General features: G+C 69.7%; 54 protein-coding genes. 31 read left to right on the forward strand and 23 right to left on the reverse strand.

The window, feature by feature from the left end; translation table 11 throughout:
- Window positions 1-285: 285 nt before the first annotated feature.
- From ABD798_RS00165 to ABD798_RS00180, 4 genes are read left to right on the forward strand one after another with little or no spacing between them, the layout of a single operon-like run.
- Window positions 286-1614, forward strand: a complete 1329-nt coding sequence (locus ABD798_RS00165) for an ABC transporter substrate-binding protein (RefSeq protein WP_344870325.1) — start codon at window positions 286-288, stop codon at window positions 1612-1614.
- On the forward strand, window positions 1592-2473 hold the full coding sequence (locus tag ABD798_RS00170) for a carbohydrate ABC transporter permease (RefSeq protein WP_344870326.1): 882 nt from the start codon (window positions 1592-1594) through the stop codon (window positions 2471-2473). Before ABD798_RS00165 ends, ABD798_RS00170 begins: the two co-directional genes overlap by 23 nt.
- Window positions 2470-3339 carry a carbohydrate ABC transporter permease gene (locus ABD798_RS00175; RefSeq protein ID WP_344870327.1) on the forward strand — a complete coding sequence of 290 codons (870 nt, stop codon included), beginning with the start codon at window positions 2470-2472 and terminating at the stop codon, window positions 3337-3339. Before ABD798_RS00170 ends, ABD798_RS00175 begins: the two co-directional genes overlap by 4 nt.
- Window positions 3340-3343: 4 nt before the next feature.
- A complete protein-coding gene (locus tag ABD798_RS00180; protein WP_425549147.1) occupies window positions 3344-4894 on the forward strand; it encodes a glycoside hydrolase family 13 protein in 1551 nt (516 codons plus the stop codon).
- Here ABD798_RS00180 and ABD798_RS00185 read toward each other — a convergent pair.
- The 5 genes from ABD798_RS00185 to ABD798_RS00205 all read right to left on the reverse strand — a co-directional run bounded on the left by ABD798_RS00185 (window position 4850) and on the right by ABD798_RS00205 (window position 9827).
- Window positions 4850-5920: a serine hydrolase domain-containing protein gene (locus ABD798_RS00185; protein WP_344870329.1), complete on the reverse strand. Its 1071-nt coding sequence runs from the start codon at window positions 5918-5920 to the stop codon at window positions 4850-4852. The genes ABD798_RS00180 and ABD798_RS00185 overlap by 45 nt on opposite strands.
- On the reverse strand, window positions 5917-6546 hold the full coding sequence (locus ABD798_RS00190) for a winged helix-turn-helix transcriptional regulator (RefSeq protein WP_344870330.1): 630 nt from the start codon (window positions 6544-6546) through the stop codon (window positions 5917-5919). Before ABD798_RS00190 ends, ABD798_RS00185 begins: the two co-directional genes overlap by 4 nt.
- Window positions 6547-6559: 13 nt before the next feature.
- Window positions 6560-7120 (reverse strand): phosphatase PAP2 family protein, encoded by a 561-nt coding sequence (locus ABD798_RS00195; protein ID WP_344870331.1) that lies wholly within the window; start codon window positions 7118-7120, stop codon window positions 6560-6562.
- A gap of 131 nt (window positions 7121-7251) precedes the next feature.
- Window positions 7252-8418 (reverse strand): pyridoxal phosphate-dependent aminotransferase, encoded by a 1167-nt coding sequence (locus tag ABD798_RS00200; protein WP_344870332.1) that lies wholly within the window; start codon window positions 8416-8418, stop codon window positions 7252-7254.
- Entirely contained in the window at window positions 8415-9827 is a 1413-nt protein-coding gene (locus ABD798_RS00205; protein WP_344870333.1) for a sodium:solute symporter family protein, read from the reverse strand. The genes ABD798_RS00200 and ABD798_RS00205 overlap by 4 nt, the downstream gene beginning before the upstream one ends.
- Before the next feature lie 385 nt (window positions 9828-10212).
- Between ABD798_RS00205 and ABD798_RS00210 the strand changes: the two genes are divergently transcribed.
- Complete coding sequence (locus ABD798_RS00210; protein WP_344870334.1) at window positions 10213-11637, forward strand: PucR family transcriptional regulator ligand-binding domain-containing protein; 1425 nt, start codon at window positions 10213-10215, stop codon at window positions 11635-11637.
- Between the two features lie 89 nt (window positions 11638-11726).
- Entirely contained in the window at window positions 11727-13646 is a 1920-nt protein-coding gene (locus tag ABD798_RS00215) for an AAA family ATPase (protein WP_344870335.1), read from the forward strand.
- On the opposite strand, the gene ABD798_RS00220 is transcribed toward ABD798_RS00215, so the two are convergent.
- Entirely contained in the window at window positions 13643-14755 is a 1113-nt protein-coding gene (locus ABD798_RS00220; RefSeq protein ID WP_344870336.1) for an HNH endonuclease signature motif containing protein, read from the reverse strand. The genes ABD798_RS00215 and ABD798_RS00220 overlap by 4 nt on opposite strands.
- Before the next feature lie 333 nt (window positions 14756-15088).
- Window positions 15089-18082 (reverse strand): AfsR/SARP family transcriptional regulator, encoded by a 2994-nt coding sequence (locus ABD798_RS00225; RefSeq protein WP_344870337.1) that lies wholly within the window; start codon window positions 18080-18082, stop codon window positions 15089-15091.
- Between the two features lie 109 nt (window positions 18083-18191).
- Between ABD798_RS00225 and ABD798_RS00230 the strand changes: the two genes are divergently transcribed.
- Window positions 18192-19058: an NAD(P)-dependent oxidoreductase gene (locus tag ABD798_RS00230; RefSeq protein WP_344870338.1), complete on the forward strand. Its 867-nt coding sequence runs from the start codon at window positions 18192-18194 to the stop codon at window positions 19056-19058.
- 19 nt (window positions 19059-19077) lie between these two features.
- On the opposite strand, the gene ABD798_RS00235 is transcribed toward ABD798_RS00230, so the two are convergent.
- The 4 genes from ABD798_RS00235 to ABD798_RS00250 form a co-directional block, all read right to left on the reverse strand.
- A complete protein-coding gene (locus ABD798_RS00235; RefSeq protein WP_344870339.1) occupies window positions 19078-19350 on the reverse strand; it encodes a hypothetical protein in 273 nt (90 codons plus the stop codon).
- 67 nt (window positions 19351-19417) lie between these two features.
- Window positions 19418-20038, reverse strand: coding sequence for a YigZ family protein (locus ABD798_RS00240; RefSeq protein ID WP_344870340.1), 621 nt, complete (start codon window positions 20036-20038; stop codon window positions 19418-19420).
- A gap of 12 nt (window positions 20039-20050) precedes the next feature.
- Complete coding sequence (locus ABD798_RS00245; RefSeq protein ID WP_344870341.1) at window positions 20051-21625, reverse strand: hypothetical protein; 1575 nt, start codon at window positions 21623-21625, stop codon at window positions 20051-20053.
- 117 nt (window positions 21626-21742) lie between these two features.
- On the reverse strand, window positions 21743-23290 hold the full coding sequence (locus tag ABD798_RS00250) for a diguanylate cyclase domain-containing protein (RefSeq protein ID WP_344870342.1): 1548 nt from the start codon (window positions 23288-23290) through the stop codon (window positions 21743-21745).
- Window positions 23291-23459: 169 nt separating this feature from the next.
- On the opposite strand from ABD798_RS00250, the gene ABD798_RS00255 reads away from it, so the two are divergent.
- Together ABD798_RS00255 and ABD798_RS00260 are read left to right on the forward strand one after the other, a co-directional pair.
- Window positions 23460-23759: a hypothetical protein gene (locus ABD798_RS00255; RefSeq protein WP_344870343.1), complete on the forward strand. Its 300-nt coding sequence runs from the start codon at window positions 23460-23462 to the stop codon at window positions 23757-23759.
- Window positions 23760-23836: 77 nt separating this feature from the next.
- A complete protein-coding gene (locus ABD798_RS00260) occupies window positions 23837-25105 on the forward strand; it encodes a pyridoxal phosphate-dependent aminotransferase (protein ID WP_344870344.1) in 1269 nt (422 codons plus the stop codon).
- Between the two features lie 19 nt (window positions 25106-25124).
- On the opposite strand, the gene ABD798_RS00265 is transcribed toward ABD798_RS00260, so the two are convergent.
- On the reverse strand, window positions 25125-25772 hold the full coding sequence (locus ABD798_RS00265; protein ID WP_344870345.1) for a GOLPH3/VPS74 family protein: 648 nt from the start codon (window positions 25770-25772) through the stop codon (window positions 25125-25127).
- Between the two features lie 90 nt (window positions 25773-25862).
- On the opposite strand from ABD798_RS00265, the gene ABD798_RS00270 reads away from it, so the two are divergent.
- From ABD798_RS00270 to ABD798_RS00285, 4 genes are read left to right on the forward strand one after another with little or no spacing between them, the layout of a single operon-like run.
- The gene (locus ABD798_RS00270; protein WP_344870346.1) at window positions 25863-26588 is read left to right on the forward strand and encodes a response regulator transcription factor; all 726 of its coding nucleotides are present in this window, start codon (window positions 25863-25865) and stop codon (window positions 26586-26588) included.
- Window positions 26585-28021 carry a sensor histidine kinase gene (locus tag ABD798_RS00275; protein ID WP_344870347.1) on the forward strand — a complete coding sequence of 479 codons (1437 nt, stop codon included), beginning with the start codon at window positions 26585-26587 and terminating at the stop codon, window positions 28019-28021. The genes ABD798_RS00270 and ABD798_RS00275 overlap by 4 nt, the downstream gene beginning before the upstream one ends.
- 54 nt (window positions 28022-28075) lie before the next feature.
- Window positions 28076-28540 carry an excisionase family DNA-binding protein gene (locus ABD798_RS00280; RefSeq protein ID WP_344870348.1) on the forward strand — a complete coding sequence of 155 codons (465 nt, stop codon included), beginning with the start codon at window positions 28076-28078 and terminating at the stop codon, window positions 28538-28540.
- Window positions 28541-28569: 29 nt separating this feature from the next.
- Complete coding sequence (locus ABD798_RS00285) at window positions 28570-29094, forward strand: PIN domain-containing protein (RefSeq protein ID WP_344870349.1); 525 nt, start codon at window positions 28570-28572, stop codon at window positions 29092-29094.
- A 3-nt stretch (window positions 29095-29097) separates the two neighbouring features.
- Here the strand turns inward: ABD798_RS00285 and ABD798_RS00290 are convergent, their stop codons facing one another.
- From ABD798_RS00290 to ABD798_RS00310, 5 genes are read right to left on the reverse strand one after another with little or no spacing between them, the layout of a single operon-like run.
- The gene (locus tag ABD798_RS00290) at window positions 29098-29922 is read right to left on the reverse strand and encodes a carbohydrate ABC transporter permease (protein ID WP_344870350.1); all 825 of its coding nucleotides are present in this window, start codon (window positions 29920-29922) and stop codon (window positions 29098-29100) included.
- Window positions 29919-30836, reverse strand: coding sequence for a carbohydrate ABC transporter permease (locus ABD798_RS00295; RefSeq protein WP_344870351.1), 918 nt, complete (start codon window positions 30834-30836; stop codon window positions 29919-29921). The genes ABD798_RS00290 and ABD798_RS00295 overlap by 4 nt, the downstream gene beginning before the upstream one ends.
- A 1-nt stretch (window position 30837) precedes the next feature.
- Window positions 30838-32232, reverse strand: a complete 1395-nt coding sequence (gene ngcE / locus ABD798_RS00300) for an N-acetylglucosamine/diacetylchitobiose ABC transporter substrate-binding protein (RefSeq protein ID WP_344870352.1) — start codon at window positions 32230-32232, stop codon at window positions 30838-30840.
- 52 nt (window positions 32233-32284) lie between these two features.
- Window positions 32285-33034: a sugar isomerase domain-containing protein gene (locus ABD798_RS00305; RefSeq protein WP_344870353.1), complete on the reverse strand. Its 750-nt coding sequence runs from the start codon at window positions 33032-33034 to the stop codon at window positions 32285-32287.
- Window positions 33031-33945, reverse strand: coding sequence for a MurR/RpiR family transcriptional regulator (locus ABD798_RS00310; protein ID WP_344870355.1), 915 nt, complete (start codon window positions 33943-33945; stop codon window positions 33031-33033). The genes ABD798_RS00305 and ABD798_RS00310 overlap by 4 nt, the downstream gene beginning before the upstream one ends.
- Before the next feature lie 86 nt (window positions 33946-34031).
- Between ABD798_RS00310 and ABD798_RS00315 the strand changes: the two genes are divergently transcribed.
- Window positions 34032-34973, forward strand: coding sequence for an N-acetylglucosamine kinase (locus ABD798_RS00315; RefSeq protein WP_344870356.1), 942 nt, complete (start codon window positions 34032-34034; stop codon window positions 34971-34973).
- Here the strand turns inward: ABD798_RS00315 and ABD798_RS00320 are convergent.
- The 4 genes from ABD798_RS00320 to ABD798_RS00335 form a co-directional block, all read right to left on the reverse strand.
- The gene (locus ABD798_RS00320; RefSeq protein ID WP_344870357.1) at window positions 34957-35532 is read right to left on the reverse strand and encodes a Uma2 family endonuclease; all 576 of its coding nucleotides are present in this window, start codon (window positions 35530-35532) and stop codon (window positions 34957-34959) included. The genes ABD798_RS00315 and ABD798_RS00320 overlap by 17 nt on opposite strands.
- Before the next feature lie 525 nt (window positions 35533-36057).
- Complete coding sequence (locus ABD798_RS00325; RefSeq protein ID WP_344870358.1) at window positions 36058-36381, reverse strand: hypothetical protein; 324 nt, start codon at window positions 36379-36381, stop codon at window positions 36058-36060.
- A 41-nt stretch (window positions 36382-36422) separates the two neighbouring features.
- Window positions 36423-37076, reverse strand: a complete 654-nt coding sequence (locus tag ABD798_RS00330) for a response regulator (RefSeq protein ID WP_344870359.1) — start codon at window positions 37074-37076, stop codon at window positions 36423-36425.
- Window positions 37073-38281 carry a sensor histidine kinase gene (locus ABD798_RS00335; protein WP_344870360.1) on the reverse strand — a complete coding sequence of 403 codons (1209 nt, stop codon included), beginning with the start codon at window positions 38279-38281 and terminating at the stop codon, window positions 37073-37075. The genes ABD798_RS00330 and ABD798_RS00335 overlap by 4 nt, the downstream gene beginning before the upstream one ends.
- Window positions 38282-38399: 118 nt before the next feature.
- Between ABD798_RS00335 and ABD798_RS00340 the strand changes: the two genes are divergently transcribed.
- From ABD798_RS00340 to abc-f, 7 genes are all read left to right on the forward strand, one after another.
- On the forward strand, window positions 38400-39011 hold the full coding sequence (locus tag ABD798_RS00340; protein WP_344870361.1) for a class I SAM-dependent methyltransferase: 612 nt from the start codon (window positions 38400-38402) through the stop codon (window positions 39009-39011).
- On the forward strand, window positions 38995-39612 hold the full coding sequence (locus ABD798_RS00345; protein ID WP_344870362.1) for a DedA family protein: 618 nt from the start codon (window positions 38995-38997) through the stop codon (window positions 39610-39612). The genes ABD798_RS00340 and ABD798_RS00345 overlap by 17 nt, the downstream gene beginning before the upstream one ends.
- A 305-nt stretch (window positions 39613-39917) precedes the next feature.
- On the forward strand, window positions 39918-40187 hold the full coding sequence (locus ABD798_RS00350) for a hypothetical protein (protein ID WP_344870363.1): 270 nt from the start codon (window positions 39918-39920) through the stop codon (window positions 40185-40187).
- Window positions 40180-40794 carry a DUF6879 family protein gene (locus ABD798_RS00355; protein ID WP_344870364.1) on the forward strand — a complete coding sequence of 205 codons (615 nt, stop codon included), beginning with the start codon at window positions 40180-40182 and terminating at the stop codon, window positions 40792-40794. Before ABD798_RS00350 ends, ABD798_RS00355 begins: the two co-directional genes overlap by 8 nt.
- A gap of 20 nt (window positions 40795-40814) precedes the next feature.
- On the forward strand, window positions 40815-43253 hold the full coding sequence (locus ABD798_RS00360; RefSeq protein ID WP_344870365.1) for an ATP-binding protein: 2439 nt from the start codon (window positions 40815-40817) through the stop codon (window positions 43251-43253).
- 6 nt (window positions 43254-43259) lie between these two features.
- Entirely contained in the window at window positions 43260-44099 is an 840-nt protein-coding gene (locus ABD798_RS00365) for a methionyl-tRNA formyltransferase (protein ID WP_344870366.1), read from the forward strand.
- Between the two features lie 209 nt (window positions 44100-44308).
- Window positions 44309-45940 (forward strand): ribosomal protection-like ABC-F family protein, encoded by a 1632-nt coding sequence (abc-f, locus tag ABD798_RS00370; protein ID WP_344870367.1) that lies wholly within the window; start codon window positions 44309-44311, stop codon window positions 45938-45940.
- On the opposite strand, the gene ABD798_RS00375 is transcribed toward abc-f, so the two are convergent.
- On the reverse strand, window positions 45864-47054 hold the full coding sequence (locus tag ABD798_RS00375; protein ID WP_344870368.1) for an MFS transporter: 1191 nt from the start codon (window positions 47052-47054) through the stop codon (window positions 45864-45866). The two genes, abc-f and ABD798_RS00375, sit on opposite strands and share 77 nt — an antisense overlap.
- A gap of 81 nt (window positions 47055-47135) precedes the next feature.
- On the opposite strand from ABD798_RS00375, the gene ABD798_RS00380 reads away from it, so the two are divergent.
- The 3 genes from ABD798_RS00380 to ABD798_RS00390 are packed head-to-tail and all read left to right on the forward strand — an operon-like array spanning window position 47136 to window position 48850.
- Window positions 47136-47489, forward strand: coding sequence for a MerR family transcriptional regulator (locus tag ABD798_RS00380; protein ID WP_344870369.1), 354 nt, complete (start codon window positions 47136-47138; stop codon window positions 47487-47489).
- A gap of 11 nt (window positions 47490-47500) precedes the next feature.
- On the forward strand, window positions 47501-48361 hold the full coding sequence (locus tag ABD798_RS00385; protein ID WP_344870370.1) for a metallophosphoesterase family protein: 861 nt from the start codon (window positions 47501-47503) through the stop codon (window positions 48359-48361).
- A 24-nt stretch (window positions 48362-48385) separates the two neighbouring features.
- The gene (locus tag ABD798_RS00390) at window positions 48386-48850 is read left to right on the forward strand and encodes a glutathione peroxidase (protein WP_344870371.1); all 465 of its coding nucleotides are present in this window, start codon (window positions 48386-48388) and stop codon (window positions 48848-48850) included.
- A 66-nt stretch (window positions 48851-48916) separates the two neighbouring features.
- Here ABD798_RS00390 and ABD798_RS00395 read toward each other — a convergent pair whose 3' ends face one another.
- Complete coding sequence (locus ABD798_RS00395; protein ID WP_344870373.1) at window positions 48917-49597, reverse strand: GntR family transcriptional regulator; 681 nt, start codon at window positions 49595-49597, stop codon at window positions 48917-48919.
- A 107-nt stretch (window positions 49598-49704) separates the two neighbouring features.
- Between ABD798_RS00395 and ABD798_RS00400 the strand changes: the two genes are divergently transcribed.
- The 7 genes from ABD798_RS00400 (at window position 49705) to ABD798_RS00430 (ending at window position 56025) form a co-directional block, all read left to right on the forward strand.
- Window positions 49705-50958, forward strand: coding sequence for an MFS transporter (locus tag ABD798_RS00400; protein ID WP_344870374.1), 1254 nt, complete (start codon window positions 49705-49707; stop codon window positions 50956-50958).
- Window positions 50959-50970: 12 nt separating this feature from the next.
- Window positions 50971-51771 carry a putative hydro-lyase gene (locus ABD798_RS00405; RefSeq protein ID WP_344870390.1) on the forward strand — a complete coding sequence of 267 codons (801 nt, stop codon included), beginning with the start codon at window positions 50971-50973 and terminating at the stop codon, window positions 51769-51771.
- Window positions 51772-51782: 11 nt separating this feature from the next.
- Window positions 51783-52538 carry a LamB/YcsF family protein gene (locus ABD798_RS00410; protein ID WP_425549148.1) on the forward strand — a complete coding sequence of 252 codons (756 nt, stop codon included), beginning with the start codon at window positions 51783-51785 and terminating at the stop codon, window positions 52536-52538.
- A gap of 2 nt (window positions 52539-52540) precedes the next feature.
- Window positions 52541-53152: a 5-oxoprolinase subunit B family protein gene (locus tag ABD798_RS00415; protein WP_344870376.1), complete on the forward strand. Its 612-nt coding sequence runs from the start codon at window positions 52541-52543 to the stop codon at window positions 53150-53152.
- Complete coding sequence (locus tag ABD798_RS00420) at window positions 53149-54006, forward strand: 5-oxoprolinase subunit C family protein (protein ID WP_344870377.1); 858 nt, start codon at window positions 53149-53151, stop codon at window positions 54004-54006. Before ABD798_RS00415 ends, ABD798_RS00420 begins: the two co-directional genes overlap by 4 nt.
- A gap of 4 nt (window positions 54007-54010) precedes the next feature.
- Window positions 54011-54790 (forward strand): GNAT family N-acetyltransferase, encoded by a 780-nt coding sequence (locus ABD798_RS00425; protein WP_344870378.1) that lies wholly within the window; start codon window positions 54011-54013, stop codon window positions 54788-54790.
- A 206-nt stretch (window positions 54791-54996) separates the two neighbouring features.
- Window positions 54997-56025 (forward strand): ABC transporter substrate-binding protein, encoded by a 1029-nt coding sequence (locus tag ABD798_RS00430; RefSeq protein ID WP_344870379.1) that lies wholly within the window; start codon window positions 54997-54999, stop codon window positions 56023-56025.
- Window positions 56026-56145 lie beyond the last annotated feature (120 nt).

Genomic DNA, 56145 nt, shown 5'->3' on the forward strand with positions numbered 1-56145 from the left:
GCCCGCGCCCGCGCCGCTCCCGCACCCGCTCCCGTGCCCGCGCGCCCGCGCCGCGCTCGTTTGCCCCGGGGGTCGGCTGGTCAGGGGTGGGGTCGAACGGACTGAATGAGTCATTCAGCACGCTCAAGTACCTGAATGAGTCATTCAGGGCGAAAGCGGAGTGGGGCTGTGCGGATATTGCGGTGAGATGTCGAGATCTTGCGCTGATGTGTGCGGGAACCTATGGTGGGCGAGCCACAGCTTGGACCGCGCCGCCACAGCACCGACGCTGAGGAGGGCTCCCCCATGGCCAGAGGTTGGCGCGTCACGCTCGGCCTGTTGTGCTGCCTGAGCGCTGTCGCCTGCGGTGCGACGGCGCCCGCGCAAGGCGGCAAGGTCGTGATCACGGTGAACGGGCAGGCGCCGCAGACGCAGGCGTTCGAGCGGCGGATCTTCGACGAGGACGTGGCCGCGTTCGAGGCGGCCCACCCGGACATCGACATCCAGCCCCGCGAGGGGTTCATGGACCCGAAGGTGTTCTCCGCGAAGCTCGCGAGCGGTCAGCTGGAGGACGTCTTCTACGTCTACTTCACCGACCCGGCGCAGATCATCGCGCGCCGCCAGGCCAAGGACATCACCGACCAGCTCACAGACCTCCCGGAGATCCAGCCGGGACTGCTGGAGGTGTTCAAGGACGGCAAGGGGCGCGCGTACGGCGTGCCGACGGCGAACTACTCGATGGGCCTGCTGTACAACCGCGCGCTCTTCACGAAGGCGGGGCTCGACCCGGACCGCCCGCCGACGACGTGGGAGCAGGTGCGCGAAGCGGCGAAGAAGATCAGTGCGCTGGGCAACGGCACGGTCGGGTTCGCGGACCTGAGCAAGAACAACCAGGGCGGCTGGCACCTGACGAGCTGGTTGTACTCGGTCGGCGGGCAGGTGGCGCGCAAGGACGGCGACGGCTGGAAGGCCGACTTCAACAACGAGAAGGGCCGCGAGGTGCTGCGCCACCTCAGGGAGATGCGCTGGACCGACAACAGCATGGGCGACAAGCAGTTGCTGGAGGTCGGTGACGTGCAGCGGATGATGGGCGCGGGCCAGCTCGGCATGTACCTCGCGGCGCCGGACAACATTCCCACGCTGGTCAACCAGTTCAGCGGGTCCTACACGGACTACGGGATGGCGCCGATGCCGGGCGGCGGGGGCACGCTCATCGGCGGCGAGGGTTACATGATCAACCCGAAGGCCAGCCCGGAGAAGGTCAAGGCGGGGCTGGTGTGGTTGCGCTGGAAGTACCTCAACCCGGACCGCATCGAGAGCAACCTCAAGCGCTACGTGGACCTCAAGCAGCCGGTGGGCCTGCCGGTCTCGCCGTTCTCCGACCTCTACGCCGGAGCGGTGCGCGAGAAGCAGGAGACGCTGAAAGCCAAGTACGCCACCGTTCCCGTGCGCAACTACAAGTCCTTTGTGGACGCCAACGTGAAGGGCAGCATCGAGCCGCCGAACGCGCAGCGGGTCTACGCGGCGCTGGACGGGCTGATGCAGGCCGTGCTGACCGATCGCGGAGCGGACCTGGACCGGCTCCTCGCCGAGGCGGAGACGAAGGTCAACAGTGCTCTCGCCCAGGCTGGGTGAGGCGGCGCGGCGGAACCTGACGGCGTACGGGCTGCTCTCCGCCGCACTGCTGTGCTTCGCGCTGTTCTCGTGGTGGCCGATCATTCGCGGCGTGCTGCTGAGCTTCCAGCAGGTGGACTTCGTCAACGAGCCGACGTGGGTGGGCTTCGCGAACTTCGAGCGCCTGTTCGCAGACCCGCTGTTCGGCATCGCGTGGCGGAACACGCTGCTGTTCACCGCACTGGCGCTGCTGCTGGGGTTCGTCGTCCCGTTCATCACCGCCGTGGTGCTCAACGAGATGCGGCACGCACGCGCCTACTTCAGGCTGCTGGTGTACCTGCCGGTGATGTTGCCGCCGGTGGTGACCTCGTTGCTGTGGAAGTGGTTCTACAACCCAGGACCCGGCCTGTTCAACGACGGACTGCGAGCGGTCGGAGTGCCGCCGCTGCACTGGTTGGACTCCGGCGACACGGCGATGATCTCGCTGGTGATCGTCTCGACGTGGGCGAACATGGGCAGCGCCACGCTGATCTACCTCGCCGCGTTGCAAACGATCCCGGGCGAGCTGTACGAGGCGGCGGAGCTCGACGGCGCGAGCCTGTGGAAACGCCTGTGGCACGTCACGGTGCCGCAGACGAAGTTCGTGCTGGTCGTGCTGATGCTGATGCAGGTCATCGCCACGATGCAGGTCTTCACCGAGCCCTACGTGATGACGGGCGGCGGACCTGAGGACTCCACGCTCACGGTGCTGCTCCTGCTGTACCGGTATGCGTTTGTGTACAACGACTTCGGCACGGCGAGCGCGATGAGCCTGCTGCTGTTCGTCGTGCTCGGCGTCTTCTCGGCCACCTACGTCCGCCTGACGAAGGGGAGAGCATGAGAACGCTCGTGTCTCCGGCGAGGTTGCGCAGCCCCAAGGGAAAGGCTGCATACTGGACCGTTTTCTCCTTGGTGCTGCTGGTTTTCACGGCCGCGTTCCTGTTCCCGCTCTTCTGGGCGGTGACCGGCGCGATGAAGTCAGCTCCCGAGCTGGCGCGGGTGCCGTCGCCGATCGTGCCGGAGATCTGGCACCCGGAGAGCTACGCGCAGGCGTGGCAGGAGATGGACCTCGCGCGCTACTTCCTCAACACGGTGGTCGTCGCGGGCGGCGCGTGGTTCTTCCAGTTGGCCGTCGACGTGCCAGCCGCCTACGCGTTGTCGAAGCTGCGGCCGGTCCTGGGCAACGCGATCATGGGCCTGATGCTGGCGACCTTGATGTTGCCGGCCTCCGCGCTGCTCGTGCCCACGTATCTGACCATTGTGGACGTTCCGCTCATCCACGCGAACCTGATCAACTCACCGGCCGCGATCTGGTTGCCAGCAGCGGCGAACGCGTTCAACATCTACCTGCTCAAGCGGTTCTTCGACCAGATCCCCGGAGAGCTGATCGAGGCCGCGACGCTCGACGGAGCCGGGCCCGTGCGCGTCCTCACGCGCATCGTGCTGCCGATGTCGAGACCGGTCCTCGCGGTGGTCTCGATCTTCGCGATCGTGGCCGCCTGGAAGGACTTCATCTGGCCGCTGCTGGTGTTCCCGGACCCCGGGGCGCAGACGCTCAGCGTCGCGCTGCAACGGGTGGAGCCGGACATGCCGCTGAACCTGCTGCTGGCCGGGCTCGTGCTGGCCAGCCTGCCCATGGTGGCGATCTTCCTGGTCTTCCAGCGACAGATCCTCGCCGGTCTGACCGCCGGAAGCATCAAGGGATAGGGGAGTGACTGTGACCGACACGTGGTGGCGCGGAGCGGCCATCTACCAGGTGTACCCGCGCAGCTTCGCGGACGGGAACGGGGACGGGATCGGTGATCTGGCCGGAGTTCGTGCGCGGCTTCCGTACCTGGCGGAACTGGGTATCGATGCGATCTGGTTCAGCCCGTGGTACCCGTCGCCGATGGCCGACGGCGGCTACGACGTGGCCGACTACCGCGACATCGACCCCGCCTTCGGCACGCTCGCCGATGCCGAGGCACTGATCGCCGAGGCGCACGCGCTCGGCATCCGGATCATCATCGACATCGTGCCCAACCACTGCTCCGACCAGCACCCCTGGTTCGCCGAGGCACTGCGTTCCCCCTCAGCGCGCAAGCGGTTCTGGTTCCGCGAAGGACGCGGTGACCTGCCGCCGAACGACTGGCAGTCGCGCTTCGGCGGTCCCGCGTGGACTCGCGTTCCAGATGGGCAGTGGTATCTGCACCTCTACGCCTCGGAGCAGCCGGACCTGAACTGGACCGAGCCGGAGGTGCACGAGGAGTTCGAGGACGTCCTGCGCTTCTGGTTCGACCGGGGCGTCGACGGCTTCCGGATTGACGTCGCGGACGGCCTGGTCAAGGACCCGGAGCTGCCGGACGTCGGCGGAGCCACCGAACGGCTGCCGTACTCCGACGTGGACGGCGTGCACGAGATCTACCGCGCGTGGCGCAAGATCGCCGACTCCTACCCGGACAAGCGGATCTTCGTCGGTGAGATGTGGTTGCCAGACCCGGAACGCTTCGCGCTCTACCTGCGTTCCGACGAGCTGCACTCGGGGTTCAACTTCGACTTCCTGGCCTGCCCGTGGGAGCCGGAACGCCTGCGCGCGGTGATTCAGTCCACTATGGACGCTCATGCTCCCGTTGGTGCGCCTGCGACCTGGGTGCTGTCCAACCACGACGTGACCCGGCACGTGACGCGCTACGGCCGTTCTGGCGACACGGGTTTCGACTTCGCTGATCGCAGGCACGGCACTCCCGTCGATCGCGAACTCGGTACCCGTCGGGCTCGTGCGGCGGCACTGCTGACGATGGCGCTACCCGGCGGAGTCTATGTGTACCAAGGAGAAGAACTCGGCTTGTGGGAGATCGAGGACCTGCCCGACGAGCTTCGCCAGGACCCGGTTTTCGCGCGCACCAAGGGTGCTGATCCTGGAAGGGACGGCTGCCGGATTCCGATCCCGTGGTCGGCGCCGTTCGGGAAGAGCTGGTTGCCGGTGCCTGCGGAGTGGGCGGACTACACCGTTGAGGAACAGGAAGCGCGGCCGGACTCGATGCTCCACCTCTATCGGAAAGCCTTGGCGTTGCGCCCGGGTGACGGGGGGATGGAGTGGATCGACCTCGGCTCGGACGTGCTCGCGTTCCGCCGGGAGGACGGCTTCTGCTGCGTCATCAACCTCGGGAGCACGCCGATTCCCTTGCCGGTTCATGAAAATGTGTTGCTCGCGAGCGGGCCGATCGAGGGCGCGGAGCTAGCCCCGGACACCGCTGTCTGGCTCCGGGAGGCAACCGCGTAGCGCCTCGACCAGCGGGCCCGTGCACTCGTCGGCGAAGCCGCGCACGGGCATGTGGTTGGTGATGAACGCGAACGACAGCTCGGCGGCCGGATCGGCGAAAGCCAGCGAGCCGCCGAGCCCGTCGTGCCCGAACGTGCCGTCACCAACCTGGAAACCCAGGCCATAAGCGTTGTCCTGCAACAGGATCAGATCGTGCCCGGACGCGTGCGGGCGCGCGATCACATCGAGCGTCGACGGAGAGAGCCGCTCCAGGAACGCCGCGTACAGCCCCGCGAGGCCCTTCGCCGAAGCGACCCCGCCGACGGACAACACCTCGCCCGCGCGAAGCCTGCGCTCATTGCCGACCCGCGCGCCGAAATCCACGCTGTACGCGCGCCGTGTCAACGTGTCGGGAGTCAGCAACGCGCGCACGATCGGGCTCTTGGGGTCGAAGCCGATGGGGGTGAACAGGGGAACCAAGCGCGGTTCGACCGACTCCGGCAGGCCGAACCACACGTCCAGCTCGGGGAATTCCGTCGCGAGCCGGGAGCCGACGGTGGTGCCGGTGATCCTCCGGAACAGCTCGCCGACGAGCGTGCCGAAGGTCAGCGCGTGGTAGCCGTGCGCGGTTCCGGGCTCCCACAACGGTTCCTGAGCCGCGAGCCGCTTCGCGAGGCCGTCGTGCTCGATCACGTCGTCCACTCCGAAGCCACCGTCCACTGAGGACAGTCCGGCCTGGTGGGAGAGCAGAAGGCGCACGGTGACGCCGGACTTGCCGCCCTCGGCGAACTCCGGCCAGTACTCCGCGACGGGCGCGTCCGGGTCGAGCCTGCCGTCCTCGATCAGCGCGGCGAGCGCGAGCGCGGCGACCCCCTTGGAGGAGGACCAGATCAGCTGCACGCTGTCCGAGCGGTAGTCCGGGCCGCCGTGCAGGTGCGCGACGAGCGTGCCGCGGTGGTGGGCGGCCAGCGCTCCGCTCCACCCGGGCCGTGCTCGGAGCAGGTCGTCGAAGGCCTCGCGCAGCGGCTGGAAACCCGGGGCGATCACGATTCGCCGCCCAGCCCGAGCACCAGGGCGCAGCGCCGCGCGGCCTGGGGATCTCCGGTGATCGTCAGCCTGCCCTCGGACTGGGCGGCGCGCGTGGAGTAGTCGCCCGATCCCAAGCGCACGAAGGTCTTCGAGTCGGTTGTCATGATCATCGCGGGCTGATCGGCGGGTCCGCGCCCGACGTTCGCCGAGCCGTCGGAGACGCGCAGGTGGAACACCTCGTCGTCGACGTGGAACTCATAGCTCTCCTCAAGCCCCGGCACGCGCGCCGCGTTGGCCATGGAGCGCAGACCGCCCAGGCCCCAGTGCGCGCGGCAGGCCGTGCCCGACTCGGGCTCCTCCAGCTCGGCGAGCCCCCACCGCGTCAGCGAGCCCACGGCGGCGCCGAGCCCCCTGCCGCGCTCGGTCAGCCGGTAGAGCTGGTCGTCCTTGGCCACGATCCCCAAGTGCGACAACGACTTCAGCCGCTCAGCCAGCAGGTTGGTGCCGATGCCGGGCAGGTCGGCGAGCAGCTCGCCGTAGCGGCGGGGGCCGATGAGCAGCTCCCGCACGACCAACAGCGTCCACCGCTCGCCGACCACGTCCAGGGCGGCGGCGAGTCCGCAGTACTGCCGGTAGCTCCGCACGCGCAGAGCTTACTTAGGCGATCCCGACGAAGAGCGCGCCACCGACGAGACCGAGCAGCGTTCCCCCGATGACCTGGGGCAGGTCGTGGTCGTTGACCCGCACCCGAGACCAGCCGACGAGCAGCACCAGCAGCCACAACCAGTGCCACGCGAGCCCGTAGAGCACCGCCGTGACCAGCGCCGCGGCCGAGGCGACCGCCGCGTGGATGCTGATCTTCCACTTGAACCCGAAGGTCACGCCCACCGTCACGGCCAGTAAAACCAGCTCGGCCACGCCGAGTGCCTGCATGCTCGACGGCGCGTCGAAGACGGCCATCAGCACCGTCACCGCGATCACCGAGCTCCCGCAGATGATCAGCGGCGTCCTGCGGCCCTCGCGGTTGCGCACGTGGTGGCCCTCCCAGCGCCCGCGCAGCGCTCCACCCATGATCAGCACCCACGGGATGAAGCTGGAGAACACCGCCAGCGCCGCCGCCCACCACAGCGCTTCCGCCTGTCGTTCCTGGGTGGCCGCGCCGACCACGAACGGCATCGCGATCAGCACGGTGTAGGGGGAAAGCACTTCGGTGGCCACTTTGGCAAGCCACCGACCGGGGCCCTCGGTCCGGGAAACACTGGTACCAGTCACGCCGACCCCCGTCTCTACGATGATCTTTTTCCGTAGTACCAGGGGGAAACCGCTCGCGCGGCGCGACATGATGATCTTTACCCAAGCGTGCCCAAGCGCTCGATCGCCGCGCGCAGCGTCTCCTCGCGCTTCGGGAAGGCGAAGCGGACCAGGTCACCGCCCTTGGCGGGCTCGGCGTAGAAGGAGGAGCCGGGCACCGTCGCCACGCCGATCTCGGTGATCAACTTTCGGGCGAACGCCACATCGTCCTTCGCCGGGTCGAACTTCCCGGTGCCGCACAGCACGTAGTACGCCCCGTCGGGCACGCGCAACTCGAAACCGATGTCGGCCAGCGCCGGGCAGAGCAGGTCGCGCAGCCGCCGGTAGTGCTCGGCCAGCTCGGTGTAGTAGCCGCGCGGCAGCTGCATCGCGGTCACCCCGGCCGCCTGCAACGGCGTCGGCGCGCCCACGGTGAGGAAGTCGTGCACGGTCCGGATCGCCTTGGTGGCCCACGCGGGCGCGATCGTCCAGCCGACCCGCCAGCCGGTGACCGCGTAGGTCTTGGACAGGCTGTTGATCGTGACCGTGCGGTCCTCCAGCCCCGGCACGGTCGCGGGCGGGATGTGGCCGCCCTCGCCGAGGAAGTGGATGTGCTCGTAGATCTCGTCGGTGAAGCACAGCACGTCGTGGCGCTGGCACAGCTCGGCGATCAGCGCCAGCTCTTCGGCGGAGAAGACCTTGCCGGTGGGGTTGTGCGGGGTGTTGACCACGATCGCCCTCGTGCGGTCGGTGAACGCGGCGCGCAGCTCGGCCTCGTCGATCGTCCACTCAGGACGGTGCAACGGCACGAACACCGGCTTGGCGCCCGCGAAGATCGCGTCCGGCCCGTAGTTCTCGTAGCGCGGCTCGAACATGATCACTTCGTCGCCCGGTTCGAGCAGGGCGAGCATGGTCGCCACCATCGCCTCGGTGGCTCCGCAGGTCACGCACAGCTCGGTCTCCGCGTCGACCTTCCAGCCCGGGTAGGCCGCCTCGGTCTTGACCGCGATCGCCTCGCGCAGCGCGGCTTCGCCGAAGGTCGTCGGGTACTGGTTGAGGTCGGCGTTCACCGCGTCGGCCACCGCGCGCTTGAGCTCCGGCGGGCACGGGAAGTCCGGCAGCCCCTGCGAGAGGTTCACCGCGCCGTGCGCGTCCGCCTCCCGCGTCATCTCCCTGATCACCGACTCGGTGAACGAGGCGACCTTGCTGCTGATGCGGGGGATCATCGGGGTTCTCCTGTCAGGCGGGCCTGCCACTGCGCGAGCTTCTCGGCGTCGGTCGGCGGGCTGGCCAGGCTCACCGCCACGTAGGTCACCAGGCTGAGCGGCAGACCCCACAGGATCGGTTCGTTGGCCAGCATGCCGTGGGTGAACATCAGCACCACCACCGTGATCCCGCCGACCACGATCGACGCGAGCGCGCCCTGCCGGGTGCCGCGCCGCCAGATGAGCCCGCCGAGGATCGGCACCAGCAGACCGCCGACGAGCAGGTTGTAGGCCACGGTCAGCGCGCCGACGACGTCCTGGAGCATCGAGGCGATCGCGATCCCCGCTATGCCGAGTACCAGCGTGAAGATCCGCGCCGTGCGGACCTCGTCCTGGCTCTGCGATCGGCGCAGTCGTGGCCAGATGTCGTTGCTGGCAACGGTCGCGCACGCGATCAGCGCTCCGCTCGCCGTGGACATGACGGCCGCGAGGGCTGCCGCGAGCACGAGGCCGCGCATGCCCGTCGGCAGGGCTTCGGTGACGATCGTCGCGAACGCGTCGTCCGGCGAAGCGAGGTTCGGGAACAGCGCCTTCGTCGCCATGCCCACCACCGCGCCCGCGAAGGCGTAGATCAGGCAGTACAGCCCCGAGAACGTGCCGCCGACCCGCGCAACCTTGTCGTCGCGGGCGGTGAACACGCGCTGCCAGATGTCCTGGCCGATGAGCAGGCCGAAGAAGTAGACAAGGACGTAGGTCAGGATCGTCTCGGCGCCGATGTGCCACAACGAGAAGTAGTCCGCGGGCAGCGCGCTCGCCAGCCCGTCGAAGCCGCCCGCCTTCGCCACCGCGATCGGCAGCAGCACGAACAGGATGCCGACCGTCTTCACCACGAACTGCACCATGTCCGTGAGCGTGATCGACCACATCCCGCCGAGCACCGAGTACAGCACCACGATGCCGCCGCCGAGGACCACCGAGGACACCCGGCCCATGCCGAAGAGCACCCCGAAGATCGTCGAGCACGCGATCGTCGAGGTCACCATGAGCATGAGCGCGTAGATCCACATGACGACCCCGGAGATCGTCGCCGCGCCGCCGCCGTAGCGCAGGTGCAGCATCTCCGAGACCGTGTACACCCTCAGTCGGGTGATCCGCCGCGCGAACAGCAGGCTCAGCCCGAGCACTCCCAGGCCGATCGTCAGCACCAACCAGGCGCCGGAGATCCCGTACAGGTAGCCGAGCCGCACCCCGCCCACCGTGGACGCGCCGCCCAGCACCACCGCCGACATCGTCCCCGAGTACATCGGGCCGCCGAGCCTGCGCCCCGCCACCAGGAACTCGCTCTTCGTGCCCGCGCGCCTGGCCGCCCACCAGCCCACCCCGACCATCGCGAGCAGGTAGGCCACCATCACCAGGGAGTCGATCGGCATGCTGCCTCCAGTGCCCGCCGGGGCCGTTGCCTTCGGGATGCGCCGACCGTAGGCAACCACCCGTCCTCCGCGAAGTGGACACTTCGCACAACCGTGGCCCGCATCTAGGATGTTTCGTACACCGGGGTTGTACCCAATGTGGCATTTGTTTCGCGAGACGTACCCAACGCCACATTGGGTCGGCAAGAACCGACGCCTCGGGGTTTGTCGTCGGAGGAGGTCGACGTCGGTGGTGGTGGTCGGTCCTCTGCATGGTGGCGGCCGAGGTTGGGGTGTCTTCAAGACCCACGAACCCCGCTTTCGATCATCGTCAACCGCGTCCTACTTCGAGGGGGGCTGAGGGTTTGCCGCTGTTGGATACCTCGGGGAGGGGGGTTGGGTGGTCTTGAAGACTGGGGAACCCACCGGGGCGGCGGGGGAGATGCCGACGGTGGCGCTCGGCGATCTGGTGGGGCGCGCGGATCTCGGGCTGTCGGTGCTGGTGGGGCCGATCGAGGGGCGGCGGGTGCGCTGGGTGCACGTCAGCGAGCTGCGCGATCCGGGGCGCTACCTCGTCGGCAACGAGCTGCTCTTCACGGCGGGCGTGGATTTCCCTTCCACGGCACAGGAAATCGACGTCTACGTGCGGCGGTTGGCTGAGGCGGGCGCGGCGGCGCTGGGCTTCGGGGTGACGCCGGTGCACGACACGGTGCCACCGTTGCTGATCTCCGCGTGCGAGCGCCACGGGTTGCCGTTGCTGCTGGTGTCCATCGACGTGACGTTCCTGCGCATCGGCCAGGAGGTGTCGCTGATGCTCGCGGAGGTGGAGCGCGAGGGCGTGCGGAAGCTGTCCACGGCCCAAGCCGCGCTGACCACAGCGGCGGCGAGCGAAGGGCCGACGGCGGTGGTGCGCCGCCTCGCGCGTCTCCTCAAGGGCTGGGCGGTGCTGTTCGATCCGTTGGGGCGCCGCGTCGCGAGCGGCGGGGATGCGCCGTCGGATGACGAACTTCGCCTGGCGGATCGCGTTCGCGCGCCGAAGGGGCCGTTGGCGGCGACGGCTCACCACGGCTCGCGCCAGCTCGTCGCGCACGCGCTGCGCGGAGCCGGGTCCGGGCCGCGATCCGTTCTGGTGGCAGGAGATTCCTTCCAAGCGGCCGACCGCGCGGTGCTCAGCGTGGGTGTCGCGCTGCTCTCGCTGCTGATCGCTTCCAACCGGTCGTCGCCGGAGCTCACCGCTGGTCTGCTCGGCTTGGCGGTCGACGGCGTGGATTCGGCTTCGCTGCTGGAAAAAGTCCTGGACGCGCCGACGGGCACGCAGTGGCGGGTCGTTCGCGCGCGTCGTCTGCACAAGTCCGCGACGGCGTTCGACACACCGCTGCTCGCTCCCGCTGACGCGGGCGGGATCCTTGTTGTGCTGCCGGAAGATCGGCCGTTCGAGCCGAAGGGCTGGCTCGTCGGCGCGAGCGGCCCGGTTCCACTGGGAGAACTGCGTTCCGCTGCTGTGCGGGCCGAGCGGCTGCTCGCCGAAGCGGTGGTCGAATGCCGCTCGCGGATCGACGATTCCACTGTGGACTCGCTCGTGTCCTCTGTGGACGCGCGGTCGTTCGCGGTGCGGAGTCTGTCGCCCGTGGTGGAGGCCGGGCTGCGTGACACGCTGCACGCGTGGCTCGCGCACCACGGCGGCTGGGACGCGGCCGCTGACGCGCTGGGCGTGCACCGCAACACCGTCCGGCACCGCGTCACCCGAATCGGGGAGCTGCTCGGCCGGGATCTCGCGGACCCCGACACGCGGGCTGAGCTGTGGTTGGCGCTGCGCTGGCTGCCCGACTAGCACCTTGGCATTCGCCCAAGGTGGCTGCTGCACGTTGCGGACCGTGAAATGATCATCTTCGACCGCGTCGGAGTGGGGAGAGTGTCGAGATGTCCGGAACACCGCTTCCCGCCGCCTGGGGGTTGCCACCCCGGCAACCAGGCTTCGTGAACCGCGAGGCCGAGCGCGCCTGGTTCCGGTCTCACCTGCAGGCTCCGCGCGAGGACGCGCCGTTCGTCGCGCTGGTGTCTGGCCCGCAGGGCTGCGGCAAGACCGCGCTGCTCGTGGAGTGCGCCACCGAGGCCGACGTCGATGCCGTGCTGTTCGCGGACTTCGACGACTACCGCCACGACGAGGTGGTCGACTACGGGAGCGTCCTCGGTGATCTCCTCGTCCAGCTCGGGATCGGGCGGGAGTGGGTGGCGCCGAGCTTGCCCGCCCGCAGGGACCAGTACCGCAAGGGCGGTGCGCACCAGCGCGTCCTGTTGGTGCTGGACAACGTCAAGCTGCACGACGACATCTCCTCGCTCATCCCCGGTTCGGCGCGGAGCGCGGTGCTCGTCGCGAGCCACTGGCAGCTCGACCACGTGCTCAGCCGAGGCGCGGAGAGCTTGTCGCTCACCGCGTTGAGCCCCGAGCACGCGCTGCGGCTGCTGGCCTGGTTCTGCCCGCAGGAGCGGCTGGACAGCGAACCCGACGCCGTCGCCGAGCTGATCGCGAGGTGCGGGCGCCTCCCGTTGCTGTTGCGCACCATGGGTGCCAGGCTGCGCAAGCATCCCGCGCACGAGATCGCCCGCCTCGTGCGCGCGCTCGACGGGGGGAAGCTCTTCGTGGATCTCTTCGATGTGCCTTACTCCCAGCTCAGCGGCGAGGCGCGGCGCCTGTACGAACTGCTCCCGCTGCACCCCGGCTCCGCGTGGACCGAGGACTCCGCCCAAGCTCTCCTCGGCGCGTCCGCCGCCGACCCGCTCGACGAGCAGGTCGAGGCGAGCCTCGTCATCGAGGATCACACCGGCCGCTACCGGTTCCTGGGCCCCGTGCGCGAACACGCTTCCCGCGTCAGCGCCAACCTCAGCCAGGCCGACCGCGACGCCGCGACGCACCGCCTCGCCCGGTTCTTCGCCAGCCGTGCCCAGTTCGCCGACCGCGCGGGCAAGGACCGCCTCCGGCTCACCGAGGTCACCGGGACCAATCCCTTCCGGAGTGCCGTTGCCGGGCTGGACTGGCTGGAGTCCGAGCGCACCACGCTGGTCGGCATCGCCGCCGTCGCGTTGCGGCACGGCTGGTTCGAGCCGGTGGTGGCCATCGCCGAGTCGATGTTCGCGCTGCACATGAACCGGCCGCACCAGGTGGTGTGGGAGGAGCTGGACGCGCTCGGCCTTGAGGCGGCACGGCGTCGGGGCGACAGGGAAGCAGAGGCAAGGATGCTCAGTCAGCGTGCGCGGTTCGACCTGGACCACGGTGATCACGACGCCGCCCTCGCGCGCATCGAGGAGGCCCGCGCGCTGGCGGAGACTTCGACCAACGAGCGCCTCCAGGGTTCGGTGTGGGAGCTGACCGGCCGGGTCCTGTTCGAGCGCGGCGAGTACGAGGCGTCGCAGCACGCGTACGAGCGCTTCCTCGACATCGCCAAGGGCATCGGCCCCGCTCCCCAGGCCATCGCCACCCACTACCTGGGCCGCCTGGCCGCTCTCGACGGTCGCACCGAGGAGGCGTCCCACCTCCTGCGCGCCGCGCTCCCGCTGGCCCGCCAGGGCGAAGGTGATCCCAGGACCGAGGCCCGCGTCATGGAGTCACTGTCCGAAGTGGACGGTGACCCGCGCCCGTGGCTCCTCAAGGCCGTGGAGATCTACCGCTCGCGCGGCATGCTCAAGTACGAGGCCGGTGTCCTCGTCCGCTTGATCGCCCTCGCCGAGTCCCGTGGTGACACCGCTTCGGTTCGCGCCCACTTGGAGCGCCTGCTTGAGGTGTACGAGGCGTCGAAGCACCCCGACGTCGCTTCCCTCCGCTCCCGCCTGGACGAGTCCTAGAACGGCGCCGGTTCGGCGATGGGTTCCGGGTGCACGTCTTCGGTCTTGCCGTTGGGTGTGGTCCAGGTGTGTGTCCCGTCGGGTTGGTTCTCGCATTTCCAGTTGGAGTGGGTCTTCATCCGGTGATGCCTGCGGCACTTCGGCCGCAGGTTGTTGAGTGTGGTGTTGGTTCCGTCGAACGGGCAGCAGTGGTCGAGGTCGCAGCGGTGTGCGGGTTGGTTGCATCCGATGGCCATGCAGGTCGGGTACCGGGCGGCGATGAGTTCCCGTTGTTTCGGGGACGGCCGGTAGACATGGCTGATCTCTTCAGCCATCCCGGTCATGGGGTCGGTGAGGATGCGTTTCCAGATGCCGCCTGCGGCGATGTCCCGGCCGATGCGGGCGGGGATGGGGCCGTAGCCGCCGAGGATGGCGGGGTCGTTGGTCATGCCGAAGGCTGAGGTGATCGGCATGGTCAGGTAGACCATCGTCTGGCCTTGCGGTGCGGGGGTGTCATGGCCCAGCAACAGATCGCGGGCGACGTCGGAGCGCTTCTGGTCCAGGGTCCGGTCATCCTTCGGCAGGGAACGGGCGATGCGGTTCACGTGGTCGTACACCATCGCCGCGTCATGGGCGGTCATCATCAACCGGATCAGAGCCATGCCGTCGTCGAGGTTGATCTTCTCCACCATCCGCTGCTTGCGCTTCTCCGTGAACCGACGCTCAGCGGCCTTCGGATCAAGTCGGTGGATGAACCGGACCGCGTACTGACGGGTGGTGGAGTAGGAGTTCTTCTCCGCATGCGCCAACAGAGCTTCCTCAGCGACCGCAGCGTGCGCGACCGAGAGAACCCGGAGCAGGTCGATGATCATGAGCGCTTTGCCCTCATCGACTCGGCCTTCGACCATCGCCTTCAACACTCCTGGGCGGGAGGTGAGGTCGGTGGCACGGTCGATCAACCAACCCGCTTTCACCCGTGATACGCGCAGTTCACGCATCAACAGCTCTTCAGAGAATTCCCGATCACGAGGTTCAAGATCGGATACATAGTTGAGCAGGGTCACCGAAAACTCAGCTACGGCTTTACCCATGCCCGTGAAGGCCGCCTTAAGGACGGCGTCAGGGTCCATACTCCTATTCTACGTGAATAAAATAGACGATCATGGCCCTAAAGGATGAATTGCCAGGCGTCGACAACGCCAAAAAGCCCCACGCTGGAACGTAAGTCGCACAACAAAACTGGGTCGGCTTTACCTGGGGTGCGCGTGCCATACGCTTCCCAGCGGGGCCGGGATCCATCCCGTGCCCGCCCGGCCTACCACGGCACGCGCAAGGGGCCCCAGGTCAAGCCGACCCCCACGCTGGAACCGACGCGGGCTGGAAGCCCAGCCGTCCCCGACCCGGAAGCCCAGCCGTCCCCGACCAGGAAATCCAGCAGGAACCCCAGCCGTCCCCGACAAAGCCTAAAACCCCAAAACCGCCAAAGAATCCGCCCCCCAAGAAAACTCCCGCACATCCCCGACAGCCACAAGAACCCGATCAACATCCCCCCGTTCCGCCACCGGCAACGGCATCCCCACTGACCTCCGAGCAGCATCGGCCGCCCCCAACAACACCCGCGCCCGCTCAACCTCCCCGGCCAGAGCCGCTACCCCGGCCAGCCCTTCCAAAGCCAAAGCGACAGCCCGAGGATCTCCAGTCTCCCGAGCCAACCCCAACCCCTCCTCGTGATACCGCCGCGCCGAAAGAACATCCCCGCGCTGCTCCGCGACGAACCCCAGCTCGGCGAAAACCAACGCGCTCGGATGCCATTCCAGCAAATACCGAAGGTGCCCCTCGGCCTCCTCGAACTTCCCCTCGCGCCGTGCCCCCAGCGCCAAGCCGGTGATCGCGTACATCTCCGCAGGCGGGAAGTTCTGCTCGACGCCCAGTCGGCGCGCGCGTTCGTGGAACTCCCGCGCGCGGTCGAAGTCCTTGGTGAGCAACGCGATCCGGCCGAGCCAGGACAGTTGGTAGGAGGCTTCGGGCCACAGGCACAGCTCCTCGGCCCTGCGCAGGGCCTCGCGGTGCAGGGCGGCGGCGCGGTCGTAGTCGCCGGCGATCTCGGCGAGGGCGCCGAGGGTGAACGACGCCTGGAGCTGGCCCCAGCGGTCGCCGAGCGCGGCGAACATGGTGGCGCTGCGGTTGGCCAGCTCCTTGGCTTCGGCGAAGTCGCCCTTGTGCATGACCTGGCTGACCCGGTCGCTGGTGGCGGCGGCGATGCCCCACGGGTCGGCGGAGTCCTCGAAGCGCTTGAGCGCCAACAGGGTCAGCTGTTCACCGGTCTGCATGTCGCCGACGGTGGACACGCAGTAGCCGAGGAACCACAGCGCCCGCGTGTCTTCCAGGTCCTCCGCCACGTCGAAGACGTCCGTGCGCTGTCCTTGCAACACAGCGATGCCGGTCAGCCATGCGCGCGCGGTGGCCGATTCGTCGGCGACCAAGAGCAGCGATCTGCTGGCTTCGCCGAGTCGTCCTCGGAGGAACCAGTACCACGCCAGCGCGGTGACCAGGCGTTGCGCGAGACCTGGATCGGCAGCCTCCAAGGCCGCGCGCAGGTTCGGAGTCTCCGCGTCGAGCCGTTCGAGCCACAGCCGCTGAGAGCCCCCGTGCAGCAGCGGTGCGGCGCGCTCGGCGAGGTCCACGTAGAAGCGGGCGTGGCGCAGCCGTAGCTCTTCGAGCTCGCCAGCCTCGTGGACGCGCTCCAAGCTGTACGCCGCAACGGATTCGAGCAACCGGTAGCGGGGCTCGCCGTTGCGGATCTCCGCGACCACCAGGGAGCGGTCCACCAAGCCGGACAGCAGCTCCAGCACGTCAGCTCCGCCAGACACGGCCTCGGCCGCCTCCAGCGAGCAGCTCTCGGCGTGGATGGCCAAGCGCCGCAACAGGGTCCGCTCGGGATCGCTGAGCAGCTCCCAACTCCAGTCGATCATCGCGCGCAGCGTGCGCTGCCGGGCGGGCGCGTCCCTCGGGCCCCCGGCGAGCAGGCGGAACCGGTCGCCGAGCCGGTTGAGCAGCTGGTGCACGCCCAACAGCCGGACCTTGCTCGCGGCCAGCTCCAACGCCAGCGGGATGCCGTCGAGCCTGCGGCAGATCTCAGCGACCACCGGCGCCGTGTCCTCGTCGACGGTGATGCCCGCGCGGGTCTCGAAGAGCCGGATCGCGCTGAACTCCCTCGCGGACAGGACATCGCTGGAACGGCCGGGCACCTCCAGCGGCGGGACGGGCCACAGCGCCTCGCCGGTCAGGCCGAGCGGCTCCTGGCTGGTCGCGAGCACGCGAACACCCGGAGCGCCGCGCAGCACCCGCGAGAGGACCGTGGCGATCTCCTCCACCAAGTGCTCGCAGTTGTCGGCGACGAGCAGCATTTCCTTGTGCCGCAAAGCCTCGGCCAGCCACTCCGAGAGGTCGGGGCGCGGCCCGGGTTCCTCGCGCACGCCGAGCGTTGCCGCGATCGCGGCGATCACCCACTCGGCGCCCTGCTGCTTCGTACCGGCGAACTCCAGCAGCCACACGCCGTCGGCGAAGCTGAGCCGGCGCGCGACCTCCACCGCGAGGCGCGTCTTGCCGACCCCGCCAGGCCCGGTGAGCGTCACCAACCGCGACTCGCCGAGCCGGGACCGCACCGCGCGCACGGCGCCGTCCCGACCGATCAGCTCGCCGACCGCCGCGGGCAGGTTGCCCTTCGGCGGAGCCGGGTCCAGGGCCTGCTCCAACACGGCTTGGTGCAGCGCGGTCAGCTCCGGACCCGGATCGAGCCCCAACTCCTCGGCGAGCTGGTCGCGCACCTCCGCGTAGCTCGCCAGCGCCTCGCTCTGCCTGCCGGCGCGGTAGAGCGCGCGGATGTGCAGCGACCGCAACCGTTCCCGGAGCGGATACCGCGCGAGCAGCTCACTCAGCTCGCCGATGACCGCGCCGTGCTCGCCGAGCGCCAGTCGCGCGTCGGCCCAGTCCTCCTGCGCCGCAAGGCGTTCTTCCTCCAGTCGCAGGACGAGGGACTGCGCGAACGGCTCGTCGGCGAAGTCGGCCAGTGCCGGACCGCGCCAGAGCGCCAGCGCCGACGCGAACAACTCCGCGCGCTCCCGCGAATCCCCAGATGCCCTGGAACGCGCCGTCAGCGACCGGAACTCCGCGACGTCGGTGGACTCGGGCCGGACGCGATAGCCCGCCGCCTCGCGCTCCACGACATCGCGGCCGAGCGCTCTGCGGAGCTGGGAAACCTTGGTCTGCAACGTGTTCATCGGGTTGCCGGGCTGCTTCTCACCCCACAGGTCCTCGGCGAGGCGGTCCGCCGAGACCACCTGACCCTCCGCGGCGAGCAGGGCGGCCAGCAACGCGCGCACCTTCGGCTCGGGCACCCGCACGGGGTGTCCGTCGGAGGTCCACGCGGCCAGCGGCCCCAGCAGTCCGAATCGCACGTCACGAAAGTAGCCCGAGCCACCGACAGAGTTCCGTGCGTGGTTCGTGCGCGGCCCCGTGCAGAGTCGGACTCGACCTCGACAACACACTCTGAACAGGCAGGACAACATGAGCAAGATCGGCGTGACCCTGATCGGACTCGGACCGATGGGCCAGGCGATGGTCCGCAAGCTGCTCGCCGCCGAGCACGCCGTGACCGTCTGGAACCGCACCGCGAGCCGGGCCGACGCGCTCGTCGACGAGGGCGCGCTCCGGGCGGAGGACGTGGGCGCGGCGCTCGCAGCCAACACCGCGATCATCCTGAGCCTCACCGACTACCAGGCCATGTACGACATCCTCGGCACGGCGACGGACGCGCTCTCCGGAAAGGTCGTGATCAACCTCAGCTCCGACACGCCCGCCAAGACCCGCGAGGCCGCGACCTGGCTCGCCGGGCACGGCGCCGAGCTGGTGACCGGCGGCGTGATGGTCCCGTCCGTGCTCGTCGGCGAGGAGGGCGCCTACGTCTTCTACAGCGGCTCCCGCACCACCTTCGACCGGGTGCAGCCGATGCTGAAGGTCATCGGCAGGCCGGACTACGTCGGCGAGGACCCCGCGCTCGCGCAGCTGTACTACCAGGCGCAGCTGGACATCTTCCTCACCTCGCTGTCCGGGTTCCTGCACGCGACCGCGCTGCTCAACTCGGCGGGGGTGTCCGCGGCGAGCTTCCAGCCCTACGCGGAGGACAACTTCGCCAGCATGTCGATGTACCTGGGGGACGCGGTCAAGCAGATCGACTCGGGCGAGCACCCCGGCGACCAGGCCAGCGTGGTCATGATGGGAGCGACCGCCGACCACATCGTCGGAGCCAGCGAGGAGGCCGGGATCGAGACCGGCCTGCCGCGCGCGGTGAAGGCGCACTACGACCGCGCGATCGAGTCCGGTCACGGCGCGGACAGCTGGACCAGCCTGATCGAGCGCATCAAGAAGCCGTGACCTAGTCCACTGTGGACGGTCAGCTGCGGTCGTGGTTCGCCGTGGCCAGCCGTAACAACGCCACCAGCGCTCCTGGTCCCGCGACCAGGAGCGCTGTGGTGAGCAGGCCGCGGTCGGTGTCGTCGTCGCGCTGGCGCACACCGGCCTCGGTGAACTCGAAGAAGGTGTAGGCGATCGCGGTCACCGAGACGCCGACGACCAGCAGCAGGAGCGTCCGGCGGACCTGGGGATTGGGCACGGGGGCCAGTGCGATGAGCACCCAGAGCAACGTGAACAGGAACAGGCCGGACATACGCGCCTCCCTCGTACGCCACCGCTGTCTCCAAGATGGCACAGCGAAGGGGGTGCGTCAGCCGGTCTCATCCATTCGTCAGATCCACTTCGACATGGCCTGAACCGTCCACTGTGTACTCAGCCTGCCCTGCGGTCAGCTCCGCGAGCCACGCGCCGAACTCCGCCAGCGCCCGCTCCTCGACGCTGATCCGGAACCGCACGTCGGTGCCGTGCTCGACATCGCAGAGCCGGAAACGCGAGTTCCGCAGCTCGTTCTCCAGCTTGCCCGCCCGCAGGTAGTCCACGACCGTCGAGACCAGCAGCACCGGCCGCCGCTCGACCACGCCGAGCACGTCGACCGCCTCGGCGACCACCCCGCCGTAAGCCCTGATCAGCCCGCCAGCGCCCAGTTTGACCCCGCCGTAGTAGCGGCTGACCACGGCAACGACACCGGTCAGCTCGCGCCTGCGCAGCACCTCCAGCATCGGAACGCCCGCCGTGCCAGCGGGTTCGCCGTCGTCGCTGGAGCGCTGCGCGTCGTCCAGCACGTAGGCCGAGCAGTGGTGCCCGGCGCCGACGTGCAGCTTGCGGCGGGAGCGGATGACCTCGCGCGCCTCGTCCTCGTCGGCGACCCTGGCGAGCGCGCACAGGAACCGCGACTTCTTGATCTCCAGCTCGTGCTCGCCGGACTGCTTGAGGGTGCGCATCGGAATCCGACGCTACCAGGGCTCCACCGCGATCTCGGCGTTCCCGGCGCGCACCACCAGGCCCCGCTTCAGCTCCTCCGCCACCCGGCCGTTCGCCAGCCAGGCGTGCACGGCTGACGGCACCAGCTCGACCGGTCCGCCCGAAGCCGTCAGCCGGAGCCGCCGCCCGTCGCGCAGCCACACCACGCACGACCGGGGATCGGTGATCACGCCCGCGGTCTGGCACACAGGCCTTGCCGCCAGCCACCTCTCGGCGTCAGCGCCGTCCGGGAGCAGCAGCACGCCGGCTCCTTGGAGACTTCGTGATCCCGCGTCCGGCGTCGCGGCGATGTGGCGCTGTGGCAAGTCGGAGACCGGATCGTTGAGAAAGCGTTCCAGCTCAACGACGTTGTCGTCCGAGCACCGCGACGCCACGAAGTACGAGGACGGCCGCGCGCCGTCGATCACCGGTGGGGCGAGCGGGGGCAGCTCGGCCGGTCCGGTCGGCTCCACGTCCAACAGACGGCACATGAGGTCGCGGAGCCTGCTCGCCGCCACGCCGCTCTGGTCGAACGTGCGCCGCGCGATCCCTTCCCAGGCAACGAGATCCGCCAGCTGGGCGCGCAGCGGCCGACCGTCCAGCCGAGGTGCCAGCTCGCCCAGCTCGGCCATCGGCGTGCCCGCGGCGATCTCTTCGTCGGCGAAGGCGCCGAGCAGGACAGGAACACCCATCGCGGTCGCGTAGAGCCCCAGCGAGCCGTGGTCGCCGATCACCACGTCGGCGGCGATCACGGCGGCCTGCCAGGCCTCGTGCGGCGGCAGGAGCGCGGCCGTCGGCGCCCACTTCCCGAGCTGACGTCCGCTGTGGAAGTCCCAGATGTTGGGGTGCAGAGCCATGATCACCAGGTACTCGTCGACGGGCAGTTCCCTGTCGAGCCGGTCCAGCAGCTCCGTCAACGGCCTGCCCAGCAACGACTTCTTGCCCCAGGTCGAGCTGACCAGAACGATCTGTCGCCCGCCCGCTCCGAGGGATTCGCGGTAGCGCCACCGCGCCCAGACGCTCTCGCGCATCCGGTCGTGGCACGGATCGCCGACGACCACCGCGCGGTCCAGCGCCTCCGGGCAGGTGCGCGCCAACGTGTCGAGCTGGTCCTCATGGGTCAGCGCGATCGCGCTCGGCGTGACTTTTCCTTTGTGCAGCAACTGTTCCCGTGCGAGGCCGGAGAGGGCTCCCGAGGCCAGCACCTTGTTGTGCCCGGCTCCGTGCGGGATGAGCAGCAGCGGCGCGCGCAGGAGGTGCAGCGGCCCGTTCGCGCTCGCCGAGACGGCGAGGCTGTAGCGCGTCCTGATGGCTTGCTTCCACGGAACGACTTTCGCCTGTGCTTGGCGCAGCAGGCTCTCGGCGTTGTCGGCGAACTTGGAGCCCGGCACGATCGTGTAGTGCGCCTGCACGCGGTGGTGCTGTTCGATCAGCGGCAGCACTTCGAGCAGGCGCGCCGCCGAAGTGACCGTGCGGGCTACCGCGAGCACCGTCCTGTCATAGCCGAAAGTGGCCTGCGGCGGGGTTCCGGTCGTTCTCGCGCCAGCCACCGCACCCCCGTCACCCACCAGCCCGCATCGTAGATCGTCGCGACGCCCGGCCTGGACCCGACACCGCTGGCATTTGCCTATATATCCACGTTTGTGGGGACAGGTGAAGACTGGAAGGCGCCTGTTTCTCGGCCGCTAGGCGGAGTGCAGGGCGAGGGTGCCCTTGCCGCGGCGTTTCGCGGTGTACATGGCCGAGTCCGCGCGGGCGAGCAGCTCATCGGCGGTGAGCCCGGACTCGCCGGGGCCCAGCTCGGCGAGCCCGATGCTGGCGCGCACCACGTGCTCGCGCCCGTCCACCTGGTACGGCCGCTGCATGCCCTCCAGGACCGCGTTGCCGACCTCTTCTGGGCTCTTCCCGTTCTGGTGCAACAGGATGCCGAACTCGTCGCCGCCGAGCCGGGCCACCAGGTCGGTGCTGGGCAGCAGTTCGCGCAGCCGCGCGGAGATCTCCCGCAGCAGCGCGTCGCCGGTCGCGTGCCCGTACTGGTCGTTGACCTTCTTGAAGTCGTCGAAGTCGATGAACAGCACCAGCAGCGGCGGCCCGGTCGCGGAGTTGCCGTCCACCGCGCGGCGCAGGGTCTCCTGGAACAGCGCGCGGTTGGCCAGGCCGGTCAGGGAGTCGTGGTAGGCCTGGTACTCCAGCTCGCGCTGGCTCGCCCGCAGCCGCCCCAGCAGCCACAGATTGTCGGCGATCGCGATCAGCTGCCTGCCGACGACCGCACCGACGAGCCAGAACCCGAGGTAGATCTCCACCGGCTCGACCTGGGTGGTCTCGGTGATGCGGAAGGCCAGGAACAGCGCGGCGATCGGCAGCGGCACGTACGGGACGGCCAGGTGCAGCCAGTGGTCGGAGCGCCTGCGCTTGCGCGGCAGCGGACGCCCCGGCGGCGCGACGGCGGTGAGCAGGAACAACGCGTTGCCGGTCATGTACCCGATGTCGATCACCGGCGGGATGTGCCTGATGCCGCTGAGCACCAGGCTCGTGGTGATCGTCGCGGAGGTGGCGTGCGCGAGGAATCCGAGCACCAGCAGGCCGAGCGCGGGCTGTCGCAGCAGGCCGCGCGGCCCGGACACCAGCACCGCGATCACCGCGACGAGCACGTAGGAGGTCGGGTGCAGCAGTTGCAGCACCAGGTTTCCCGCCTCGTTCACCGCCGCCGAGCGGTTGGTCAGCTTCAGCATCAGCCCGGCGTGCCCGACCAGCAGCACCGAGCTGGCGATGATCACCACGTCCAGCACCAGCACCGCGCGCATCCGCTTCGGCCTGGTCACCGGGTGCTGCTCCTCGCCGACGCCGAGGTCGATCAGGCTGATCACCGTGATCAGGGCGAAGACCGGGACCATGAAGTAGGCGACGTTGCCGAGGGTGCTCGCGGGCAGCGGGAGGCCGCTGATCAGCTTCGTCCAGATCCACACGCCGAGGCCGAGCCCCATGCAGCAGGCCGTCGCCGCCATCCACAGCCGCCAGCCGCGGTCGGCACCGCTCCTGCGGCGCGCGCCCACCAGCAGTATCAGCACCGTGACCAGGCTGAACAGGACCTGCAGGGTCTTGTCGGCCAGCACGGAGCCGGGGTTGCCGAGCGCTTCGGTGGTGACCATGACCGAGGCCGCCACGAGGACCAGGGACACCACGACGGCCACCGCGCGGAAGGACCGCCACTGCGCCCCCGCGTTTGCTGACATCGTCGTTGACCTGCCAATACGCCGGGTGCAGATCACCCTATGACGCTCGGATGACGGTGTCGACGACTGACACCTGGCCGAACGGTCAGATTTTTCGATGCTCGCGGAACCGCCGACGTGAGCGCGGAGTCTGTTCCCCGGTCAGATCCCGTGAAGAGAAGAGTCTCCAGTGCTCAGGTTCGGTTTCGCCCTCACCCTGCTCGGCTTCGGCTCGATGGCGCTGTCCCAGTACAGCGACCGGCAGTTCGCCATCCTCATGTGGGCCGAGCCCATGCAGCCCGCGCTCGGCATCGGCGTCGGCGTGCTCGGCCTCGTGCTGCTGGTGCTCGGCTTCGCGCAGAAGAGCCGCAAGCCCGCCGCTCCGGCCCAGCCGTCGTTGCGGGACTACTCGCCCCAGCAGCACCAGGGCCAGCCGTACCCGCAGCAGCCCCAGGGGCAGCCGTACCCGCAGAACCAGCAGCGTCCCTGACGGTCCATCCGCGCTCCATCCTGATTCCATCGGCGTTCGGCACCCTCCAGCACCAACCAGAGCCCTGGAGGTCCGCCATGATCACCGAATCCACCCTGCGAGCGCTCCTCGACGGCGACGCCGCCCCGTGCGCGATGCCGGACGTCCTGCTGCTGCGCGAGTACTTGCAGCGCGGTCTGCCCTACGGCGATCCGATCTGTCTGAGTTTCGGAGAGACCTGGGACAGAGTTCCGCCCGCGCTCGCCGCGAGGCTCGCGGAGACACCCGTCGGCTCGCACGGCTACCAGCTGTCGCTGTACGGCCTGCCCCGGCTGCGCGCCGCGCTGCGCGAGCACATCGCGGCGGGCAACGGGCTGACCGGGGGCGACTGGGAGGTCGCGGTCTCCTGGGGTGGCACCCGCCAGTCGATGTTCGACTTCGGCCGCATGGTCAAGGACAGGACCACCTCCAGCAGGCCCGTCGTGCTCGCCGCAGGGCCGAGCTGGGACTACTCGGGGGTGTTCAGCCCGCTCGGCTTCACCGTGCGCTACCTCCCGCTGCGCCCCGAGCACGGTTTCCAGCCGCAGCGCGAGGACCTGGCCGCCGCCGTCGCCAAGGTGCTCGCGACGCCCGGTGAGCACCTGGCCATGGTGATCATCAACGCGCAGCACAACCCGACCGCCGTGAACTGGTCGGAGCAGTTCGTCTCCGCGATGGTGGACACGGCCGTCGAGCACGACGCGGCGATCCTCGTCGACGACGCGTACTTCGGCGTGTGCGACGCGGGCGTCACCGCCACCTCCGCCCTGCGCGCCGTGATCGAGCGCGCGCCGCTGGTGCCGTGGCTCGGCGTGCGCTCGATGGGCAAGCAGTTCGGCTGCAACGGCTGGGCGATCGGGTCGATGGTGGCCGCGCCCGCCGTGCTCTCCGAGCTGGTCAACCGCTACCGGCTGCACCACGGCCTGATGCACGCAGGCCCCGCGCAGCACGCCATGGCGGAGTGGCTGGAGTCCTCCGACAGCGCGGACTTCCTGACGCGGCAGAGCTTCGAGCTCGCCGACACCCGCCAGGCCACCGTGCAGGCGTGCGTGGAACAGCTCGGCCACCCCCGGAGCGCCGTCCACGCGGGGGAGTGCACGCCGTACGTGCTGATCGAGGTGCCGCCCGCCTACGAGCCCGAGCAGTACCGCGCCGACTGCTTCGAGCGCACGGGCGTCCTGGTCGCTCCGGTGTGGCCGTGGCCCTACCCCGGGCCGGAGTCCGGCGCGACGCCGCTTCCCTACCTCCGCCTCTACATCGCCGCCGGGGAGAAGGACGTCCTCGAAGCCACGCGCCGCATGGCCGAAGCGGGCCTGACCTACCGCTAGCCCGGCTCAGGACTCGAGCTCAGTCGCCGTCGCCGCCCGCCGACCCCGCGCTCTGCGCCTGCAAGGCCTTGCGCAGGGCGGCGGGCACGGGGCCGACGCGCGCGCTCAGCTCGGCGAGGCGCTTGCGGTAGCTCCGCCGGTCCGCGCGGCTGACCACCGTGCGCAGGTTCGCGGCGGCGGCCAGGCTCACCACGGCCGCGTCGCGCAGGTCGACCTCCTCGACCGGCCACGCGCCGCGCAACGCCTCCGACGCCAGGCTCTCCACGTGCGTGGCCGCGCCGGGGTCGAGCAGCGTGATCCTGGTGGTGGGGATGAGCCCGAGCACCCTGCGCCGCTCGACGCGGATGTGCCCCGACGCGACGAGGGCTTCGCGCACCGCCACCACCGTGCTCTTCGGGCGGTAGCCGATCCAGTGCTGCCACGACCGGGGCTTCGCCGAGCCGCTGACCAGCGCCAGCACCTGGTCCAGCACGGGATCTCCGCTCGGCGTCGCCGCGACCGCGCGCGCCTTGCCCCCGGTGTCGGCGAGCCGTCCGCCGAGGTGCAGTTCGGCCAGCGCCGCCGCGCGCAGCAGGGGCGCCAGCGCCGCGCCCACGGTCAGCCGGCCGCGCTCCTGGTCGAAGGAGAGCAGGAACAGGCGGGCCGGGAGCGAGTTGAGCGGGTGCACACCGTCGATGGTGACACCGCAACGGCTGGCTTTCCGCGCTGCTCAGCGTGTTCCCAGCAAACTCTCAGCCTGGACCGTGATGCTGGCCGGGTGAACATCGATGAGCCGCGCTCGGCCAAGGTGCTCGTTGTCGACGACGAGCCCAACATCCTGGAACTGCTCTCGGCGACGCTGCGGCTCAGCGGGTTCGAGGTCGGCGTCGCGGACACCGGCGCGGGCGCGGTGAGCGCGGCCGAGGTGTTCCAGCCGGACATCGTGGTGCTCGACGTGATGCTGCCCGACCTGGACGGCTTCACCGTCGCCAGGCGGCTGAGGTCCGCGCAGGAGCGGCTGCCCGTGCTCTTCCTGACCGCGCGGGACACCGTGCAGGACCGCATCGCCGGGCTCACCGCGGGCGGCGACGACTACGTGACCAAGCCGTTCAGCCTGGAGGAGGTCGTGCTCCGGCTGCGCGCGATCCTGCGCCGCACCCGCCCGCCCGGCTCGCCCGCCACCGACGACGGGGTGCTCTGCTACGCCGACCTGGAGCTGGACGAGGAGGGGCACGAGGTGCGCCGCTCCGGCGAGCCGATCCCGTTGTCCCCGACGGAGTTCAACCTGCTGCGCTACCTGATGATCAACGCGGAGAAGGTGGTCAGCAAGGAGCAGATCCTGGACCGCGTGTGGGACTACAACTTCGACGGCAGCAGCCGCATCGTCGAGTCCTACATCAGCTACCTGCGCCGCAAGATCGACCGGAGCGAGCCCGCGCTGATCCACACCATCCGCGGGGTCGGCTACACCCTGCGCCTGCCCCGGGGCCGGGGGCGGTCGTGAGCCGCAGGCCGTGGACGCTGCGGACCCGGCTCGTCGCGACGCTGGTCGCCCTGTGCGCCACCGGGTTGACGGTCGTGGTCGCGCTGAGCCTGGTGTGGCTGGACCTGTCCCTGGTCTCGCGCATCGACGACCAGCTCAAGACCACGGCGACGCGGATGAGCGACGGCTACGGGCCTCCCGGCAAGCCGGGCAGGGGTGAGCCGCAGCTGCCCACCGACTTCCGCCTGGTGGCCTTCAGCCGCACCGGCGTGGAGATGTACCGGGGCGGTGCTTCGGCCGAGGCGCCGAACATGCCGCTGCTGCGCTACGACGTCGTCAAGGAGAACGTCGGCCGGACCATCACCGTCCCCGACGGCGAGGGCGGCAGCGACTGGCGGGTCCGCGTGGTGGTCGGCGACTTCGGCAGGCTGGTCGCGGTGGCGGTGTGGCTGCGCTCGCGGGATGAGACGGTCGCGGAGCTGCTGAGCATCGAGGTCGTCGTCGGCCTGCTGATCCTGACCGGCCTGGCGGTGCTCGCGACCTCGGTGGTGCGCTTGGGTTTGCGGCCGCTGACCAGGATCGAGGGCACCGCCGAGGCGATCGCCGCCGGGCAGCTCGACAGCCGGGTGCCCGACGCCGATCCGCGCACCGAGACCGGGCGGCTCGGCCAGTCCCTCAACGTGATGCTCGGCCGCATCTCCTCGGCGATGCGCGAGCGCGAGCACTCCGAGCGGCGCCTGCGGCAGTTCGTCGCCGACGCCTCGCACGAGCTGCGCACCCCGCTGACCTCGATCCGCGGCTTCGCCGAGCTGTACCGCAGGGGCGGGGCGCCCGAGAAGTCCGACGTGGACCGGCTCATGTCGCGCATCGAGGACGAGTCCCAGCGCATGGGTGGGCTCGTCGAGGACCTCCTGCTGCTCGCCCGCCTCGACGAGCAGCGCGCCCTGGACCTCACCGAGGTCGACCTGCTCGTTCCCGTCAACGACGTCGTCCACGACGCCCGCGTCCTGTCGAGCTCCATCACGCTGTCCGCCCCCGACGGCCCCGTCCGCGTGATCGCCGACGAGGCGCGGCTGCGGCAGGTCATCACCAACCTGGTCACCAACGCCATCACGCACACGCCCACGGGCACCCCGATCCGCGTCACCGTGCGCTACCGCCCCGTCGAGGAGCCCGCTCGCGTCGTCGCCTGGTCCGGCACCGACCTGCCTGTCGCAGCTGCTTACGCGCTCGTCGAGGTCTCCGACTCCGGCGCGGGCATCGACGCCGAGCACGCGCAGCGGGTGTTCGACCGCTTCTACCGCGCCGACGCCGCCCGCTCGCGCGCCCGCGGCGGCTCCGGCCTCGGCCTCGCGATCAGCGCCGCGATCGTCGCCGCCCACAACGGCCGCATCGAACTCGACACCACGCCCGGCGCGGGCACCACGGCCCGCATCGTCCTCCCCCCGGCCTGAGGTGTTGCGAATATTGCGAATGTTGCGGATAATGCGTTAACGAGGGGGTGGGTCATGTCCAGAACGGGAGAAGCAGGCAAGGTCGCTCCGGGGGTCGTCGACCGGGAGGTGGCCGCCCGTGCGCTCCGCCGGGTGAAGGACTACCTGGTCAGCGACCGTGCCGAGGCTGAAGAGCTGGAGATCCTCGTCGAAGGCGGCCCCGGCGTCGCGCTCGTCCTGCCCCGGCCAGCGGTCGAGATGTTCGCGCACGTCCTCGCCGCCATGGCCAACGGGCAGGGCGTGCAGATCATGCCGTTGCACGCGGAGCTCACCACGCAGCAGGCGGCCGACCAGCTCAACGTTTCGCGGCCGTACCTGATCGGCTTGCTGGAGCGGGGTGAGATCCCGTACCGGCTCGTCGGCAGGCACCGGCGAATCCGCTTCGAGGATCTCGTCGACCACCAGCGCCGTGACGACCTCCGCCGCAAGGACGCGATCGATGAGCTGACCCGTCTCGACCAGGAACTGGGATCGGACTGATCAGTGGCTTTCATCGTCGTCTACGACGCGTGTTCGTTGTACGGCAACACTTCCAGGAATCTCCTGATCCGACTGGCCGTGCCCGTCTCGTGCAGGCCAAGTGGACCGAGCGAATTCTCGACGAGATGTGCGCGGCACTCGCGAAGCGGCGCGGCATCGAGGAGGAGACGCAGCGCCGACTGCGCGGGCTGATGAACCAGGCGATCCCGGATTGCCTTGTGCACGGTTACGAGCCCCTCACCGGCAGCCTCGACCTTCCCGACCCCGATGACCGCCACGTGCTCGCCGCCGCGATCAAAGCGAGTGCTCAGGTGATCGTCACCGCGAACGTCCGCGATTTCCCCGCTGACTACTTGGCGGAGTGGGACATCGAGGCGAAGACGCCGGACGACTTCGTCCTCGACCTCATCGGCATCAACGACCGGGTCGTCTACGCCTGCGTCCAGCAGATCGTGGACGAGCGCGTGAACCCTCCGGAGACTTTCGACGAGGTCCTCGGCCAGCTGGAACGCTGCGGTCTCATCGAGTCCGCAGCGTTGCTCCGGCTGGGCTGAGCGCTAGCGGACGGCGCCGACGGTGAGGCCGGAGCGGATGCGGCGCTGGAACACGAGGTACACCACCAGGACCGGCAGCATGGCGATGGTGAGCCCGGCGAACAGGCCGCTGAAGTCGCCGCGGTAGCCCTGGCTGACCGACAGCGCCGCGAGGCCCTGCGCGAGGACGTACTTCGACGGGTCGGGGTTGAGCACCAGGGGGAGCAGGTACTGGTTCCACAGGCCGAGGAAGTTGAAGATCCCCACGCTGATCAACCCGGGCTTGGCCATGGGCAGCATGACGCGGAAGAAGATCCCCGTGTGCGAGCAGCCGTCGAGGGCGGCCGACTCGGCGACCTCGTTGGGCAGGGTGCGGAAGAAGCCGGTCAGGAAGAACACGGTGAACGGCAGCGCGTACGCGGTGTAGACGAGGATCAGACCGGGATAGCTGCCCAGGAGCCCGAGCTGTTTGACGACGAAGAACAGCGGAACCAGGGCGAGGAACATCGGGAAGAGCATGCCGCTGACGAACAGGTAGTACAGGAACCTGTTGCCGGGAAAGGAGTACCGGGCCAGCGCGTAGGCGACGAGCGAACCGAGCAGCATGGTCAGCGCGAGCGCTCCGCCGACAACGACGAGGCTGTTCAGGAAGTACTGGCCGATCGAGGCCTGATCCCACGCGCGGGACCAGTTCTCCAGGTGCGGGCGGTCGGGCAGCGACCACGGGCTGGTGAGGATCTGCTCGTCGGTCTTGAGCGAGCTGATCACGGCCCACACCAACGGGAACGCGACCAGCACGCCCCACACGGCCATGAACAGGTGGACGGCCCCGTCACCCAATCGCTTCATGCCATCTCCACCTTCGTGCGGCGACCGGAACGCATCGCGATCACCGCGAGCGTCAGGGTCAGGAAGAACAGGGCGACGCCCATCGCGGAGGCGTAACCGAACTGGCCGAAGGAGAAGGCGTTGCGGTAGAGCCCGAGCCCGATCACCTCGGTGGCACCATCGGGTCCGCCCGGCCCCACGGACAGGATCTGCACGAGCGCGAAGCCGTCCAGCGCCGCGATGCCGAGGTACACGAACGCCGCGTTCACGTTGTCCCGCACCAGGGGCAGCGTGATGGAGCGGAAGGTCGCGAACCGCCCGGCCCCGTCCAGCCGCGCCGCCTCGAACAGCTCGCGCGGGATGGAGTCCATGGCCGCGCTGAACAGCACGACGTAGAACCCGACGGCCGACCAGATCATCACCGCCATGATCGCCCACAGCGCGGTGCTGCCGTCGGCGAGCCAGGTGCGGGCGAGCCCGTCAAGGCCGACCGAACTCAGGAAACCGTTGAGCAGACCGTTGTTCGGGCTGTACACGAACTGCCAGAGCACCGCGATGATCGGTACCGACAGCAGCTGCGGGAAGAAGTAGACGATCTTGTAGAACTTCCCGCCCGCGACGCCCCCGACCTCGGCGCGCCCGCGTCGCCCGCCGAGGTTGAGCATGGAGGACAGGAACAACGCGATGGCGATCGTCGCGAGTGGCACGACGATCAGCATCAGCGCGTTGTTCCCCAAGGCGGACAAGAACAACGGGTCCTCGCCGAGCTTGGCGAAGTTGTCCAGCCCGACGAAGTTCGCCTGGCCCGCCACACCCGTCCAGTCGGTCAGGGACAGGTAGAACGCCTGCGCGTACGGCGACAGCACGAAGACCACGTGCAGCACCAGTGCGGGCAGGATCGCCATCGCCAGGAAGCGGTACTTGCCGTGCTTCATGTCAGCGCCGGTACTTGGTGATGTTGGGATCGCGGGCGACCGCGTCGGCGGCGCGCTGCAACCGGTCGGCCCACTGCTGCGCGCTCAGCCGCCCGGCGACGAGCTCACCGGTCGCGTCGTCCCACGACTTCTTCAAGGTGCCGTACCAGAAGCGGAAGCGGTAGCGGAACGCGTTGTCGCCGGCGGCGTCGATGACGCTGCGGACGGACTGCACTCCCGGCGAGAGCGTCAGTCCGTCGGTCGCACCCTTCACCGAGGGCAGCCCGCCGCCAAGTTCGGCGAAGCGCCGCGCGCTCGGCACGGCGAACATCGTGCGCAGGAAGTCCATGCCGCCCTGGCGGTTGCGGGCCTTCTCCGGGACGATGAAGCTCTCCGCGCCGCTCGCGCGCACCGCGACGGCGGGCATCTTGTCCGAAGTGGACAGTTGCGGCGGCGGCATGATCGCCATCTGGAAGTTCTTCGGCGTGACGGCCTGCTGCTCGATCTCCAGCCAGGAGCCGCACGGCAGGAACGCCGCTTTGCCCTGCGACCACGCGGCCTGGGCCTCGGTGTGCGACAGGCCCTCCGAGCCCGGCATCACGTAGCCCTTGCCGACCAGTTCGGCGATCGCGTTCGCCGCGCTGATCATCGCCTCGTGCTTCCAGGCGTTGGGTTCCAGGTGATCGACGGCGAGCAGGAGTTCGTTGCCACCGGCCTTGAAAGCCATGGACACCAACAGGTCCCCCATGTAGTCGGGGTACTTGCCCTGGTGCGTCCACGGCGCGATGCCGGACTTCTTGATCTCGCCGCAGAGCGTGAACATCTCGTCCCACGTCTTCGGGTAGCTCCACCCGCGCTCGGCGAACAGCGTTCGTGAATACCAGACGCCCCAAGCGGTCATGACCAGGTTGAGCGCGCGCGGGCGCCCGTTGAACATGCCGTCGTCCACCACGCCGGGCAGCAGCGTGTCGCGCACGCGCACGGACGGGTCGTGCAGCGACGGCGCGTCCAGCAGTTCGGTGAGGTCGGCGACCTGGTTGGCCTTCACCAGGGTCGCGAGGTCCAGCTCGCCCGCTCCGGTGTTGTCGACCACGTCCGGCGGGGTGTCGGCGACGAAGCGCGGTTGCAGCGCCTCACCGACCTTCTGCAGGCCCTGGTGGGTGATCTTCGCCTGCGGGTGCCGCTGGTTGTAGATCTTTTCCGCGTCCAGGGCGTACTGGTCTCCGTAGGCCCCCTTGAAGATCACCACCTCCAGCGGGGCGCCCTCCGCGACGCCGAGCGGGTTCTCCTTGGTGACCGCACCGCGCAGCGCGGGGCCCTTGTCGCCGCCGCCCCCTGTCACGCATCCGGCGAGCAGCGGTGTCGCCGCCGCTGCCAAAGCTCCGCGCAGCACCGAACGTCTCGTGGTCGGGTTCACAGGATCTCCTTCGATCATGCGGTTCGACGGTCTTGAGGGGGCAAGCTGTTGATCATGCCGTGCGGCGGATGCGCCCGGAATAGCGGTCCTCGATCACCTTGTTGTGCTCGCGTCCGCCGGGGATGTTGGCGGAGAGGTAGATCGGCAGGTCTCCGCCGTCGTCGAGCAACCGGCGCACGACCTCGACGGTGATCTGCTGCGCCAGCAGCGCAGCGGTGATCGACGAGACCGCGCCGACAGCTCCACCTCCGGGCAGGGCGATCGTCGAGTCCCCGTACGGAGCCCCGTTGTCCAGCACCACATCAGCCAGCTCGGCGAGCTTGCGCCCGCTCGGGTGGTTGGACTCTACGAGGTCGGTGTGCTGACGTGAAGTCAACGCAATCACCTTGTGCCCCTTGGACTTAACGTGTAGTGCGAACTCGACGATCAGTCCGTTCACGCCGGAGTTCGACGCGATGACGAACACGTCCTCCGCGCCGACGGGGGCCAGCTCGTAGAGCCGGCGCGCGACGGTCGGGTCCTTCTCCAGCAGCGGTCCCTCCAGCACGGAGACCTCCTCGCCGCCGAAGAGGACCAAGTCCCGCAACGAGATCCGGTTCGACGGCACCAGTCCGCCCGCGCGTCCGGCGATCTCCATCGCCAGCGCTTCGGAGTGCCCGCAGCCGAACGCCTGCACCACTCCGCCCGCGCGCACGCAGCCGGCGATCACGTCAGCGGCGGCGTTGACATGTGAAAGTTGTTCGGTACCAACGGTCTTCGTCAGCTCGGTGATGACTTCAAGGAAACCCTCGGCGCTGATCAACGGTGTTTTCCCTTCCGGATCGGGTCTTCGGGAAGCCGGTGCGTCTGGACCGCACGGGCGGTCAGCTCGAACGCCTCGTCCACCGCAGGGTGGCTGCGCTGCGCCACGGCGACGTAGACGAGGTCCAGCACGAGCAGCTGCGAGTGCAGCGCGGAGAGCGAGGCCAGCCGGAAGCTCGTCTCGTGCGTCTCGGTGGTCAGCACCAGCTCGGCGGTCCCGGCCAGCGGCGAGCGCGGGTAGGAGGTCACCGCGACCGTCATCGCGCCGTGCTCGGCCGCCTCGGCCAGGAACTCGATCACCTCGCGCGTCCGGCCGCTGTGCGAGACGCCGATCGCGAGATCGCCCGGGCGCAGCAACGCGGCGCTGCTCAGCGCGGAGTGCGCTTCCGCGCGGTGCCAGCACGCCACGCGCAGCCGCTGGAGCCGGAACACCAGCTCCGTCGTCGCCGCCGCGCTGCTGCCGACGCCGAAGACCTCCACCCGGCGGCCGGTGCCGATCGAGGCGGCGATGGTGCTGGCGACGACCTCGATCGCGTCCAGGTCGAGCCGGTCGGCGGTCTCCCTGATCGCCTGGGTGTCGGCGTTCACGATCACTCCGAGCACCCGCTGCAACGAGTGGTCCGGCGCGATGTCGCGGTCGACGTCGATCTCCCAGCGCGCCTGCGCGGCCCGGCCGATCTCCGTCGCGATGGCCACGCGAAGCCCCGCGTAGCCGCGAAAGCCCAGCGTGCGGCAGAACCGGGTCACCGTCGCGGGGGAGGTGCCGGAGCGCTCGGCGAGGTCGACGATCGTCGCCTGCGCGGCCTCCTCGGGATCGCGCAGGATCAGCTCGGCGACGCGTTGCAGCGCTTCGGGCAGCCCGGACAGCTCCGTCCGCAGCCGCACGAGCAGTCCTTCGCCGTCCAGCACCATCTACGTTGCTTCTTCCCTGATTAGCCGACTTCGGTAAGAATTGTTGCCACAGGATGCCTCGCGGCGAAAGGGTGAACATTATTTTCATGCTTGTGCTCGGAGCGGACTGCGGCGGCAGCACCACCCGCGTGGTCGCCGCGACCCTGGACGGACGCGTGGTCGGAGCCGGGAGGGCGGGCCCCGGCAATCCCACCGGAGGCGATCCCGCCCGCGCGGCCTCGGAGCTGGGCAAGGCGATCTCGCTCGCCCTCGACGGCCTCGAACCGGCGTTGGTGCGCGGGGGAGTCGTGGGCATGGCTGGCTACAGCCGCCTCGCCGATCCCTCGGTGCGCGCCGCCTACGACGCCGAGTGGGCGGCAGCGGGACTCAGTTGTCCACTGTGGACCTACAGCGACGCCCCGGTCGCTTTCGCTGCGGGAACCCCTGATCCGAGCGGGCGCGTGCTCATCGCGGGCACCGGCGCGGTCGCCGCGGAGATCCGCTCCCACGCGGAGTTCCGCGCCGCCGACGGACTCGGCTGGCTGATCGGCGACGAGGGCTCCGGCTACTGGATCGGGCGCGAGGCCATCCGCCACACCGCGCGGGCGCTCAACGCGGGCCCCGAGCTGAGCCCGCTCGGCGAGCGCGTTCGCGGACGCTTCGGCGCATCCACCCGCGAGGACTTCCTGACCGCCGTCTACACCGCTTCCCGCGCAGAGATCGCCGCGCTCGCGCCCGCCGTCTTCGACCTCACCGGCTCATCGCCGCACGCCACCGCCATCGTCGAGGAGGCCGCGCAGCGCCTGCTCGCAACGCTCGCGGAACTCGGCGAGGTGCCCGGCCCCCTTGTGCTCGCCGGAGGGCTGCTGACCTCCGACACCCCTTTGCGCAGCGCGGTGTTGCACCGTTTGGCGCGCGTGGCCGAACCCTCGGTGACCGCACTCGACGCCGCCCGCGCCGCCGCGTGGCTGGCCGCCGTCGAACTCACCACGCCCGACCCCGTAGCGGCGGCCGAGCTCCACCACCGCCTGGTCACCGACGTGGAATGAGGCCGTTCAGGTCCACGTGCAAGGGAAAGGGAACCGGGCGGTCGAGCACCCCACGGACGATGCCCGCGGGCGCGTAGGTCTTCGTCGGACCGTCGAGTTCGTAGACGTGGACGACCGGGGCAGCGTTTTCCTCTTCGACGATCCAGTAGTGCGGAATGCCAGCCTCCGCGTACTTGCGCAGTTTCACCGTCCGGTCGCGGTGCGCCGACTCGAGGGAGACGATCTCCACGACGAGCAGCACGTCCTCCGGAGCGAACCACGTGCGATCCCAGTCGAGGCTCGCGGTCGTGACGATGAGATCCGGCTCGGGCCGATTCCGCTTGTCCAGCCGGATGGTCAGCTCCCGCGCGACACCGATTCCCGGCGGCGCCTGCGCGATCAGGGTCTGCTTGAGCGTGTCGATGAGGTGCATGTGCCAGACGCGCTGTGGCGACATCATGAAGACGAGTGCTCCGTCGATCAGTTCCGTGTGGCGTGGAGCCTCGGGGAGGTGGTCCAAATCGTCCGCGTACCAGCCCTCAGCGCGAGGGGGGCGCATCCAGTCCGGCAGAACGGTCATGCGGTCAACGGTAGCGAGTAATCCCAGGTACAGAAAGCGGTGGGACCCGAAAGCAGGGCCCCACCACGCGGGCGCTCAACGCGGGTCCCGAGCTGAGCCCGCTCGGCGGGCGCGTTCGTGGGCGCTTCGGCGCTTCCACCCGCGAGGACTTTTGACCGCCGTCTACACCGCTTCCAGCGCTGAGATTGCCGCGCCCGCGCCGCCGCGTGGCTGGCCGCCGTCGAGCTCACCACCCCCGACCCCGTCGCGGCGGCCGAGCTGCACCACCGCCTGGTCACCGGCGTGGAATGAGGTGTCTTCAAGACCACCCAACCCCCTTGTCGATCATCGCTATCCGCCTCAAACCCAGCAGCCTCGCGAGGTTTGCTGTCGTTGAAGACGGCTGGGGCGGGGGTGTGTGGGTCTTGAAGACCGGCGAACCCACGTCGGCACGGAATCGGCGAGGAAAGCAGAAAAGCGGTGGGACCCGAAAGCAGGGCCCCACCGCTGGAACTGACGACGACGAACTACGACATCACGGGCGCGCTACCCGGCCTGGTTGCGCAGGGCGATCGGCGCTCCTGCCAGGTCCTCTTCGTTGCACAGCAGCCTGACCTCGTAGTACGGCGCCCCTTCGCGGTCGTCGTAGTCGAGGTGGATGGCCATCACGTCAACGGGTTCGCCCAGCCACTGCTGGGTCGCGCGCAGCCATGCGGCGGTGCGTTCCAATGCGTTCGGCAGGTCGTCGTCGCGGAACTCCACCGGCCGATAGGGGACGTCTCGAACCTGGTCTTGAGTGTGTGTGGGCTGGGGGAGATCCACCGCGACGCCCACCTCGTCCAGATCGAGCTGGATCCTTTCCTGGGTCACTCATGCAGCGTGTCCCAGTGCGGAGGCGACCGCAACCCCGACTAGCAGCTGGAGAGGCCCAGCTGCACGGCCAGGATCGCCAGCTGCACCCGGTTGCCCCGGCCCGTCTTGCCCATCAGGCCCGCGACGTGCGTCTTCACCGTGGTCACGCCCAGGTTCAGCCGCTGCGCGATCTCGGCGTTGGCCAGGCCGTCGCCGAGCAGTGCCAGCACCTCGCGCTCGCGGTCGGTGACGCCGTCGGGCAGACGGGGACCGGCCTGGTCACGCGGTTCTCGCCCGCGCAGGGCCTGGCTGACCAGGCGGTCCAGCACGCGGGGGCTGAACGGGCTCTCCCCGGCGGCGGCGCGCTTGACGGCGAGGAGCAGGTCGGCGGGCTCGGCGTCCTTGGCGAGAAAGCCGCAGGCCCCGGCCTCCAGCGCGGGGTAGAGGTGATCGTCGTCGTCGAACGTGGTGAGCACCACGATCCTGGTCGACGGGCGGTTGCGCAGGATGCGGCGGGAGGCCTCGATCCCGTCGAGCCGGGGCATCCGCAGGTCCATCAGGACGACGTCCGGGGTCAACCGTTCGGCCAGCCGCACCGCCTGCTCGCCGTCGGCGGCCTCCCCGGCGACCTCGACCAGCTCGTCGGCCTCGCACAGCATCCGCAGCCCCGCCCGCACCAGGGGCTGGTCGTCCACCAGCAGCACCCTGATCATCCGCGTTCCTCCTCGGTGTTCTCCGGGTTCTCCGGCAGCTCGGCGCGCACCCGCCAGCCGCCGTCATCGGGACCCGCCAGCAGTGATCCGCCGAGCAGGTCCACGCGCTCGCGCATGCCCATCAACCCGTGCCCGCCCGGCACCTGGAGAGCGCCTGCTCGCCCACCGTTGTCGGACACCTCGACCACCACCGCGCCGTCCGGGGCCAGCGAGACCGCCAAGCGCGCCACCGCGCCCCGCCCGGCGTGCTTGAGCGCGTTGGTCAAGGACTCCTGGGCGATCCGCAGCACGGCCAAGCGCCGCACGGAATCCACTGTGGACAGTCCGGGGCCGATCTCCGACGACACCTCGAGCCCCGCGAGGCGGGTGCGCTGCACCAGTTCCTCCAGCGACTCGACCAGCTCGGCGGGGGTGTGCAGCGGAGTGACGGTGCTCCGGTCCGGATCGCGCAGCACTCCGACGAGGCGGCGCAGGTCCTCCAGCGCCGTGGTCGCGGTCGCGTGCACGTCGTCGAGCACGGCCTGGATGCGCGGATCGGTGTCGCTGGAGACGTGCCGGGCGACTCCGACCCGGAGCACGATCGACGCGACGTGGTGGGCGACGAGGTCGTGCAGCTCCCGTGAGATCGCCGCGCGCTCGCTGGCCGTGGCCTCGCGCTGCTCCAGCTGGTGGCGCAGTTCGGTCTCCTCGACGCGCTGTTCGGCCTGGTGCGCGCTGGAGCGCAGCGCCTGCTGGTGCAGCCCGAGCAGCACCGGCGTGGCGACGATGAAGACCGCGACGGTGACCAGCGGAAGCGGTCCGGGGTAGTTGCCGAGCGGGTCCCACGTCGGCACATCGATCAGGTTCGCCGCGGTGGCAACGATCACCGCGACCGTCCCGACGGCCAGCCGCCACCTCGGCCCGGAGACCAGGTGGAACAGGTTGATCAGCATCGCCACCTGGGTGACCTCGCTGGCCGGGGCGCCCTCCTGGTCGACGGTGATCATCAGAAGGGCCTGCAGCAGCACCACATGGAGGTCGAACTTGCCCTTGTACAGCGGCAGCGCGGCCGACAGGAAGGTCAATCCCCAGTACCACCGCGACATGGGCGACCACCACACCTGCGGGATGAACAGCCCCGGCACCAGGAAGCCGACCGCGAGCCAGATGGGGACCATCCGCAGCAGCCAGCTCAGCCGCCCCGAGTCCTGCACGCTCCGCCACACCCCGAGAACGGTAGGCGGCCGACCCCGAGACCGCCTCCTGCCGAAGCAGGAGCCCGCGCCGCGCGGTCCGGCCCCGAGGACGAGGTGCGCTGCGGCGGGGTGCGTGAGGGTGGAACCCATGCCCGCCAAGCAATCCGAGCTGCTGCCCTTCCTCAGGGCCGCGGTCCGCAACCCCAACGTCATCGGCGCCATCGCGCCCAGTTCGCCCCGCCTCGCCGAGCGCCTCGCCGAGGTGGTGCCCAGCACCGGCACCCCCGTCGTCGTCGAGCTGGGGCCGGGAACGGGCGTGGTCAGCGCCGCCATCGCCGACCGGCTGCCCGAGGGCGGCAGGCACATCGCGGTGGAGCTGGACGACGACATGATCCGCCTGCTCGGGCGGAACCGGCCCGATCTGGAGCTCGTTCGCGGTGACGCCGCGCGGCTGGGAGACCTGCTCGCCGCGCGTGGAACGGACAAGGCGGACGCGGTGGTCAGCGGCCTGCCCTGGACGCTTTTCCCGCCCGTGCAACAGAAACGCATTCTGAACGAGATCGTGAAGGTGCTCACTCCTGATGGCGTCTTCACCACGTTCAGCTACCTCAACGCCTACCCTGCAGCCGGAGCGCGGCGCTTCCGCCGGATGCTTCGAGGTAGTTTCGACGAAGTGCTCATCACCCGGACCGTGTGGCGCAACCTCATGCCCGCGCTGACCTACGTCTGCCGAAGGCCCCTCCATGACCGTCTTGCGTGACTCGCTCGCAGGCATGCCCTCCGTGCTGGTCCACCTGGTCTTCGGGGTGCTCGTGACGCTGGAGACCGCGATCGTCGTCGGCGTCGTGCTGCCCGGCGTGAGCGGCCTGCTGCTCTTCGGGTTCCTGGCCTACCTCGGCAACGTGGGGCTCGTGGCCGCCGGGTGCGTCGCCGCGCTCGGCGCCGCCGCCGGCACCTCCCTCGCGTACGCCTCCGGGCGCAGGCTCAGCCGTGCCGACGGCCTCCCGGACAGCCGCATCGTCCGCCGCATCGGCGAAGACCGTTGGCACCGAACGGAAAAGCTGCTCGACCGCTTCGGTGGCCGCGCCGTCCTGTTGGGACAGTGGGTGGTCGGTATCCGCACCCTGATGCCGCGCTTCGCCGCGATGGCGGGACTGCCCTACCGGCGCTTCGCGTCGTGGAGCGTGCCCGTCTCGCTGGTGTGGGGCGCCACCTGGGTCGTGGCCGGCTGGACGGCGGGCAGCGCGTACGAGCGCGTCGCCTCGATCGCAGGCTGGGTGAGCCTCGTCCTGCTCGCGCTCGCCGCCGTCGTGCTCGCCGTGGTCCTGCACCGACGCCGCCGCGTCCTCCAGACAGCCTGACCCCGCGCCTGGTGATCATGCGCCTCCGGATGGCGCAAGGCGGCTGCCTGAAAGGCTTTCTGGCACTTCTCTAGTCTTTACTCGCGGTGGTGGTGGCGAGGGTGCCCGATTCGCCAGTACGGCGGAGGTCTTCTGCGTCCACTTGGTTCATCCGGAATGAATGTCACCACCTGTTTGTTGCGCCCGTGGCAAACTCGACGCAGCGGGTGAACGGCTCGTCCGTGTGGTGGACCGCTCTGCTCCCGGCAAGATCAACATGTTAAGATCAATTCTCTGACATGTCGTTGCGCGTTCGGGGGGCCGTCATGTTCCGCAGATGGGAAGCCGATAGTTCCGCCTCGTTCAAACGGCGGCTGGGGAAGTCCGCCCTCGAACTGGGGATGACCGATGACAATCCGACGTGCCCCGACCTCTGGGAGTTGGACAACGGCGATATCGCGGTCATCGGGCGGGACCTCACCGCGGAGTACGCCGCGCGCCTGCCGGTGGACGTGAGCATCGGGACCGACGAGCGGCTCGTCGTGCTGCCGCGCCGCATGCTGATAGCCGCGAAGGACGACATACCCCATGAATGAGCTGCCCCCACCTGCGCCGACCGGCCGCCGACTGTCGCCGGAGGCCTACCTGGAGGACTTCTTCCCGAGGTTCTGGGCGATCGACCGGTACGACTTCTGGAAGCTGGAGCGCACCCAGACCTTCCGCGAGTCGGGCAGCGCCAGCTGGGACGCCTTCGCGAGGGGGGACTGGGAGGAGTCGCTGTCGCTGATCCGCAGGCGGCGCGACAAGCTCGCCGAGTACTACCGCCGGGTCGCCGAAAGCGGGTTCACCACCTATCGGGTCCGTGTCGTCGAGTCCGTGATATCGCCCTACCTCCAATGGCAGCTCCATTCGCTCGTGCAGCGCGAGGAACTCGGTGAGCGCATCCGTGTCATCGGTGAACGCGAAGTTCTTCCCCGTGAACGTGAACGGCGATTGCCGGAAATCGTGACCGTCGGCTCCTCCGCGGTGTACGAGGTGTTGTACGACGACGACGGCGCGATTCAGGGCGCTGTTCTTTCCGAGCGGCTCTCGGAAATCGAGGCCTGGCGCGATTTCATCCGTGGCCTGTACGAGGCCGGTGAAGGTGTCGAGTCCTTCTTCGCCAGGAGGGTCGCCCCGCTCGCCCCACCGCGAGTCGCCTGAGGATCGGGCGGCGGCCGGCCATGACGAAGGAAGAGCAGGGGCGCGAGAAGCCCGGTGCGCGATGGGCGACCACCGAGTCGGAGCTCTCCGGCGAGGCCGACCAGGTCGTCCAGGCGCGCGACATCAGCGGCGGGATCCACTTCCACGGCATCGGTGGTGAACGCGGCGGTGGTGAACGCGCTGGCGGTGAACGAGCCGGTGGTGAACGTGGTGCCGCCGTGCCGAGACAGCTCCCCAGCGATGTGCGCGGATTCGTGAACCGCTCCGCCGACCTGGAACGCCTCGACCTCATCCTGGAGGCGGGCACCGGGTCCCGGCTGTCCCCGGTGTGCGTGATCGTGGGCACCGCCGGGGTCGGCAAGACCTCCTTCGCCGTGCACTGGGCGCACCAGGTGCTCGACCGCTTCCCCGACGGCCAGCTCTACGTCAACCTCCGCGGCTACGACCCCGGCAGGCCGATCACCCCGGAACAGGCCCTCGAACGGTTCCTCGCCGCGCTGGAGGTGCCCCGCACGGCGATGCCGGAGGACCTGGAGGCACGGGCGGGTGTCTACCGCTCGCGCATGGCGGGGCGGCGGATGCTCGTCGTGCTGGACAACGCCTCCAGCGTCGGGCAGGTCCGACCGCTGCTGCCGGGGTCACCGGGCTGCCTCGTGCTGGTGACCAGCCGCGGCAGGCTCTCCGGCCTGGTGGCGCGCGACGGTGCGCGGCGGCTGTCCTTGGACATGCTGGAAGAGGCCGAGGCGATCGCGCTGATCCGAGGGCTGGTCGGCGACTACCGGCCCGAGGACGAGCACGCCGAGGTTGCTGAGCTGGCCCAGTTGTGCGCCCGGCTGCCCCTGGCGTTGCGCATCGCGGCCGAGCGGGCGGCCTGTCGGCCTCGGATGCCGCTGCGCGAGCTGATCGCCGACCTCCGCGACGAGTCGGCGCTGTGGGACGCGCTGACCACCGGCGACGATGACGAGGCGGACGCCGTTCGCTCGGTGTTCGCCTGGTCCTACCGGGCCCTTCCGGAGCAGGAGAGCAGGCTGTTCCGGCTCCTCGGCCTGCACCCGGGGCCCGACTTCGGTGCCGAGGTCGCCGCCGAGCTGGCCGAGATCCCGGTCAGCTCGGCGCGGCGCCAGCTCGACCACCTCGCCGGAGCGCACCTGCTGGAGCAGCCGTCCGCGCGGCGCTACCAGTTCCACGACCTGCTGCGCGCGTACGCACTCGACCAGGTCCGCCTCGAAGAAGCCCACGAGACGCGACAGGCGGCAGTGCGCAGGATGCTGCTGTGGTACCTCCAGCGGGCCGGCGCGATGGTCCGGGCGGTGGCCCCACGGACGGCCCCGGTGCCGCTGGTACCCGACGACGTCGAGCCGTTCTCCGGCCACTCCGAGGCACTCGACTGGTACGAGCGGGAACGGCCGAACCTCCTGGCGGCCGTGCGTGGAGCCGCCGACGCGGAGTTCCCTGAGATCGCCTGGCAGCTCGCCGCGTGCCTGCACCGCGTGTACGCCAAGCTGAACCACTTCGACGACTGGCGTGTCACCGCCGACATCGCAGTTCCGGCCGTGCGCGCTGGTGGCAGCAGAACCGACGAGGCCTCGATCCTGGAGAGCGTCGGCAAGATGCACGCGCAGTCCGGCCGCCTGGCGGAGGCGATCCATGTCCACTCGGCAGCGCTGGACATCCGCCGTTCGGAGGGAGACACCGCCGGAGAGATCGCCTCGCTGAACGGGATCGGCATCGCCCTGCTCCGGTCGCACCGCCTCACCGAGGCCAGAACCCACTTCGGGCAAGCACTGGAACTCGCTGTGCGGTCAGCGAACCGTGCCTGGGAGGCCATCGCGGCCAACGGGCTCGCGTACACCTTCGCGGAGCTGCGGGACTACGGCGAGGCCGAGTCGATGCACGACCGTGCGGTCGCGATCCACCGGGAACTCGGTGATCGCGGTGCGGAAGGCGACGCGTTGCACTGCGCGAGCCAGATCAAGCGCGGCGCGGGTGAGGTCGCTGAGGCGCTCACGGCGGTGGAGACCGCGCTCGGCATCGCGCAGGAATTCGGCAATCAGGCTTGGGAAGCCTGGTGGTTGGTCGAGCTCGGCCGAGTGCAGATCGCGTTGGGGCGCGCGGACGAGGCGGTCGACTCCTTCCACCGCGCGGCCGTGTCGCAGCGGCGGATCGGTGATCGCGGTCGCGAGGCGGTCGCGCTCGACGCGACCGGCGAGGCGTATCAGCTTCTGGGGCGGCACAAGGAAGCCATGGCCTTCCACGGCCGTGCCGCGTCGGCGTTGCGAGAGCTCGGTGACCGGTGGGCGCTGGCGGTGGCGCTGACCAATCTCGCCGAGGCCGCGGCGGAGTGCGGTGATCCCACGGCGAACGAGCACGCCCGCGAGGCACTGGCGGCCTTGAGCGACTTCACCGATCCGGCCGCTGCCGGGTTGCGCGCCCGCGCCAGTGCGCTGGCCGGGGAGTAGGCCGCCGTGGTGCTGCGCGTGGCGCTCGTGTCCTTCCGGGCAGATCTTTTCCTTGCCCTGCAAGAGGGATGCGCGGCGGGCGGGCACGAGGTCGTGCTGGGCGTGGTCGGGCGGTCCCGCCGGCCTGGAGGAGCCGCCGCTGCCGGGATCGCGGCGAAGGTCGCCGACGTCGTGCCGGTGCTGCCGCCCGGTGTGGATCTGGTGCTGCCCGGCGACGTGGGCGGCCTGGTCGCCGCGCTGCACGGCTACCGAGTGGATGTCGTCGTGGTGTGCGGGTTCTCGTGGCGGATTCCACCGATCGCGCTGGCCGCGCCCACGCTCGGTTTCATCAACGTGCACGCGTCCCTGCTGCCCCGCTACCGGGGGCCCGCTCCCGTCCAGTGGGCGCTGCGCAACGGAGATCCCGGCATCGGGGTCACCGCGCACTGGATGGACGAGCGGATCGACACCGGGAACATCCTCGTCCAGCGCGGTGGAATCCCCTTGCCGGAGTACGTGACCTTCGCCGAGCTGTGGCCGCTGCTCGATCCGCACATCCGGGAGGTGGTCACCGCCGCGCTCGGCCGCGCCGAGACCGGGTGCCCCGGGCGGCCGCAGGAGGAGTCGCTGGCGAGCTACGCGGGTGCGCTGGAAGCGGAGTACTCCCACATCGACTGGTCCTGGCCAGCGCGCTTGATCCACAACCAGGTTCGGACCTTCCACTTCGGCGCCGGGATCGCCGGGCCCTTCGCCGAGGTGGACGGCGAGCGGGTGCGCGTGCTCCGCACCCGGCTCACCCCGGGCGCCGGCACCAGGGTCCAGTGCGCGGACGGGCCGATCTGGGTCACCGAGGCCGAGCCCGCGTGAGGGCGGTAATTCGCTGGCACGGTTCACCTGGTGCGGATAAGGTCGATCCCGACATCGCCTACCCGTGGAGGCTCCGCGCTGTGCTCCTGAGCGACGACGACACCTCTGAGTGATACCGACCGGCCCCTCGTGCGGCCCGTCACCTCACTCCTCGTCCCGTCCTCCCCGATCGCCTCGACGAGCGGTCGTGATCACAAGCGCGGTGAACCATGTCTCATCCTTCTCTTTCGTGCACCTCCCTGTCCTTCGCGTGGCCGGACGACACCCCGGTCTTCTCGGGGCTGACCCTGGCGATCGGGCCCGGTCGCACCGGGCTCGTCGCCCCCAACGGAGCCGGTAAGAGCACGCTGTTGCGGCTGCTCGTCGGAGACCTGAGGCCGAGCGCCGGTTCGGTCTCGGCGGAGGGCGAGGTCGGCTACCTGCCGCAGACGCTCGCGCTGACCCTCGACGACACCGTCGACGAGGTGCTGGGCATCGCGCCGGTCCGCGCGGCCATCGCGGCGATCGAGTCGGGTGATGCCTCGGAGGAGAACTTCGCGGTCGTCGGCTCCGACTGGGACGTCGAAGAGCGGGCGCGCGCGGTGCTGGACCGGCTCGGCCTGGCCGACGTCGGGCTGGACCGTCCACTGAGGACGCTCAGCGGCGGGCAGATCATCTCGTTGGGCCTGGCCGCGCAGCTGGTGAAGCAGCCGGACGTGCTGGTGCTCGACGAGCCGACCAACAACCTGGATCTCGAAGCGCGCGAACGGTTGTACGCCGTTGTGGAGTCGTGGAAGGGCTGCCTGCTGGTGGTCAGCCACGACCGCGCGCTGCTGGACCGCATGGACCAGATCGTCGAGCTCGTGGGTGACGACGTTCGGTTCTTCGGCGGGAACTTCACGGAGTACACCGAAGCCGTTGAGCGCGAACAGGAAGCGGCCGAGCGCGCGGTCCGCTCCGCCGAGCAGGACGTGAAGCGGCAGCGGCGGGAGGCCCAGGAAGCCAAGGAGCGCGCGGCGAAGCGGGCCAGCAACGCCAAGAAGAACCTATCCAACCTGGGACTGCCGAAGATCATCGCCAATCAGCGCAAGAGCTACGCGGAGGAGTCGGCGGCCAAGGCCAACGACATGCACGCGCAGCGCCTGGAGGACGCCAGGACCAAGCTGGAGCAAGCGAACCAGGACGTCCGGCAGAAGTCGAAGATCGCGATCTCGTTGCCGGACACCGAGGTTCCCGCAGGGCGGACCGTGCTCGTCGCCGAAGGGCTCAACGCCGCCTACGGCACCGAGCCCGTGTTCGCCGAACCGGTGGACCTGGCGATTCGCGGGCCGGAGCGGATCGCGCTGATCGGCGGGAACGGGTCGGGGAAGTCGACGTTGCTGCGGATGCTGGACGGGCGGCTCGAACCGTCGGCGGGCACGGTGCGCCGGGCCGCGGGCCGGACCGCGTTCCTGTCGCAGCGGCTGGACACCCTCGACCAGGACCGCACGGTCTGGGAGAACCTGAAGGCGATGGCGCCGGAGCGGCCGGAAACCGAGCTGCGCCACCGGTTGGCGCAGTTCCTGTTCCGGGGTGACACCGTGCACCGCCCGGTCGGCGTGCTCTCCGGCGGGGAGCGGCTGAGGGCAACGCTGGTGTGCGTGCTCTCAGCCGATCCCGCGCCGCAGCTGCTGTTGCTGGACGAGCCGACCAACAACCTGGACCTGGTCAGCGTCGGCCAGCTGGAGAACGCGCTCGACTCCTACCAGGGCGCGTTCGTGGTGGTCAGCCACGACCTGGAGTTCCTCAAGGCGATCCGGGTGAACCGATGGCTGCGGGTGCGCGATGGCGGGCTCGCGGAGTCGAGCGAGCCCGGGACCTGATCACCAGTGCCACCGCGGCGCCCGCCAGCGCGGGTGCCGCGGCCACGGCCGGGATCAGGGCCAGGCCGAGGCCACCGCTGATCACCGCTCCGCCGAGCAGCGGACCGAAGGCCGCCGCGACGTTGAACGCGGAGATGTTCACCGACGCGACCAGGCCCGACGCGCGGCCCGCCTCGCCCATCAACCAGGTGTGCAGCAGCGGCCCGGTGGCGAACGCGCTGGTGCCGAGCACGAACAGCGCGAGCACCGCCGTCACCGTGGTGTGCATCAGGAAGCCTTGCACCACGAGCAGAACGGTCAGCACGGCGATCGGGATCGGCAGCACGCGCGGGATCGCCGACGGCGGGACGCGACCGGCGAGGTTGCTGCCGACGACGGTGCCGAGGCCGTAGACCAACAGGACGGCGGTGACCCATCCCGGGCTGAGACCGGTGATCTCGCGCAGCATCGGTGTGACGTAGGTGAACGCCGTGATCATCCCGGCGAAGCTCAGGACCGTGGTGAGCAGGCCGAGCAGGACCGTCGGCTTGGCGAAGGCGAACAGGCTCTCGCGGACGCCCGGCTCAGGCTCGTGCTCGACGCGCGGGCACGCGACCAGGATGCCGACGAGGCCGATCACGGTCATGGCGGTGACGAGCACGAAGGACGCGCGCCAGCCGTACGCCTGGCCGACGAGGGTCCCCAGCGGCACACCGACCACAGTGGACAGTGCGATCCCGTTGACCACCTTGGCAACCGCGGCCGTCCGCCGTTCCGGCGCCACGGAGGCCACGGCCACCTGGGAGGCCACGGAGAAGAACAGGCCGTGGGCGAGCGCGCCGAGCATGCGCGCGCCCATCAGCAGCGTGTAGTCGGAAGCGACCGCCGAGAGCACGGAGGCGGAGGTGCCGAGCAGCATCACGGCGATGAGCAGCGGGCGGCGGGGCAGTCGCGCGGTCAGCACGGTGAGCACCGGTCCGCCCAGCGCGACGGCGACGGCGTAGGCGGTCACCAGCATCCCCGCGACGGGGAGCGTGACGGAGAGGTCGGCGGCCACCTCGGGCAGGACTCCGACGATGACGAACTCGGAGGTGCCGATCGAGAAGGCGCACAGCATGAGGACTAGGGCGATCACGAGAGTGGACGCTAAAGTCTGACATGGGTGTGAGGGTCAAGCTCCGGTGATGTTCGCCGCGGCCGGGAATACGGGGGTCTGATGAGGATCGGCGAGCTCAGCAAGCGCACTGGGGTCAGCATCCGGATGCTGCGCTACTACGAAGAGCAGCGACTTCTCAGCGCCACGCGCACGAGCGGTGGCTACCGGGACTACACCGAGGACGCGGTGGAGCGGGTCGGGCGCATCCGCTGCCTGCTCGACTCGGCGCTGCCGACGGCGGTGGTGCGCACGGTCCTGGCCTCGCTGTGCGGCGGCGCGGAGGCGGAGCGGCCGTTGCTCGGCGTGCTGGAGCGGGAGCTGGCCGGGCTCGACGAGCGCATGGGCCGCCTCGCCAGGAGCCGGGCACATTTGGCTGGTCTCATCGAGGACGTTCGCGTCCGGACTCGCGGGTAGTGTCGGTGTTCATGCAGCCACAGTCCACCGGCCCCAACCTGCTCGCCGTCGCCGACCTGCACATGGACCGCGAGGCGAACCGGGAGGTCCTGCACGGCATCCGCCCGGAGACCGACGGCGACTGGCTCATCGTCGCGGGCGATGTCGCCGACCTGGTCGAGGACGTGGAGTACGCGCTGCGGCTGCTGCGCGAGCGTTTCGCCAAGGTGATCTGGGTGCCCGGCAACCACGAGCTGTGGACGTTGCCCAAGGATCCCGTGCAGCTCAAGGGCGAACCGCGCTACCGGCACCTGGTCGAGCTGTGCCGCAGCCTCGACGTGGTCAGCCCGGAAGACGAGTTCCCGGTGTGGGACGCGGGCACGGAGAAGCTCGTGCTGGCGCCGCTGTTCCTGCTCTACGACTACACGCTGCGCAACGAGGGTGAGACCAAGCAGCAGGCCCTCGAACGCGCGAACGAGGCCGGAGTGGTCTGCACCGACGAGGTGTTCTTGCACGCCAACCCCTACCCGGGCCGCGACGCGTGGTGCCGGGCGCGGGTGGCCTACACCAAGCGCCGCCTCGACGCGATCCCCGAGGACATGCGCACCGTGCTGATCTCGCACTGGCCGCTGCACCCCGGGCCGACGAAACGGCTGTACTGGCCGGAGTTCGCGCTGTGGTGCGGTACCAAGCTGACCGAGGACTGGCACACCCGCTACCGCGCCGCCGTCGCCGTGTACGGGCACCTGCACATCCCGCTCACCGACACCTACGACGGAGTCCGCTTCGAAGAGGTGTCCCTCGGCTATCCGCGCGAGTGGCAACCCCGTGGCCTGCCGAGGGGCGTGCTGCGCAAGGTGCTGCCGGAACCCGCTGTCCTGCACCGAGTCTGACTCATTCACGAATCGGGAGTTCCTGTGCTCTCCATCAATGGCGTCACCGAGCCGCACCAGCTGACCGACGGCAAGGCCGTGCTCGTCGTGAACGTCGCGTCGCGCTGCGGCCTGACCCCGCAGTACACCGCGCTGGAGGAGCTCCAGCGCGAGTACGGCGAGCGTGGGTTCACCGTGATCGGCGTGCCGTGCAACCAGTTCGCGGGTCAGGAGCCCGGGACCCAGGAGGAGATCGAGTCCTTCTGCTCCGTCACCTACGGCGTCACCTTCCCGCTGACGTCCAAGATCGACGTGAACGGCCCCGGCCGCCACCCCCTCTACGCCGCGCTCGCTTCTTTTCCCGACGCCTCCGGCGAAGCGGGCGACATCCAGTGGAACTTCGAGAAGTTCCTGCTGGCCCCCGACGGCAAGATCGTGGCCCGCTTCCGCCCCTCCACTGAGCCCAAGGCCGCCGAACTCATCACCGCCCTGGAATCCGTCCTCCCCTAGCCGCGGTGTTGCGTACCCAATGTGGCATTTGTTGCGTCTGACGAAACAAATGTCACATTGGGTCGGTCACCCGAAGGTGGCGAAACCGGCGAGGAGTTGGGTTTCGGCGACGGTGAGGTAGTCGGAGAGCTTGTCGGCCGCGGAGGGGCCGTCGCCGGTGCGGAGGTCGGCGAGGATGGCCTGGTTGCGGCTGAGGTAGGGGCCGTGGAAGCGCTCGGGGTCGTTCATCACGTGGAAGGCCAGCCGGAGCTCGGCGATGATCTGCTGCATCATCTCGTCGAGCCGGGGGCTGCCCGCGAGTGCCGTCAGAGCCTGGTGGAAGTGCATGTTGGCGGTGCCGAGCTCGCGCCACGCGCCCGCGCGTTCGGCCCGCTCGCCCTCGGTGACGGCGGCCTCCACCTGCGCCAGCCCGGCGGGCGGAGTGCTGATCGCGCTGACGACGGAGCATTCGATCATCCGTCGCACCCGGTAGAGGTCGCGGACGTCGTCGGTGGTCAGCGAGCGCACGAACACGCCGCGGTTCATCTCGTGGGTGAGCAGGCGCGCGTGGGTGAGCAGGCGGAACGCCTCGCGCAGCGTGTTGCGGGAGATGCTCAGCGCCTTGACGATCTTGTCCTCGGCCAGGCGCTCTCCGGGCTGGAAGGCGCCCTCGATGATGCGCGTCCGCAGGATCTCCGCCACCTTCTCCGCTGTGCTCGTGCGGCCGAGCAGCGCGCGGTCGGCTTCCAGGGAGAGCGAGGCGTTCACGTGATCAGTCAAGCATCGGATACCAGAACGAAACAACCTTCCCCTTGAAGGATCGTTCAACAATCCTCTAGCTTGATGTGGTCCACCCCACAGCAGCTGGAGGGCAGATGAGCACGGACACGGTCCCGGACACGCGGCCCTTCGCGTGGTTCCGCACCCTCGGCCCCAAAGGCAAGCGCGCGTTCGTCGGTTCCTTCGGCGGCTACGGCCTCGACTCCTACGACTTCCAGGTGCTTCCCCTGGGCATGGTGGCGATCTCGGCCTACTTCGGGATCTCCAGCGGGCAGGCGGGCCTGCTCAGCACCGTGACGCTGGTGATGTCCGCGGTCGGCGGCATCGGCGCGGGCATCCTCGCCGACCGCATCGGCCGGGCGCGCACGCTCATGGCCAGCGTGCTGGTCTACGCCGTGTTCACCGCGCTCTGCGGCTTCGCGCCGACCTACGAGCTGCTGCTGGTCTTCCGCGGCCTGCAAGGGATCGGCTTCGGCGCGGAGTGGGCGGCGGGCGCGATCCTGGTCGCCGAGTACGCCTCGTCGCAGTACCGGGGCCGCACGGTCGCGTTCATCCAGAGCGCGTGGGCGGTTGGCTGGGGGCTCGCGGTCGTGGTCTACACCGTGGTCTTCAACCTGGTGGACCCCGACCTCGCCTGGCGGGTGCTGTTCTGGACCGGAGCCCTGCCCGCGCTGCTGATCCTCTACGTGCGCCGCAACGTGACCGACTCGCCGAAGACGGAAGCCAGTCGCACCAAGGAAAAGCAGCGTGGCACGCTTCGCGGGATCATGCGCGGCAAGCTCGGGCGGACCACGTTCTTCGCCTCGCTGCTCGCGACGGGCGTGCAGGGCGGCTACTACACGCTCGCCACGTGGATTCCGGCTTACCTCAAGACCGATCGCCAGCTGACCATCGTCGGCACGGGCGGCTACCTCGCGTTCCAGATCGCGGGCGCGTTCGTCGGCTACATCACCGGCGGGTACTTCACGGACTGGTTGGGGCGCAAGAAGACCTTCGTGCTGTTCGCGGTGCTCTCGGCGGTGCTGATCGTCGGCTACACGGCGGTTCCGGTCGGAGCGGACACGCTCGTGCTCCTCCTCGGATTCCCGCTCGGCTTCTGCACTTCGGCCATCTTCAGCGGCTTCGGCGCGTACCTCGCGGAGCTGTACCCGTCGGCGTTGCGCGGGACAGGGCAGGGCTTCACCTACAACCTCGGCCGCGCGGTCGGCTCGCTGTTCCCCACGATCGTCGGCTTTCTCGCCGTCACGATGGGCATCGGCGGCGCGATGATCGTCGGAGCGTTCGGGTACGGCGTCGCCGTCATCGCGCTGATCTGGCTTCCGGAAACCGTTGGCACGGAACTGGAGTGAGCTGTGAGCACTGTGTACACGCAGGATGAGCGCGCTCGACTGGCGCCGGAGACCGCCCGCTCGGTGTTCCGCTCCGGGGTCGTCGAGCCGACCAGCGGCTGGTCGCACGGCCACGCCCAAGCCAACATGATCTCGGTGCCCGAGGACTGGGCCTACGACGTGCTGTTGTTCGCGCAGCGCAACCGCAAGCCCTGTCCCGTGCTCGACGTGACCGATGCCGGGGCGACGAGCACGATCCTCGCCGCTGGGGCGGACCTGCGCACCGATCTGCCGCGCTACCGGGTGTGGGAGCGCGGAGAGCTGGTCGACGAGCCGACCGACGTGCTCGCGCACTGGCGCAAGGACCTGGTGACGTTCCTGATCGGGTGCAGTTTCACCTTCGAGTTCGCGCTGACCACGGCGGGCGTCCCGCTCCGGCACGTCGACCAGGGCCGCAACGTCTCGATGTACGTGACCAACCGGCAGTGCCGCCCGGCGCGGCGGCTGCACGGGCCGATGGTGGTGTCCATGCGCCACGTCCCCGCGCCGTTGGTCGGGACCGCGACGCGGGTCAGCGGCCTGATGCCGGAGGTCCACGGCGCTCCGGTGCACGTGGGGACGCCCGCGAAGCTGGGAATCCGCGACCTGGCGAAGCCGGACTTCGGCGACGCCGTCAAGGCGCACAAGGGCGACGTGCCGGTGTTCTGGGCGTGCGGGGTGACACCGCAGGCCGCGCTGATGGCGTCCAAGCCGCCGTTCGCGATCACCCACGCGCCCGGGCACATGTTCGTCACGGACAAGCCGGACTCGGACTACCGGGTGGGTGCAGAATGACCTCGATGATCATCGACCTCAACAGCGACCTCGGTGAGGGCTTCGGGCCGTGGCCGATGGGCGATGACGAAGCCCTGCTCGGCATCGTGAGCAGCGCGAACGTTGCCTGCGGCTTCCACGCCGGAGACCCGTCGACCATGCGCGAGGTGTGCGCGCTCGCGGTCGCCGGGGGCGTGGCGATCGGCGCGCACGTCGGCTACCGCGACCTCGCGGGCTTCGGCAGGCGCGCGATGGACGTGGAGCCGGGGGAGTTGGCCGACGAGGTGCTTTACCAGCTCGGTGCGCTCGACACGTTCGCCCGAGCGGCCGGTGATCGCGTGCGCTATGTCAAACCGCACGGCGCGCTCTACAACACGGCCGTGCGCGACGAGAAGCAGGCAGGCGCGATCGTCGCGGCGATCCGGTCCTACGACCCTGTGCTGCCGGTGATGTGCCTGCCGGGCTCGCGGTTGCTGGAGCTGGCCGAGAAAGCCGGAATCCCCGCTGTGGCAGAGGCTTTCGCCGATCGGGCCTACACGCCGGAAGGCACGCTCGTGTCGCGGCGAGAGCCCGGGGCGGTGCTGCACGACGTTGATGAGATCGTCCGGCGCTGCGTCCGGATGGCGGCGGGGGAGGAGATCCCGGCGATCGACGGCTCGCCGCTCAAGATCGAAGCGCGCTCGATCTGCGTGCACGGTGACACGCCGGGAGCGGTGGAGATCGCGACGAGGGTCCGCGCCGGGCTCGACGCCGCTGGCGTTTCCGTTGTGCCCTTTGGAGTCGACTGAGAATGCGGGTCCATCGCTGCGGCCGTGATGCCGCGCTGGTCGAGCTGTCCGGGCTCGACGAGGTCCTCGGTCTGCACGCGGCACTGCGGGCTGAGGAACCGAACTGGCTGGTCGAGCTCGTCCCGGCCGCCACAACCCTGTTGGTGCGCTTCGACCGTGCACTGACCACAATGGACAAAGCCGTCGAACACGTTGCCGCGCTTGAACATTCCACTGTGGACGGAAATGACCTCGGCGAGGTCGTCATCCCGGTGCGCTACGACGGCGAAGACCTCGCGGATGTGGCTTCGCGCGCGGGGATGACCGAGGCGGAGGTCATCGAGCGGCACGCCCGCGCCCGCTACACCGTCGCCTTCTGCGGCTTCGCGCCCGGCTTCGGCTACCTCACCGGTCTGGACCGCGCGTTGTGGTTGCCGCGCAGAGAAACCCCGCGCACGCGCGTGCCCGCCGGATCGATCGCGCTGGCCGACCAGTACGCCGGGGTCTACCCGCGCTCCTCGCCCGGCGGCTGGCACATCCTGGGCAGCACGGACCTCGCGGTGTGGGACGTCGACCGCGACCCGCCCGCGCTGCTGGTGCCCGGAACCCCCGTCCGCTTCGAGGTGGTCCGGTGATCACGATCGTCGACCCGGGCCCGCAGGCGCTCGTGCAGGACATGGGACGGCCCGGCCTGGCCAAGCTCGGTGTCGGGCGCTCCGGCGCGGCCGACCGGCGCAGCCTCGCGCTGGCCAACCGCCTCGTCGGCAACCCGGAAACCCTTGCGGGAGTGGAGATCACCTTCGGCGGCCTGGTCGCGCGCTTCGCCGAGCCTGCGCTGGTCGCGGTGACGGGAGCGCCGTGCCCGGTGACGGTGGGCGCGCGGGCCGCCGGCGTGTACGCGCCGATTCACGTGCGCGCGGGCGAGGAGATCAAGCTCGGGCGGCCGAGCGCGGGGCTGCGCAGCTACCTCGCGGTGCGTGGCGGCGTCGACGTGCCGCCGGTGCTCGGCTCGCGCGCGACGGACCTGCTCTCCGGGCTGGGCCCGGCACCCCTTGCCGCAGGCGCGGTTCTGCCGGTCGGAGTGTCCACAGAGGACTACCCGGCCGTCGACCTCGCCCCGCAGGCGCCGTATCCGGCCGAGCCCGAGCTGCGCGTGCTGCCCGGCCCGCGCGCGGACTGGTTCACCGACGACGCGCTGGAAGCGTTGTGCGGAGAGGCCTACGAGGTCAGCCCGTCCAGCAACCGCATCGGCGTGCGGCTCAGCGGACCCGTGCTGCGCAGGCGGGAGCCGGAGCGCGAGCTGCCACCGGAGGCGATGGTGCTCGGCGCGCTCCAGGTCCCACCCTCCGGCCAGCCGATCCTGTTCCTGGCCGACCACCCGGTGACCGGCGGTTACCCCGTGATCGGTGTGGTGGAGCCGCAGGACCTGCACCTTGCGGCACAGTTGCGGCCTGGCCAGCGAATTCGCTTCCGCGCGGCGGCACCATAGGAGCATGACCGACCTCGCCGACGCCCTGGGGCGCAACCACGCCGAGCACGCGGCGCACCTGCTCCGGGGGACGCCGGGCGCGCGGGTGGACGAGCCGGGTGACGTGCTCGTCGCCGACAGCGGGCTCGCCGACGACACGTTCAACATGGTGATCAACGCGCGCTTCCCCGAGGAGACGGCGGACGAGCGCATCGCCGAAGTCGTCGCGTCGCTGCCGAAGGGCCGCCCGTTCACCTGGTGGGTCGGGCCGAACTCGCTGCCGACCGATCTCTCCGAGCGCCTGGCCGAGGCCGGGTTCCCGCCCGTCCCCGAGGTGGAGAGCGCGATGTGGTTCCAGGTTTCGGAGCTGGCCGAGACGAGGCCGACTGATCTGGAGATCGTCAAGGTCGGCACCGAAGGGCAGCTCGCGGACTTCGCCGCCGTGCTCGCGCCACTGTGGACACCGCCGTCGCCGACCGTGCCGGAGTTCTACGCGATGGTCGCGGAGAGGGCGCTGCGGCCGGACTGCCCGGCGAGGTTCTTCGTCGGCTACCGCGACGGCGAACCGGTCGCGACCGCCGAGGTCTTCCTGAGCGCGGGCGTCGCGGGCATCTACAACATCGCCACGGCCGTGGAGCACCGCAGGCGCGGTTATGCTGCGGCGCTGACCTCGGCCGTTCTCGCCGAGGCCGCCAACGCCGGGTACGGGGCGGCCGTGCTCCAGGCCTCGGAGGCGGGCGAGCTGGTGTACCGCGAGCTCGGCTTCCGCGAGATGGGCGCGGTGCGCGAACACGCACTCGCCTGAGATGGGCGCCCCAAGTCGCGGGAAACAACCAGGATCACGGTCAGGAGCCGGACAGAACCAGGAAGAACACTGTCATTCCGTTGAGGCAGGGTTGTCGCACGTGTCACGCCGACCTAACATCCAGTGCACGGTGTGGAAACGATTCCATGTGCATTCCTTGATCGCGAAGGGGTCGGGGGGCGTTTTCCTCGTGGGGGAGGGTGTTCGTGAAGCTGCGCAGACTGGTCGCGGCGGCGGTTGTCGCCGTGCTCGCGGTCACCACCAGCGCCTGTGGCTTCGAGAAGAAGCCCGAGGGGCCGCCGGTGGTCCGCATCGGGGTCGGCGGGCTCCCGCTGCTGGTCTACCTGCCCACCACGCTCGCGCAACGCCTCGGCTACTACGCCGATGAGGGCCTCGACGTGCGCCTCCAGGAGTTCCAGTCCGGCGCGAAGGCGCTGAAGGGCTTGCAGGCGGGAGAGGTCGACGTGGTCAGCGGCTTCTACGACCACGCCATCCAGATGCAGGCCCAGCGCAAGCCGGTCAAGGCGTTCGTGAACATGCTGCGCTACCCGTCGCTGGTGCTCGCGGTCTCACCGAAGACCTCCAGGCGGATCACCTCCATCGCCGATCTCAAGGGCGCAAAGGTCGGCGTCACCGGGCCGGGCTCCTCGACGGACTTCCTGCTCAAGTACCTCCTCGTGCGCAACGGGCTGCACGCCGACGACGCGGTCGCGCAAGCCATAGGGGGTGACATGAGCGCCGTCGAGGCGATGGAGTCCGGCAAGGTGGACGCCGCCGTCATGATCGACCCCGCGTTCTCCTTGCTGCAGAAGCGCTTCGGCGTCGACAGGGTGCGCGTGCTCAGCGACACCAGGACCGCGGCCGGGGTGCGCGCCGAGTTCGGCGTGTCCACCTACCCGGCGACGGTGCTCTACTCCGGCTCGGATTGGGTCGGCGGCAACCCTGCGGTCGCGGGCAAGCTGACCAGGGCGATCGTCAGGACGCTGGACTGGATGCGCAAGCACACCGCCGCCGAGATCGCCGAGAAGATGCCGCCGGAGTACGCGGGCGGCGATTTCGAGACCTACGTCCAGGCCATCGCGCACGCCAAGGACGCCTTTTCCCAGGACGGCGCGATCCCCATCAACGGGGCCGAGGCCGTATCGGGCATCCTCCGGCAGTTCGACGCCGAGATCGCGCGCATTTCCGTGGTCCTGGAGGACACGTTCACGAATGAGTTCGTGACACAAAGCTGAACGATGTTCTGGTTTTGTATCGATCCTGTATGTCCGAATCCTAGGCTTCTTCGCATCAGCGCGTCCCGCCATTCCCTGTCACCGGCGGCATTGCGCTGAAGGACTCTCCCTGCATGTCCG

The sequence above is a fragment of the Allokutzneria multivorans genome, assembly GCF_039537405.1.
Classification (GTDB): Bacteria; Actinomycetota; Actinomycetes; order Mycobacteriales; family Pseudonocardiaceae; genus Allokutzneria; species Allokutzneria multivorans.

What these genes read in the sequence shown, in the direction of transcription:
- ABD798_RS00260 (WP_344870344.1), top strand. Translation starts at nt 23,837, where the DNA reads ATGATCACCGAATCCACCCTGCGAGCGCTCCTCGACGGCGACGCCGCC.
- ABD798_RS00250 (WP_344870342.1), bottom strand. Translation starts at nt 23,290, where the DNA reads ATGTCAGCAAACGCGGGGGCGCAGTGGCGGTCCTTCCGCGCGGTGGCC.
- ABD798_RS00200 (WP_344870332.1), bottom strand. Translation starts at nt 8,418, where the DNA reads ATGATCCCCCGCATCAGCAGCAAGGTCGCCTCGTTCACCGAGTCGGTG.
- ABD798_RS00385 (WP_344870370.1), top strand. Translation starts at nt 47,501, where the DNA reads ATGCAGCCACAGTCCACCGGCCCCAACCTGCTCGCCGTCGCCGACCTG.
- ABD798_RS00290 (WP_344870350.1), bottom strand. Translation starts at nt 29,922, where the DNA reads ATGAAGCGATTGGGTGACGGGGCCGTCCACCTGTTCATGGCCGTGTGG.
- ABD798_RS00380 (WP_344870369.1), top strand. Translation starts at nt 47,136, where the DNA reads ATGAGGATCGGCGAGCTCAGCAAGCGCACTGGGGTCAGCATCCGGATG.
- ABD798_RS00310 (WP_344870355.1), bottom strand. Translation starts at nt 33,945, where the DNA reads ATGGTGCTGGACGGCGAAGGACTGCTCGTGCGGCTGCGGACGGAGCTG.
- ABD798_RS00165 (WP_344870325.1), top strand. Translation starts at nt 286, where the DNA reads ATGGCCAGAGGTTGGCGCGTCACGCTCGGCCTGTTGTGCTGCCTGAGC.
- ABD798_RS00280 (WP_344870348.1), top strand. Translation starts at nt 28,076, where the DNA reads ATGTCCAGAACGGGAGAAGCAGGCAAGGTCGCTCCGGGGGTCGTCGAC.
- ABD798_RS00315 (WP_344870356.1), top strand. Translation starts at nt 34,032, where the DNA reads ATGCTTGTGCTCGGAGCGGACTGCGGCGGCAGCACCACCCGCGTGGTC.
- ABD798_RS00425 (WP_344870378.1), top strand. Translation starts at nt 54,011, where the DNA reads ATGACCGACCTCGCCGACGCCCTGGGGCGCAACCACGCCGAGCACGCG.
- ABD798_RS00205 (WP_344870333.1), bottom strand. Translation starts at nt 9,827, where the DNA reads ATGCCGATCGACTCCCTGGTGATGGTGGCCTACCTGCTCGCGATGGTC.
- ABD798_RS00415 (WP_344870376.1), top strand. Translation starts at nt 52,541, where the DNA reads ATGCGGGTCCATCGCTGCGGCCGTGATGCCGCGCTGGTCGAGCTGTCC.
- ABD798_RS00230 (WP_344870338.1), top strand. Translation starts at nt 18,192, where the DNA reads ATGAGCAAGATCGGCGTGACCCTGATCGGACTCGGACCGATGGGCCAG.
- ABD798_RS00345 (WP_344870362.1), top strand. Translation starts at nt 38,995, where the DNA reads ATGACCGTCTTGCGTGACTCGCTCGCAGGCATGCCCTCCGTGCTGGTC.
- ABD798_RS00350 (WP_344870363.1), top strand. Translation starts at nt 39,918, where the DNA reads ATGTTCCGCAGATGGGAAGCCGATAGTTCCGCCTCGTTCAAACGGCGG.
- ABD798_RS00330 (WP_344870359.1), bottom strand. Translation starts at nt 37,076, where the DNA reads ATGATCAGGGTGCTGCTGGTGGACGACCAGCCCCTGGTGCGGGCGGGG.
- ABD798_RS00295 (WP_344870351.1), bottom strand. Translation starts at nt 30,836, where the DNA reads ATGAAGCACGGCAAGTACCGCTTCCTGGCGATGGCGATCCTGCCCGCA.
- ABD798_RS00235 (WP_344870339.1), bottom strand. Translation starts at nt 19,350, where the DNA reads ATGTCCGGCCTGTTCCTGTTCACGTTGCTCTGGGTGCTCATCGCACTG.
- ABD798_RS00175 (WP_344870327.1), top strand. Translation starts at nt 2,470, where the DNA reads ATGAGAACGCTCGTGTCTCCGGCGAGGTTGCGCAGCCCCAAGGGAAAG.
- ABD798_RS00320 (WP_344870357.1), bottom strand. Translation starts at nt 35,532, where the DNA reads ATGACCGTTCTGCCGGACTGGATGCGCCCCCCTCGCGCTGAGGGCTGG.
- ABD798_RS00400 (WP_344870374.1), top strand. Translation starts at nt 49,705, where the DNA reads ATGAGCACGGACACGGTCCCGGACACGCGGCCCTTCGCGTGGTTCCGC.
- ABD798_RS00215 (WP_344870335.1), top strand. Translation starts at nt 11,727, where the DNA reads ATGTCCGGAACACCGCTTCCCGCCGCCTGGGGGTTGCCACCCCGGCAA.
- ABD798_RS00340 (WP_344870361.1), top strand. Translation starts at nt 38,400, where the DNA reads ATGCCCGCCAAGCAATCCGAGCTGCTGCCCTTCCTCAGGGCCGCGGTC.
- ABD798_RS00240 (WP_344870340.1), bottom strand. Translation starts at nt 20,038, where the DNA reads ATGCGCACCCTCAAGCAGTCCGGCGAGCACGAGCTGGAGATCAAGAAG.
- abc-f (WP_344870367.1), top strand. Translation starts at nt 44,309, where the DNA reads ATGTCTCATCCTTCTCTTTCGTGCACCTCCCTGTCCTTCGCGTGGCCG.
- ABD798_RS00355 (WP_344870364.1), top strand. Translation starts at nt 40,180, where the DNA reads ATGAATGAGCTGCCCCCACCTGCGCCGACCGGCCGCCGACTGTCGCCG.
- ABD798_RS00220 (WP_344870336.1), bottom strand. Translation starts at nt 14,755, where the DNA reads ATGGACCCTGACGCCGTCCTTAAGGCGGCCTTCACGGGCATGGGTAAA.
- ABD798_RS00360 (WP_344870365.1), top strand. Translation starts at nt 40,815, where the DNA reads ATGACGAAGGAAGAGCAGGGGCGCGAGAAGCCCGGTGCGCGATGGGCG.